General features: G+C 37.0%; 51 protein-coding genes, 1 tRNA gene and 2 pseudogenes (2 of these 54 cut by a window edge). 16 read left to right on the top strand and 38 right to left on the bottom strand.

The window, feature by feature from the left end; all coding sequences use genetic code 11:
• Window positions 1-275, top strand: the 3' portion of a protein-coding gene (locus tag DK866_RS20150; RefSeq protein ID WP_347876375.1) for a colicin E1 family microcin immunity protein. It extends 61 nt beyond the left edge of the window; the window shows 275 of its 336 coding nt (coding positions 62-336); its start codon lies beyond the left edge, outside the window; it ends in the stop codon at window positions 273-275.
• Window positions 276-724: 449 nt separating this feature from the next.
• Here the strand turns inward: DK866_RS20150 and DK866_RS10435 are convergent, their stop codons facing one another.
• The 10 genes and pseudogenes from DK866_RS10435 to DK866_RS10395 form a co-directional block, all read right to left on the bottom strand.
• Window positions 725-1375 carry a hypothetical protein gene (locus DK866_RS10435; protein WP_109408840.1) on the bottom strand — a complete coding sequence of 217 codons (651 nt, stop codon included), beginning with the start codon at window positions 1373-1375 and terminating at the stop codon, window positions 725-727.
• 457 nt (window positions 1376-1832) lie between these two features.
• A complete protein-coding gene (locus DK866_RS10425) occupies window positions 1833-2171 on the bottom strand; it encodes a hypothetical protein (RefSeq protein ID WP_109408838.1) in 339 nt (112 codons plus the stop codon).
• A gap of 87 nt (window positions 2172-2258) precedes the next feature.
• The gene (locus DK866_RS10420; RefSeq protein WP_208624178.1) at window positions 2259-3716 is read right to left on the bottom strand and encodes an ATP-binding protein; all 1458 of its coding nucleotides are present in this window, start codon (window positions 3714-3716) and stop codon (window positions 2259-2261) included.
• Between the two features lie 166 nt (window positions 3717-3882).
• A complete protein-coding gene (locus DK866_RS10415; RefSeq protein WP_109408837.1) occupies window positions 3883-4092 on the bottom strand; it encodes an integrase core domain-containing protein in 210 nt (69 codons plus the stop codon).
• The gene (locus DK866_RS20270) at window positions 4085-4210 is read right to left on the bottom strand and encodes a hypothetical protein (RefSeq protein WP_279629001.1); all 126 of its coding nucleotides are present in this window, start codon (window positions 4208-4210) and stop codon (window positions 4085-4087) included. The genes DK866_RS10415 and DK866_RS20270 overlap by 8 nt, the downstream gene beginning before the upstream one ends.
• A 125-nt stretch (window positions 4211-4335) precedes the next feature.
• Complete coding sequence (locus DK866_RS10410) at window positions 4336-4659, bottom strand: hypothetical protein (RefSeq protein ID WP_109408836.1); 324 nt, start codon at window positions 4657-4659, stop codon at window positions 4336-4338.
• Between the two features lie 342 nt (window positions 4660-5001).
• Entirely contained in the window at window positions 5002-5085 is an 84-nt protein-coding gene (locus DK866_RS20325; protein ID WP_432206650.1) for a hypothetical protein, read from the bottom strand.
• Window positions 5072-5359, bottom strand: a pseudogene (locus DK866_RS10405) (lysis system i-spanin subunit Rz); the annotation flags it as partial. The pseudogene DK866_RS10405 and the gene DK866_RS20325, both read right to left, overlap by 14 nt.
• A gap of 47 nt (window positions 5360-5406) precedes the next feature.
• Complete coding sequence (locus DK866_RS10400) at window positions 5407-5838, bottom strand: structural protein (RefSeq protein WP_109408834.1); 432 nt, start codon at window positions 5836-5838, stop codon at window positions 5407-5409.
• A 7-nt stretch (window positions 5839-5845) separates the two neighbouring features.
• Window positions 5846-6137, bottom strand: a pseudogene (locus DK866_RS10395) (phage holin, lambda family).
• A gap of 195 nt (window positions 6138-6332) precedes the next feature.
• Here DK866_RS10395 and DK866_RS10390 point away from each other — a divergent pair.
• Window positions 6333-6959 carry a LysE family translocator gene (locus tag DK866_RS10390; protein WP_109408906.1) on the top strand — a complete coding sequence of 209 codons (627 nt, stop codon included), beginning with the start codon at window positions 6333-6335 and terminating at the stop codon, window positions 6957-6959.
• 295 nt (window positions 6960-7254) lie between these two features.
• Here the strand turns inward: DK866_RS10390 and DK866_RS10385 are convergent.
• Window positions 7255-7342, bottom strand: a tRNA-Ser gene (locus DK866_RS10385).
• A 182-nt stretch (window positions 7343-7524) separates the two neighbouring features.
• On the opposite strand from DK866_RS10385, the gene tusE reads away from it, so the two are divergent.
• A complete protein-coding gene (gene tusE / locus DK866_RS10380; RefSeq protein WP_109408833.1) occupies window positions 7525-7854 on the top strand; it encodes a sulfurtransferase TusE in 330 nt (109 codons plus the stop codon).
• A 37-nt stretch (window positions 7855-7891) separates the two neighbouring features.
• Here tusE and DK866_RS10375 read toward each other — a convergent pair whose 3' ends face one another.
• Window positions 7892-8173, bottom strand: coding sequence for an acylphosphatase (locus DK866_RS10375; protein WP_109408832.1), 282 nt, complete (start codon window positions 8171-8173; stop codon window positions 7892-7894).
• A 197-nt stretch (window positions 8174-8370) separates the two neighbouring features.
• Here DK866_RS10375 and hspQ point away from each other — a divergent pair, with 197 nt between their 5' ends.
• Window positions 8371-8691 (top strand): heat shock protein HspQ, encoded by a 321-nt coding sequence (hspQ, locus tag DK866_RS10370; RefSeq protein WP_006537351.1) that lies wholly within the window; start codon window positions 8371-8373, stop codon window positions 8689-8691.
• Window positions 8692-8770: 79 nt separating this feature from the next.
• Here hspQ and DK866_RS10365 read toward each other — a convergent pair whose 3' ends face one another.
• Entirely contained in the window at window positions 8771-9184 is a 414-nt protein-coding gene (locus DK866_RS10365) for a CoA-binding protein (protein WP_109408831.1), read from the bottom strand.
• Between the two features lie 137 nt (window positions 9185-9321).
• Here DK866_RS10365 and DK866_RS10360 point away from each other — a divergent pair, with 137 nt between their 5' ends.
• Window positions 9322-9780, top strand: a complete 459-nt coding sequence (locus DK866_RS10360; protein WP_072069639.1) for a methylglyoxal synthase — start codon at window positions 9322-9324, stop codon at window positions 9778-9780.
• Between the two features lie 2 nt (window positions 9781-9782).
• Here DK866_RS10360 and helD read toward each other — a convergent pair whose 3' ends face one another.
• Window positions 9783-11834, bottom strand: coding sequence for a DNA helicase IV (gene helD / locus DK866_RS10355; RefSeq protein ID WP_109408830.1), 2052 nt, complete (start codon window positions 11832-11834; stop codon window positions 9783-9785).
• A 114-nt stretch (window positions 11835-11948) separates the two neighbouring features.
• Here helD and yccS point away from each other — a divergent pair, with 114 nt between their 5' ends.
• Window positions 11949-14117, top strand: a complete 2169-nt coding sequence (gene yccS / locus DK866_RS10350) for a YccS family putative transporter (protein WP_109408829.1) — start codon at window positions 11949-11951, stop codon at window positions 14115-14117.
• Window positions 14118-14192: 75 nt separating this feature from the next.
• Here yccS and DK866_RS10345 read toward each other — a convergent pair whose 3' ends face one another.
• Complete coding sequence (locus DK866_RS10345) at window positions 14193-14801, bottom strand: TfoX/Sxy family DNA transformation protein (protein ID WP_109408828.1); 609 nt, start codon at window positions 14799-14801, stop codon at window positions 14193-14195.
• Between the two features lie 231 nt (window positions 14802-15032).
• Here DK866_RS10345 and sulA point away from each other — a divergent pair, with 231 nt between their 5' ends.
• On the top strand, window positions 15033-15584 hold the full coding sequence (sulA, locus tag DK866_RS10340; protein WP_109408827.1) for an SOS-induced cell division inhibitor SulA: 552 nt from the start codon (window positions 15033-15035) through the stop codon (window positions 15582-15584).
• A 349-nt stretch (window positions 15585-15933) separates the two neighbouring features.
• The gene (ompA, locus tag DK866_RS10335) at window positions 15934-17025 is read left to right on the top strand and encodes a porin OmpA (protein WP_109408826.1); all 1092 of its coding nucleotides are present in this window, start codon (window positions 15934-15936) and stop codon (window positions 17023-17025) included.
• A 183-nt stretch (window positions 17026-17208) separates the two neighbouring features.
• On the opposite strand, the gene matP is transcribed toward ompA, so the two are convergent.
• The gene (gene matP, locus DK866_RS10330) at window positions 17209-17670 is read right to left on the bottom strand and encodes a macrodomain Ter protein MatP (RefSeq protein ID WP_072069645.1); all 462 of its coding nucleotides are present in this window, start codon (window positions 17668-17670) and stop codon (window positions 17209-17211) included.
• Window positions 17671-18034: 364 nt separating this feature from the next.
• On the opposite strand from matP, the gene DK866_RS10325 reads away from it, so the two are divergent.
• Together DK866_RS10325 and fabA are read left to right on the top strand one after the other, a co-directional pair.
• Window positions 18035-19777 carry an AAA family ATPase gene (locus DK866_RS10325; RefSeq protein WP_109408825.1) on the top strand — a complete coding sequence of 581 codons (1743 nt, stop codon included), beginning with the start codon at window positions 18035-18037 and terminating at the stop codon, window positions 19775-19777.
• Between the two features lie 83 nt (window positions 19778-19860).
• The gene (fabA, locus tag DK866_RS10320) at window positions 19861-20379 is read left to right on the top strand and encodes a bifunctional 3-hydroxydecanoyl-ACP dehydratase/trans-2-decenoyl-ACP isomerase (RefSeq protein WP_023581351.1); all 519 of its coding nucleotides are present in this window, start codon (window positions 19861-19863) and stop codon (window positions 20377-20379) included.
• A 117-nt stretch (window positions 20380-20496) separates the two neighbouring features.
• Here fabA and DK866_RS10315 read toward each other — a convergent pair whose 3' ends face one another.
• From DK866_RS10315 to rlmKL, 8 genes are all read right to left on the bottom strand, one after another.
• The gene (locus tag DK866_RS10315) at window positions 20497-20988 is read right to left on the bottom strand and encodes a hypothetical protein (protein WP_109408824.1); all 492 of its coding nucleotides are present in this window, start codon (window positions 20986-20988) and stop codon (window positions 20497-20499) included.
• A gap of 858 nt (window positions 20989-21846) precedes the next feature.
• Window positions 21847-22017 (bottom strand): ribosome modulation factor, encoded by a 171-nt coding sequence (gene rmf, locus DK866_RS10300; RefSeq protein WP_023581348.1) that lies wholly within the window; start codon window positions 22015-22017, stop codon window positions 21847-21849.
• A gap of 474 nt (window positions 22018-22491) precedes the next feature.
• Window positions 22492-22905 carry an ASCH domain-containing protein gene (locus DK866_RS10295; protein ID WP_109408822.1) on the bottom strand — a complete coding sequence of 138 codons (414 nt, stop codon included), beginning with the start codon at window positions 22903-22905 and terminating at the stop codon, window positions 22492-22494.
• A 99-nt stretch (window positions 22906-23004) separates the two neighbouring features.
• Window positions 23005-23577, bottom strand: coding sequence for a membrane integrity-associated transporter subunit PqiC (gene pqiC, locus DK866_RS10290; RefSeq protein ID WP_109408821.1), 573 nt, complete (start codon window positions 23575-23577; stop codon window positions 23005-23007).
• Window positions 23577-25229 (bottom strand): intermembrane transport protein PqiB, encoded by a 1653-nt coding sequence (gene pqiB, locus DK866_RS10285; protein ID WP_109408820.1) that lies wholly within the window; start codon window positions 25227-25229, stop codon window positions 23577-23579. Before pqiB ends, pqiC begins: the two co-directional genes overlap by 1 nt.
• Window positions 25222-26511: a membrane integrity-associated transporter subunit PqiA gene (gene pqiA / locus DK866_RS10280; RefSeq protein WP_109408819.1), complete on the bottom strand. Its 1290-nt coding sequence runs from the start codon at window positions 26509-26511 to the stop codon at window positions 25222-25224. Before pqiA ends, pqiB begins: the two co-directional genes overlap by 8 nt.
• Window positions 26512-26600: 89 nt before the next feature.
• Window positions 26601-28532 (bottom strand): ABC transporter ATP-binding protein, encoded by a 1932-nt coding sequence (locus DK866_RS10275; protein ID WP_109408818.1) that lies wholly within the window; start codon window positions 28530-28532, stop codon window positions 26601-26603.
• Window positions 28533-28538: 6 nt separating this feature from the next.
• Complete coding sequence (gene rlmKL, locus DK866_RS10270) at window positions 28539-30653, bottom strand: bifunctional 23S rRNA (guanine(2069)-N(7))-methyltransferase RlmK/23S rRNA (guanine(2445)-N(2))-methyltransferase RlmL (RefSeq protein WP_109408817.1); 2115 nt, start codon at window positions 30651-30653, stop codon at window positions 28539-28541.
• Window positions 30654-30760: 107 nt separating this feature from the next.
• On the opposite strand from rlmKL, the gene DK866_RS10265 reads away from it, so the two are divergent.
• Entirely contained in the window at window positions 30761-31885 is a 1125-nt protein-coding gene (locus DK866_RS10265) for a YcbX family protein (protein ID WP_109408816.1), read from the top strand.
• A gap of 202 nt (window positions 31886-32087) precedes the next feature.
• Here DK866_RS10265 and DK866_RS10260 read toward each other — a convergent pair whose 3' ends face one another.
• The 6 genes from DK866_RS10260 to pepN all read right to left on the bottom strand — a co-directional run bounded on the left by DK866_RS10260 (window position 32088) and on the right by pepN (window position 38841).
• A complete protein-coding gene (locus DK866_RS10260; protein ID WP_109408815.1) occupies window positions 32088-32300 on the bottom strand; it encodes a colicin E3-like toxin immunity protein in 213 nt (70 codons plus the stop codon).
• Window positions 32301-32313: 13 nt separating this feature from the next.
• A complete protein-coding gene (locus DK866_RS20145) occupies window positions 32314-32673 on the bottom strand; it encodes a colicin E3/pyocin S6 family cytotoxin (RefSeq protein ID WP_432206649.1) in 360 nt (119 codons plus the stop codon).
• Window positions 32674-32862: 189 nt separating this feature from the next.
• Window positions 32863-33639 carry a hypothetical protein gene (locus DK866_RS10250; protein ID WP_162556999.1) on the bottom strand — a complete coding sequence of 259 codons (777 nt, stop codon included), beginning with the start codon at window positions 33637-33639 and terminating at the stop codon, window positions 32863-32865.
• A gap of 601 nt (window positions 33640-34240) precedes the next feature.
• Window positions 34241-34792 (bottom strand): cell division protein ZapC, encoded by a 552-nt coding sequence (locus DK866_RS10245; protein WP_109408812.1) that lies wholly within the window; start codon window positions 34790-34792, stop codon window positions 34241-34243.
• Window positions 34793-35010: 218 nt separating this feature from the next.
• Window positions 35011-36021 (bottom strand): quinone-dependent dihydroorotate dehydrogenase, encoded by a 1011-nt coding sequence (pyrD, locus tag DK866_RS10240; RefSeq protein ID WP_036912193.1) that lies wholly within the window; start codon window positions 36019-36021, stop codon window positions 35011-35013.
• Window positions 36022-36225: 204 nt separating this feature from the next.
• The gene (gene pepN, locus DK866_RS10235; protein ID WP_109408811.1) at window positions 36226-38841 is read right to left on the bottom strand and encodes an aminopeptidase N; all 2616 of its coding nucleotides are present in this window, start codon (window positions 38839-38841) and stop codon (window positions 36226-36228) included.
• Between the two features lie 341 nt (window positions 38842-39182).
• Here pepN and pncB point away from each other — a divergent pair, with 341 nt between their 5' ends.
• The 4 genes from pncB (at window position 39183) to DK866_RS10215 (ending at window position 45132) form a co-directional block, all read left to right on the top strand.
• Window positions 39183-40397: a nicotinate phosphoribosyltransferase gene (gene pncB, locus DK866_RS10230; RefSeq protein ID WP_109408810.1), complete on the top strand. Its 1215-nt coding sequence runs from the start codon at window positions 39183-39185 to the stop codon at window positions 40395-40397.
• A 257-nt stretch (window positions 40398-40654) separates the two neighbouring features.
• The gene (gene asnS, locus DK866_RS10225) at window positions 40655-42055 is read left to right on the top strand and encodes an asparagine--tRNA ligase (RefSeq protein ID WP_109408809.1); all 1401 of its coding nucleotides are present in this window, start codon (window positions 40655-40657) and stop codon (window positions 42053-42055) included.
• 340 nt (window positions 42056-42395) lie between these two features.
• Window positions 42396-43493 carry a porin gene (locus tag DK866_RS10220; protein ID WP_109408808.1) on the top strand — a complete coding sequence of 366 codons (1098 nt, stop codon included), beginning with the start codon at window positions 42396-42398 and terminating at the stop codon, window positions 43491-43493.
• A gap of 448 nt (window positions 43494-43941) precedes the next feature.
• Window positions 43942-45132 (top strand): amino acid aminotransferase, encoded by a 1191-nt coding sequence (locus tag DK866_RS10215; RefSeq protein ID WP_109408807.1) that lies wholly within the window; start codon window positions 43942-43944, stop codon window positions 45130-45132.
• Between the two features lie 162 nt (window positions 45133-45294).
• On the opposite strand, the gene DK866_RS10210 is transcribed toward DK866_RS10215, so the two are convergent.
• The 8 genes from DK866_RS10210 to cmoM all read right to left on the bottom strand — a co-directional run bounded on the left by DK866_RS10210 (window position 45295) and on the right by cmoM (window position 57154).
• Complete coding sequence (locus DK866_RS10210; protein WP_072069661.1) at window positions 45295-45945, bottom strand: MBL fold metallo-hydrolase; 651 nt, start codon at window positions 45943-45945, stop codon at window positions 45295-45297.
• A 37-nt stretch (window positions 45946-45982) separates the two neighbouring features.
• Complete coding sequence (locus tag DK866_RS10205; RefSeq protein WP_072062789.1) at window positions 45983-46531, bottom strand: YcbK family protein; 549 nt, start codon at window positions 46529-46531, stop codon at window positions 45983-45985.
• A gap of 329 nt (window positions 46532-46860) precedes the next feature.
• Complete coding sequence (gene ldtD / locus DK866_RS10200) at window positions 46861-48588, bottom strand: L,D-transpeptidase (protein ID WP_109408806.1); 1728 nt, start codon at window positions 48586-48588, stop codon at window positions 46861-46863.
• 352 nt (window positions 48589-48940) lie between these two features.
• A complete protein-coding gene (gene aphA, locus DK866_RS10195) occupies window positions 48941-49654 on the bottom strand; it encodes an acid phosphatase AphA (protein WP_109408805.1) in 714 nt (237 codons plus the stop codon).
• Window positions 49655-49879: 225 nt separating this feature from the next.
• Window positions 49880-54340 carry a chromosome partition protein MukB gene (gene mukB, locus DK866_RS10190; RefSeq protein WP_109408804.1) on the bottom strand — a complete coding sequence of 1487 codons (4461 nt, stop codon included), beginning with the start codon at window positions 54338-54340 and terminating at the stop codon, window positions 49880-49882.
• Window positions 54337-55068, bottom strand: a complete 732-nt coding sequence (gene mukE, locus DK866_RS10185; protein ID WP_109408803.1) for a chromosome partition protein MukE — start codon at window positions 55066-55068, stop codon at window positions 54337-54339. Before mukE ends, mukB begins: the two co-directional genes overlap by 4 nt.
• On the bottom strand, window positions 55049-56371 hold the full coding sequence (gene mukF, locus DK866_RS10180; protein WP_072069667.1) for a chromosome partition protein MukF: 1323 nt from the start codon (window positions 56369-56371) through the stop codon (window positions 55049-55051). The genes mukE and mukF overlap by 20 nt, the downstream gene beginning before the upstream one ends.
• Before the next feature lie 9 nt (window positions 56372-56380).
• A complete protein-coding gene (gene cmoM, locus DK866_RS10175) occupies window positions 56381-57154 on the bottom strand; it encodes a tRNA uridine 5-oxyacetic acid(34) methyltransferase CmoM (protein ID WP_109408802.1) in 774 nt (257 codons plus the stop codon).
• 377 nt (window positions 57155-57531) lie between these two features.
• Here cmoM and elyC point away from each other — a divergent pair, with 377 nt between their 5' ends.
• Window positions 57532-57671: the 5' end (the start) of an envelope biogenesis factor ElyC gene (gene elyC, locus DK866_RS10170; protein WP_109408801.1), read on the top strand. The gene runs 691 nt beyond the window's last position; the window shows 140 of its 831 coding nt (coding positions 1-140); its start codon is at window positions 57532-57534; the stop codon falls past the right edge of the window.

Below are 57671 nucleotides of genomic sequence, written 5' to 3'. Positions count from 1 at the left end.
TTTATCTTAATTATAACGATCACACTATTGAAAGTCTGTTAATGCTTATTTTAAGCATACCTAGTGCAATTTTTTTCCCTTTCTCAAAAATGATCACTGAAAAATTCGTATTAAAATATACAACAAAAAAATTCTGGAATACTGGATTGTTTATAAATACTCCTGCTAAGCATGGTGGAGTAGCTCTATATCACTTATTTTGTTTTATATTTTCAATTCCATTTAGCGCTATATATCTATCCTTGCATTTCATAAAAAACAGGATAACCAGTTAAAAACAATATCCCTATTATCCTACGTATTAAAAACCGAATGTACTACTAATGCTTTTCAACCAAATTATCATTAAATTCTTGAGATGATGAGAATATATCCTAAAATACCAACAGGCCTAATTAAACTAAAGATAAAGTCTATCAGTGCCCCAGCTATATCAGTGTCTAAAGTATCTTCTATTTCTAATTTTTTTAGTATAGTTATTTACAGTAGCAAACTACCACTTCAGATCGATTACATTCATTTTATAATTCTTATTCATTTTAACTAATGCTTCAAATCCTGACAGATACTGAATAGGGTCACACATGGAGATGTTTTTAATAGGAAGCCTTTCAAACTTATCCCTATTCAATTTTGCATTAATTAAATAGAGATCATCTTCATCACCAGTTTCATGATTAAATATCTGAGAATACCCAGCCACTATGACATTCTCTATTTCTGATCAAACCATAAACCCGATAGCTGATACTCTTAAAGCGATAGCATGAACATGCCTTGCGTAATCATTATAATATTCTTCTGCGGTTTTTAACCTTTCACCATTTGATACAGGCGTGTCTTCAATTTCTGGCAGGTCTACATCTATAAATAAGGTTTTTATTTCCTCATCATAATGAAAAGCAACTATTGTTTCTCTAGGCCAATAAGCTGATAAATATGCATACCTCAGCCTCTCATTAACACCACCAAAGCTAACTGGATGATACTTTGCAATATCACCATGTATATCTATAAGAAATTCAGGCTTCCCAGTGAAACCTCTGTTATAAAAATCTTGATAAATAAATGTTTTACCTTCCTCTATTGTCAGTACATTTGTATACTTTTCATTTAGCCACCACTCATCACCTTGTAGTTGTGTTGAGCTTACTTCTCGCCAATTCAATTCTGTTGGAAAACCAATAACTTTATATTTCTCATTATCTTTAATAATAACGTTCGTTTTTTCTAGCTCAGAGATTATTTTGTTTACTCTTTCTTGATTAATTCTGAATTTTCCAAGAAAGTCAGCGGTTGTTACGTACTCTTTGTTTATTGCAAGATCAACAAATTGCCAATACAGAAGATCTAAACCTAATGTTTTTGATTTCATGTCATCACCAAGAAATATTAATATTCCTGATGAGACTATCAAAATAACCAAAAAAACCTCAATTAAGAGGCATGATATGTGATCTTAGGCATTCAATTTTTGTTCTTATTTTAACTAAATATGGTAAAGAATGAAGAAAACAAAAAAATCTGCTAACTTGAAGTGATCCCATAAAGTTGGACACTTTTAGTTAAGCAGCTTGTAATACCTGCTTAGATTCATTACATCTATCTTTTTGGTCATCAGATATTTTTTCATCAAATCACACTAACTCTACCTTGCTCAATGCGGACAATTATTGACGTATTAACAAATCCCTCGCACGAATTCTTATCGTCATAATTAGCGCAAACCACTTCAGCAACATCCGATAACTTTCTATTTTCTTTAGCAATCGATGGCATACTGAGAAAAACAAAATTCTTTTTCATTGTATCTGGCGATATATATAAAATAATTAACAACCAATCATTTCACCTGATTTAGTGATCGTACATTTATTTCCTTCACTATCTTCAGTATGACAGCCCGAACTATCGCACCAGCTTTTAATGGAATATTTGTTACCCCCACTATCAACAGAAAATACTTCTGTTGATCCATCAGGATTATCTCTATTTCCTGACGTTATTGAATAAGAGTTTCCTTGATTATCATGAGATCGGATCGTCTCATCTCCGTCTGAATTCTTTGTTGAATCAGTACATATTCGGTATGCGCCACTACCAATACATTCACCAGCTAATACATTAGTGTATGCAAACAAAATTGCAGTAAAAATTAGTATTTTTTTCACAACATCATCCTCGTTAATTAACTTGTTTTTAATTTCGTTATTTATGATGCAATTGATAGCAGATTTAACACCTATTAATTATTGCTATTACCAAAACTTATACCAAGGTTTTTTTATTTCTATTATATTATTGTCATTAATTTCATTGCTTTTTTTATTTATTAACAATAAGTGATATGCATTGCCTATTTCATCAGTGAGCACACTCTCAAACTCTCTATTCACATCGGGAAGTCCAGTTTTTGCATGTACTAATTCGTGAACCAGAGTTCCACTAAACATAGAAAGTGACTTTAGTGTTTTTCGTGACAGCACAATACATTTTGAATTAGGATCCCAACAGCCTAATGTCTCTCTCATTGTCATATCATCTAACCGCATAGTATCAGAAAGTTGTATATCAACCACGCCGTCAGGTAGATCACCAAATATCCTAACTATTTCATTCTTATATTGATAAATTTCTTTTTCTGCTTTAGAAAGTGCCGTTTCATTTATAAATGAAAATACAAAACTATTGTTATATACTTGTTTGAAATTATTTATATCATTTATGATGTTCCCCTCAATATCTTTAGAGTCTGCAATTCGCATTCTTAAATTATGAGGAATAGTGACTATTCTTACTCCGTTCGCCCTAGCCTCATCAATCAGAGAACTATGCATCATCCCCTCTTCAGAAGTAACAAACATCACACTTTCTGATGAATTCAAAATCGATACAGCATGCTCTTGCACATCAATCCATGATAACTCATCATGCATAGTTCCATATTCATAACCAGCCATATCATCAGCAAGCTTATCGATCACAACTTCGTTCTTAGACGATAATAGGATTCTTTTTACTGTGTCAGTATAAGCACTACGACCAACATTAGTTCTTTCTCTATTAATTGATTTTTTTAATTGGGTATTAAGACGAGTAATATTGTATGAGAACAAAAAGTTTTCTTCTCTGGCAACTAACACACCATTTATATAAATTTTTCCTTCATCACCATTATTCTCAATTACCTGCCCATACCCAGTGGTATCTATAACTTTAGAGCCACTGAAGTTAAGAAAAAGTAATTTAGCTTCCTCTACTTCATTGTCATCAATGTTACTTAACTTTACTTCTGTACCAATAAATTCTGTATCTAGTGGCTCTTCAATAATTGCATGTAGCGTAGTTATATCGCCAAAACCCTGCTTGGTCATTTTTGTAGTTTTTATAATGCCATACTTTGATTTTATTAAGCATTCAACCCCATGTCGCTCAAATGTTGCCAAAGCATCTTTTAGCCCTATGCCGAATCGACCAATAACATTTCGAGCATTTAGTTTTTCTTGATTCTCGTTCTGAGTTAAATGAGTATAAGTGATGCCTCTACCAAAATCCCTGATAATCCAGTTATTCCCATTGTTTGATATTTGAACTTGATCTGTATTCGTTAATATCTGCTCATCTAATGCATTAGCAATGATCTCTCTAACTGCATGTCTAACTTTCCAGTTTTCCAATATTTTCTCTATATTTAAATCAAACGCCTTCGTACTCATACTTATAATATCCCCATAAATTGATGAGAGATATTTAACCATTTAAAAACCAATAAGCGTTACTGTACTTATTTACAGCAATGAAAAACCTAAATATGAAGCTTCATTTTATGGAATAAATTGACTAATCCTGATATAGATTGACAACCTTTCAGGCATAAAACGCTCAATAAACCTCATCAGGCATTTTATAATTTAATGACAAATGTGGTCTCCTTTCATTATAAAACTGGATTAATTCTCTAACTAATTTTCTGGCTTTGGCGAGAATTATCATCGGGTAGATACCGATAGCTAGAACTTTTTTCTTACCACCTATACGTTTATAGTCCCTATCCTTGGGTTTCTTAGTTGCTATTACGTGATATTTACTCACTACTCAACCCCACTTCTTGGCCTTCAAACACAATTTCTTTCTTGTAGCAGAGCTTCACTAACCAGTGGCGCCAATGATAAACAATGGGTACATATAACGGCGCAGTGTCATTTTGCAATGCAGTGTTCCTGTTTTTTATATTCCTTACACAATAAGAAAACCCCCAGTAATTGGTTGTCCAACTATTGGGGGTCACTTCAAAAGCAGGCTTTGTGATATTAAATATATGTTCTAAAGTTAAAATTATCTAGAGCAGTAATCAACCGTCATACTTTTGGGTGAAGCAGTAACATAAAATTTCCCTGTTTTCCCCACTGCTTTGATAGCATTTCTGAGCTTAGTTGAAATAAGATTAATTGCACCTTCCGCGCCTAGCTTTATATCATCAATATCCAACACTACATCAGCAACTTCCACAACCCCCAAATAAGTATTACTTGGTAAGTCTAACCCTGAACGATCTGAAGATGTTTCAAAACCCAGATTAATTAGTGTTCTTTCCATCACTCTATACTCTGTAGTTTTACAATAATTAAGGTCAAATGTTACTAATACTGAAAATTCCATATAGCCTCCTAGTATATTTGTGAAGAAATATATATCGGAAAAGTAACCTAAAACTTTATTAATATTTATAATTAGATTCTAACTAATAGTTACCTTATCTAGGTTATTAGATTCTAGGTATATTTTTGCTATTGGATTATCAATTGTCCATATTGCTTTTTTGTAATAGATGTTCTGCGAGTTTTAATGAAAAATAATGTGCGTATTTGCTACCAGAAGCATCATATTTGTATTCAAGAGGCTCACTCTCTTTCATGAATGATTCTATTTTTTGAAGCAAGCACCTCTTTATCTTCATTCATCGTAAACACTCCGTCCAAATATAATCTTGCAACCCTTTAATCACTTACTCTGACTCTGCAATTCGCTCTCTGAGTAGCCAATAATTTCTGATAGCAGTGTCAGTAGGTCGGGCGGTGGTTGCATCATCCAAGCTGGTGGCGAGATTACAGGCGCTCTTTGGACACTCGGCTTTGATATACACCCGCTTAGGATTACGCTTACTAATATCACGCAAGCGACTTATTTCATTCTTTGCATTATAAAGCTCCTGCTGATGATCACTATCGAGTTTATTTAACTTATCAATGCGCTCTTTATAATTGCTATTAATATTAATTTGCTCAGACAAATCCTTGCTGAGTGATTCATTCTCGTTACTTAACGTTTTTATTTTTGCATTTGATAAACTTAATACCATTAATAGAGCACTTAAAAGTAAGAGAAAAAACCATGGGATATATTTACTCATAGCAATAACCAAGCATCTTCATAAACCCTATCTGCATAAAGCTGATACCCAAGCTCAACGCCTACGATTGCTTTTGCTAAAGAGATAGCAACCTGTTTTGATTGAGTGTCTATCTTGTCATTAATGCCAACACCAATCTCTTTCGATGCGCGAGTGATATAGCCATTGGTATTGTTCTCAATTGGCGGTGCGTACTTATTAACAATTGCTGATACTGAGTTCAAACCATATTTACGTTGATATGTTTGAGTTAGTTTATAAATTGCTCTGATGCCATACTCTGGCGACTCAAAGACACAGAATCGAGGGTTAGGCACTCCCGTTTCAATACCGACCAAACCTTTCCATTTATTACGTGGGTTATAGTCAATGTTGCCGGGGTTATTGTTGCGCTCACCGCGAGCCGGCTCACGATTAGATTTAGTCATTTCTCAGCTATGCCTTACCCTTAATGAGTTTGCTTAACCCATCTACACCGACATATCCAATGAATACACTAGACAGATATACCAAGTCATGATTAAGACCTAGTAGCGTTAGAAGATCTTTTACAAACCATGCAAACAACGCGCACATAGCCGCCATCAAATAATGTTTTCTTCCAGCCACCGCCGTTGTACTTACCACGACCAGTTGCTAGTGATGCGCTAATTCCTTGCTCTTTATGAGCAGCGATAACTTGGAATACCTGATCCCAAAATTCAGGGGTTTGTTTCATATGATTCATACTCACCCCCTATTTGGAGGAACTAGTTAATAGAAAGCCGACTCACAGCTTTTGTGTGAATGTGAGGTGTTGTGATTGATTCTGTGGTCGGCATATACGAAAAAAGACCACCTAAGCGATCTTCTGAATGATTCTTTTCAGCTTATATGTATGATTAACTTGCAAACACTCATTAAAAAATACAAATGGAATTATATGGAACTTTCAACACTACTTCTTTTTATCCCAGCCTGCTTTGCTTTAAATCTCGCGCCGGGACCAAACAACCTACTTTCAATTAATAATGCAGCATACTATGGCTTCACTCATTCATGTGCTGGAGGTCTCGGTAGATTGCTCGCATTTGTGATTATGATTGTTCTGGCTTCGTTTGGACTAGCTGTAGTATTACAAACATCAGAAGTCATTTTCAGCACAATTAAATTTGCTGGAGTTGCTTACCTTCTGTGGCTAGCATACCAATTATGGAAATCCCCAACCTCTGAATTCAGTATCACCGAATCCAAATGGGATACATCCATATTTAAATTAGCAAAACAGGAGTTTTTTGTGGCAGCAGGAAACCCAAAAGCAATCCTAATATTCACAGCCTTTCTTCCTCAGTTTATTAACCCTCAAATTGAGGCTGGCCAACAGTTTTTAGTGCTTGGTTCACTATTTTTGCTTCTTGAATTCATAGCGATCATGTTGTACGCCTTGTTGGGTTTGCACATGAAAAAATTACTCAATAAACCAAAGGCTAAGACTATCTTTAACCGAACTTGTTCTGGCCTTTTGGCAGGCGCTGGAGTAATGCTTTTACTTTCCCCGAAAAACAATTAAACAAGACGCCTTAATAACTAATATGTGACCTGTAATGATTATTTACAGGTTGCAGATAACAAAAAACCCCGCCGAAGTGAATAGACTTTTTCGCGTGGTTTAGCTTTTTTAATCGCTATGTCCGTTAGCTTCATAAATCACCAATTTTGTATAGGGTAATTCTATACAAAAAACTATACAACAAATGATAGAGCTTTCAAGAGACGTTAGGAGACTTCAGGAGACAATGATTTGATTGGATTGCTTGATTTTACTGGGATAAGGAGACTTTAGGAGACGCTAGGAGATGATGAAATGGCGGAGGAGGAGAGATTCGAACTCTCGGATGGTTTCCCATCGGCGGTTTTCAAGACCGCTGCCTTCAGCCGCTCGGCCACCCCTCCGCAATGGGGAGCAATATAAACATCTAGCCTTATATTGTAAAGGTCTTATTGTACTGTTTGATGTAAAATTAAACGCATTACAAGTCAATGGCTTAATTAATCAACGATTTATGGGTTCTGCTTGGGTATTTTCCTTATTTTTGCTAAATTAACGCTATTATTTTTGATTGGTCATAAAGCACATGTTTGTATTTAACGGAAAAGAAATCGAGACAGATAGTCACGGTTATCTAAAAAATAGCAATGAGTGGAGCGAAGATATGGTTCCAACATTAGCTGAAATAGAAGAAATTGAACTAACAGAGCAACATTGGGAAATTATCCGCTTTGTTCGCCAATTTTATCTAGAATTTAATACCTCCCCTGCTATTCGTATGCTGGTAAAAGCCCTTGCGCAAAAATATGGCGAAGAAAAAGGCAATAGTCGTTACCTTTATCGTCTATTTCCTAAAGGCCCAGCGAAGCAGGCCACAAAACTGGCTGGTTTACCTAAACCCGTTAAATGTATTTAAAATATTAACTTCTAATAATAAATAACTAAAAACCACACTACTCACAATGGCGGATTGAGAAATCTGCCATTGATTCATATTCACAAGATGTAGCAGACCAAAATGTAATTTTGGCGCCTCTAGGGCCACCAGCTTCTAACCAATTTTCAAATTCTTTGAGCACATCTTCCTTTGCAAACGCTCTTACGCCCACACTGCCGTCATCACGATTCCAAACATAACCTGTTATTGGTTGTTTCTTCATCCATTGATAAGTAAAAAAACGAAACCCAACGCCCTGCACACGCCCTTGAATAATATATTCTCTACCCATTTTCATATGCTCTCCTGATAATGTTGTTAAAATAAAAATTCTACTCAGGTTATTGTCTTTTCTTTATACAATAGATAATCTGATTTTGTGAGGTTCTTTATTCATAATGAAAGCAAAGGATTATATTTTTTTCAAATCCTTGAAATTTCACTTTATGCCCTCATATATATAACCAATAAGCAAGGCTATATGGAGGTGATACTATGATGACCGCCAGCAAATTTGGGATAGGACAGCAAGTTAGACATAAATTACTCGGCTACTTAGGCGTTGTTGTCGATGTGGATGCTGAATATTCCCTTGATCAGCCTAATGAGGATGATATTGCATCTAATGTGACCTTGCGAGCAGCACCTTGGTACCATGTTGTGATGGAAGATGATGAAGGACAACCCGTTCATACTTATCTTGCTGAAGCGCAGATAACTTATGAAGTTTCAGATGAACACTTAGATAATGACTCATTGGATGAGCTATCGCAGTCAATTCGTAGCCAATTACAGGCTCCACGATTACGAAATTAACCGAATAATCTAAATAAGCCGTGATCTGAATAAATATGATAATCGCCGAATTTGTTTTCGGCGATTTTATTTTGATTTTTTACCAAGGAAGGCCATGCGCTTCGATTTCTTTTTTAGGACAACGATCCATAACCACTCGTAACCCTGCTTTTTCTGCTAACTCTTTGGCATCTTCATTAATCACATCAATTTGTAACCATAAGACTTTGGCATTAATTTCAATCGCTTCTTTTGCGATCTCTAATGCAGCAGATGATTGACGGAAAACATCAACCATATCAATCGAGACAGGAATATCTTTTAATGAGGTATAACATTGTTGACCTAACAATGTTTGTCCAGACATACCTGGGTTTACAGGAATAACATCATAACCTTGTTCTAATAAGAATTTCATGACTTTATAGCTTGGGCGATCTTCTTTGCTACTCGCACCAACAAGTGCAATTGTTTTGACACTTCTTAAAATGTCATAAATGTCTGAGTCCACCATTTATATACTCCGTTCATCATGAAGATTGAAAATATTATGATACATCATAGTATCTTGATCCGTTCATAGCTTGTAAGATAAAAAAAAGGTATTTTGACAGCTGGAACAATAACTATATTTATTTTTAAAGGTATCAAATGGAACAAATTGACCGCACGCTCTTAAAAGAAAAAAATATCGCGCTTGTTGCCCATGATCACTGTAAAAGCTCATTACTTGAATGGGTTCAAAATAATCGTGAACAACTGTCTCTACATAAGTTATTTGCTACAGGAACCACAGGAAATTTAATTAACCACCACACCGGCCTAAGTGTTACTCAAATGCTAAGTGGTCCGATGGGCGGTGACCAACAAATAGGTGCAATGATCGCTGAAAAGAAAATCGATATTATGATTTTCTTTTGGGATCCATTGAACGCCGTTCCCCACGACCCGGATGTTAAAGCCCTTCTACGCTTAGCAACGGTATGGAATATTCCGGTTGCCACCAATCGTGCAACCGCAAACTTTTTAATTTCATCGCCTCTGTTTTCACAAGAATCTACAATTAAAATTCCTGATTACGAAGGTTATTTAAAAGAAAGATTAAAATAATTCTAAGGTTTTCGCTGTATAGGAACACCTTGAGATTTTAGCTCCGAAACAAAACAAGATGGCTGTTGTTTATTAAATAATAGCCATACTTGTTTTTTTGCTCTTGTTAATGCCACATACATTAAACGGCGTTCTTCCGCATTAGGATAATCTTCAACTTTTGGTAATAACGCTAATTCAATAATTGATTCCCTTGCAGGTGCAGGGAAAGCATCTTTACCTTCTTGCAAACCTAAAATAATAACGTAATCAGCTTGTTGCCCCTTCGATGCATGAAAAGTCATAAATTCTAAATTTAATTTAGGCCACCGTGTCTTAGCTTTTTTTAATAGTTCAGGTTTTAAATAATGATAACGGGCGAGTAAAAGGATCGTTTCATCGTCACCAACATAACCACTCATTTTATTTAATAGATTTTCAAGCTGATCATCTGATAGTAAAACAACCGCTTTTTTATTGCCTTTAACTAGACTATTTAAAGGTTTAGATAATTGCATTGGATTTTGTTGAATAAACGTATTAGCAACATCACCAATTGTGTCATTAAAACGGTAGGTCGTATCTAATGCGCATTCGGCGCCTTCTCCAAATGAATGATGAAAAGAGGTCGTTAATAATAATTCTGCACCACTAAAACGGTAAATAGCCTGCCAATCATCACCCACAGCAAATAAAGACGTTTGTTTATTTTGCTGCTTTAATGCTGTTAATAATGATGCTCTAAGTGGCGAAATATCTTGAAATTCATCAACAAGTATATGTTTCCATGGGCTAATAAAACGCCCTTTTTCAATAAGATTGATAGCTTGATGTAATAAACCGGAAAAATCTATCGCATCTTCTTCTTTTAATGCCATCTTCCATGCTTTTAATAAAGGCGATAATAATTTTAAATATTTTTTGAATGCATCTGTATATTCAGGTTGTACACTTTCAATTAGTGATTTTTGACTACCGCCTTGCATTCTTAATAAGCCAATCCAACGCTCTAACCTTACAGCAACTTGATTTTCTAATTTTCTATCATACCAAAACTCACCTTCTGGAATATCCCAATCAAGCTCTTGAGATAACCATTCACGCCATCCTTTTGCTTGCGCTTTTTTCTGCTGACATTGATTTCGCCATTCGCCTAATAATAACGCTCTTCTTTTTTCACTATTTATTTCAAGTTCACTAATTTTAGGTTGTTTCTTTGTCGCTTGTTGAATAATAGATAATGCTAATGCATGAAATGTTTTCGCCATAATATCGGCATTTAAACGCGCTGAAATACGCTCATTCATTTCTTGCGCCGCTTTACGCCCAAATGCCAATAACAAAATTTGCTCTGGTTGTGCTAAATTTCGGCGTAATAACCATCCTACTCTTGCAACTAATACAGATGTTTTACCACTTCCGGCCCCGGCTAAGACTAAAATATTCTCTTCACCATTAATAACCGCACGACATTGTGATCCATTGAGTGGAGATGATTCAATTGTATTAAAAAACTCCGCATGCTCATTTAGCATTTGTGTTACCCACGCAGAATTTTCTTTATTAATAAGTAATTCACCTTGTTTTAACCACTCTAAACATTGCTGATAAAGTACTTGGCAATTATCAAATTGGGTAAGGCGTTCAAGTGGAAGAGGAATAGCCGAGAAGCTTTCTTTTATAGATTGTTGAATTTCACTAAGCTTAGATTGTTTTATCCATTTATTGGATTGCATAATTTCAGTAATATTATGGAGTTGCTTCTCAAGAACTTGAGCACTTATTTCACTCATTTCTTGACTCCACATTTGCCATGTTTGGAATAGATATCGATAGAACTGCTGAGTTTCCTCCCAGTCTGTTCCATGTAATCGAACCACTTTATCTTCCGGCAATAAAAATTCTAATTCACCCCACACAATCCCTTTTTTACAGTAAATATTAATCAATTCATTAAAAGGAATTAAATACTGATGTTTTTCACCACTGACTTCAATACCTGCATTTAACAATTTGACTCTATTATAAGGATGCTGTGCTAAACGTTGTCCCATCGGAGTGGATTTCAGTTCCATACGTAATTCCTGCAATAAATAACAAATAGTCTGTTGTTAAGCTCTTTTTAATCGGTGATAAACCCTATATTCTAAGAGGTAATTATCTTCATCTTGTTTATTTAAGGGCTTTTTGTGTTCACTTTGCTAAATGGCGCCCGCCGATTTATCTATAATAGCCACTTTCTCTATTATATTCGCATAATAATCGCACTTACAGGAACGACTTTGTTTCCTTGGGTGTTAGGTCAAGAGCCTAAATACACCATTCCGCTGACTTTAGGTGTGGTCGCAGCCGCATTAACGGACTTAGATGACAGACTTGTCGGGCGTTTAAAAAACCTGGTCATTACCTTATGCTGTTTTCTTCTTGCATCAGCATCAATAGGATTGCTTTATCCCTACCCTATTTTATTCTTTTGTGGTCTAGCAATTTCAACTTGGGGATTTATTTTATTAGGCGCGTTAGGACAACGCTACGCTACCATTGCTTTTGGTGCTTTATTAATTGCCATCTACACTATGCTCGGCATGCCTATTTTCCCTATTTGGTATGAACAACCTATTTTGCTGTTGTTAGGCGCTATTTGGTACAACTCGTTAACCTTAGTTGGTCACTTATTGTTTCCTATCCGCCCTGTGCAAGATAATTTAACTCGTTGCTACCAGCAACTCGCAACATACCTAGAGGCAAAAGCAACTTTATTTGATCCTGATATTGAAGATGACTATCAACACTCACTTTATAGTTTAGCTATGGCAAACAGCCAGCTTATTGACACAATGAATCAAACTAAAGTCACGTTATTAAGCCGGCTAAAAGGTGATAGAGGTCAGCGCAGTAGTCGCTTTACGCTTCATTACTATTTTGTAGCTCAAGATATCCATGAAAGAGCCAGTTCATCTCATGTCCAATATCAATTATTGAGTAATGAATTGCGCCACAGTGATGTGCTTTTTCGTTTTCAACGTTTACTTTCTATGCAGGCTCGGGCTTGTGAGCAAGTGGCACAATCAATTCTTTGGCATAAAAAATATCAGCATAATCCCGCCCTTGAGCGTTCCATTAATTATTTAGAAAATGCCCTCAATCATTTAAAAAACACAACCACAGAACCGCAATTAATGACTCCTTTGAATAATTTATTGCAAAACCTTCAAGGGATTGATGCGCTTTTACGCAGTATTAGCACAGAGCAGTACCAAATATCCCATGACCAAAAAGAAGAAACACAACTTTCCGATGATGGTTTAACCGGATGGCGAGATATCGCATTAAGAATAAAAGAACATCTTACTCCTAAATCAGCACTTTTTAGACATGCAGTTAGAATGTCACTCGTGCTTTGTATTGGTTATGCAATTATTCAATTTTTCCAATTAGACAGAGGCTATTGGATACTATTAACCAGCTTGTTTGTGTGCCAGCCTAACTACAATGCAACACGTAGACGCTTAACATTACGTGTAAGTGGCACCATTATTGGTATTTTAATCGGTTTCCCTATTTTATATTTTGTACCCTCTATTGAAGGACAATTGGTATTAATCGTTATCACTGGCACGCTCTTTTTTGCATTTAGAACGATACAATATGCACATGCCACGCTATTTATTACATTATTAGTTTTGCTAAGTTTTAATTTACTTGGTGAAGGTTATGATGTCGCTCTTCCTCGAATTATTGATACCTTAATTGGTTGTGCTATTGCATGGTTTGCGGTCAGTTTTATCTGGCCTGATTGGAAGTTCCGCCAATTACCTTTTGTCATTCAAAAAACAATGACAAATAACTGCTATTACCTTGATGCTATTCTTATTCAATATTATCAAGGAAAAGATAATAGCTTAGATTATCGAATTGCTCGCCGTAATGCTCATAGTAGTGATGGTGAACTCGCTTCACTTATCTCGAATATGTCATCAGAGCCAAAAAGTTATCAAGCCTCTCAAGAGGTCGCTTTCCAGTTACTCTGTTTGAATCACACCTTACTTAGTTATATTTCAGCACTTGGTGTTCATCGTTCTAAAATCGAAGATGAAACAGTGCTTACGTTACTGAATGATACTGTTTGTTATATCGACGCTGCTTTGCGTCGCAAAACAGCGCAGGATAAAACATTTAAACAATCTCATATCGAGTTAATTGAACGGATCAATTCATTACCTAATGCTGATGATGGACGAATTCAATTAGTCGTTACTCAGATTCGATTATTACTAGATTTACTCCCTCAAATCATTAACTGCATTCAAATGATTGAGCAAGGAGAAACAAACAAAGCACTTGAACCACAGCGTTAGTGTTAATGCCTAATCGACGTTATTTTCTCTAATTTCATATGAGGACTAGAGAAAATAACTGTCGTTAGGTTTATCTTATTGAAAAGACAATTCATTATACCAATCTAATAGTTCTGCTTTTAGTTGGTTGGGTAACACGGAACGATGACATCCCATTATTGCCCCCGCTAATGAAAGTAAAATCTCACTATTTTTTAAATTATGGCTGCGCATTAATTTCAAATAACAGGCTTTGGCACCAATAAGTCGTAATTCTTCAACTTTATTAACCCCAATTTGGCTTAGCCTTTTCTCTAATATGACACCTAAATTAGGTAAATCTTTTATTCGGCATGGCCTTTTCCGTTGGCCTAAATACTCTTGCATGCTGTAGTGATATGACAAATCAATATATTGATCTAATTTTTGCTGATTTTCCCATAAAGAATCCATGATTTTATAATAACGTAACGTTATTGGTTTTCCTTTTTTCAGATAGATATAGGCTTCCATTTTTGTTGCCTTATAAAGCGTCTCTAAAAAATCGCTTCCTTTTAAATAAAGTTGATTATCAGACGTGATAGCAAACATAACGTCATCAATCATTAAGCTAACACCACCAAATTGAGACTTTGTTGTTAACTCTCCATATTTCGCAATGCGCGATAGCAAATGAGCCTTCCGTTGCTCAGGTAAAAATGACATTAAAACTCCAACATAAACATTGATGTGAATTTTTTATCTTTGAATTCAAAAACATGCATATAAGACTTACCATAGAGACAATAAAGAATTTACTTTTTATTGCCAATAGTTAACAGCTTGAAAATAGAGATTTACATAAAATTTGAGAGGAACTTTCAAAAAATTGAGCTTGATTTAAGCGAAATTTAGATATACTGTATATTCATACAGTGCATATAGGCAGAGGTAAACATGAAAATCTCAACATCATCTCCGACAAGACAAAATACCATTCTCCAAGAGATCTCTAATGAGGTATTACCTCTATCTATCCCTTCAGCAATGGTTACTACGGAAAGTGATAATAAACAAGGCATGGTAAGTGAACTTCTCTACCAAAATCCGCTCGTTATTAATCACATCCTTTTACCATTACTAAAACAGTATAGCCATGAATCACGCTGGTTATTGTGGTTAAACCCACAACAAAAACTCAATCGTTCTTGGTTGAAAAATGTAGGATTACCTCTTGATAAAATAATCCAATTAAATCATGTAAATAGAATAAATACGGTTGATTTGATGGAAAAGGCATTAATGAGTGGAAATTACAGTGTCGTTCTAGCTTGGTTACCAGAAATATCGCCAGAAGATATGAAAAGATTAGAATCTGCTGCAAGCAAAGGTAAAAGCTTGGGGTTTATCATGCGTCAACAAATTAATACAAATATCCATTTAGAAAGTACTAATGCATCTAAACGACATTTGAATTCCGTAAAAATTCATTCAATTCACTACCATTAGTGAAATTTAAGAGTTTTCCTAATACTCAGAACACCTCGATATCATTTAAGATAAGTCAAAAGTATTTATAACCTAAATCATATAGTTACAATAAATTTAACAAAAATACAGAATCTTACCCATTGTGGAATTAGGCAGATCTTTTTAAAATTTTAAGTCGAATTTTAAAGGATTACTTGTAACTTTTTAAGTTCATTGTAGACTTTATGTCGTTAAGGTTATGCTTTAAATCCCATTTTTTGGGATCATCATTTGATGAAAGCATTGGATTCCTAACAATAATTTAACCAAGGGCAAATAATAAGGCTTAAAGCCAAATGCCTAACTTGGATGATAACGAGGCGTAAAAATGAAAAAGACAGCTATCGCATTAGCAGTGGCAGTGGCAGCTTTCGCAACTGCAGCGCAAGCAGCTCCAAAAGACAATACCTGGTATACTGGTGGTAAATTAGGTTGGTCTCAATACCAAGGTACTAGCAACCATTTTGAAGGTACTTCTATCGGTAATGGTAACACTCACCGTGACCAATTAGGTGCAGGTGCATTTGCTGGTTATCAGTACAACCAATACTTAGGTTTTGAACTGGGTTATGATTGGTTAGGTCGTATGACTTATAAAGGTTCATATGACAATGGTGCGTTCCGTGCTCAAGGTATCCAATTAACCACTAAATTAAGTTATCCAGTAATGGAAGACTTAGACGTTTATACCCGTTTAGGTGGTATGGTATGGCGTGCAGATTCTTCTGCAACTAAAAACGCTACTTCTTTATCTCCAAAACAAGAGCGTTTCTCTAATAACGATACTGGCGTTTCTCCAGTATTCGCATTAGGTACTGAATACGCGATCACTCCAAACATCGCTACTCGTGTTGAATATCAGTGGATCAACAACATTGGTGATAAAGGTACTCTGAATGCGCGTCCAGACAACGGCATGCTGAGTGTTGGTGTTGCTTACCGTTTCAACCAAGAAACTCCAGCTCCAGTTGTAGCTCCAGCTCCAGTTGTAGCTCCAGCTCCAGTTGTTGAGAACAAAACCTTTACTCTGCGTTCAGATGTTCTGTTCAACTTCAACAAATCTACTCTGAAAGCTGAAGGTCAAGAAGCTCTGAATGGTCTGTACAATGAACTGGCTAATATCGACCCAACTCAAGGTCGTGTAGTAGTTATTGGTTACACTGACCGTATCGGTTCTCAAAACTACAACCTGCCTCTGTCAGAAAAACGTGCTCAATCTGTAGTTGATTACCTGGTATCTAAAGGTATCCCTGCAAACAGCATCTCTGCAGAAGGTCGTGGTAAAGAAAATCCAGTTACTGGCAACACATGTGACAACGTTAAAGCTCGTTCAGCTCTGATCGATTGCTTAGCGCCAGACCGTCGTGTTGAAATCGAAATCCAAGGTACAACTGAAGTTGTTGTTCAACCTGGTAAATAATTCAGATAGTAGAATAATCTACTGTTAATGAATTCAAAACCCTGCCACTGGCAGGGTTTTCTTTATGGGAAGAAAAAATATACAAATTAAGAATATAGAGGCAAAGATTGAATAAATAAAAAGGGGTATGAAGTGTCACAATAAAAAAAGGGTGTCGTTAATACAGATAAAAAATAATATCGATTACTTTTCTTTATCTCGTTCTAATAGTTCAATTAATCCATCTTTTAAACTATGTACTTTTAAAGCGTATTGCTCTTTTCGTTCAGCATCTTCAATTAATTGTACAATTGTTTCTGATAATGTTATTCCTCGGCGTTGTGATAAAGCCGATAAGCGCTGCCAAACTTTAAACGTTAAATCTATCGATTTTTTTCGTGTATGTTGATGCTCTGCATTAAAATACCGCTTTCTACGAGCACGAATAGTTTGTTTCATTTTATTGGATAGATCAGGATTCATATGCAAATCTATCCACTCTAAAACTTTTAATGGCTGTGATTCTATCAGTAATAATTGCTCGACAACCTCATCAGCCGCACTTTTTTCAATATAACGAGTAATTAACTCACCTTCACGATGCTTTTTGACGAGATATGCCCACTTCCAGCCACATTCTAGATTCTCTAATTGTTGATATTTCATACAAACCCCCGTGACAACGTAACTATATACTAGCATATCAACAATTTTACAAAAATACTGCCACTGAACCGAAATTTTTTGCCTATTTTATAAGCAAGGATGTTTTGGATAATCTTTTTTTATCAATTAATAACAAGCCTTGATAAGGGATAGTTTTCTGAGCACGTTATGATAGAATCGAGCGTCGCTATAATAAAACCTAATGGCTGATTTGTTAGCTCATTATTATAAGGTCGTAGCGATACATATTCCCTGCCTATGCAGTTGATGACAGTTAAAGAACCGTCTTATTGCAGGATAGATACCCACTTATAGTGGTATCTAATAAATCTCTTTTCACTAACCAATAATAAAAACGGTAACCTTGAAAAACAACGAATTAGAATGGCAGGCGTTACGTCCTGATTACGCCTCCTACCAGACTTTCTTTCAAACAGCATCTCAATTACCTGCATCTCTACTTCGTGAGGTTCAGCCTCGCCTGTATGAAAGCCTACAATGGCTAAATAATGCAGATTCAGGCCAATTTATGCTGTTAAAAGCCGATGATTCTACCGCTTACTTTGATATGTTGACAGACACATTAACGCAATCAGAGATCAAAACCTATCCGGTTATTGGTGCCTATCAAGCAGAATCAAATAAAATCTATTGGCAAGAAAATGTACAAGGTGCATTTTCATCATCAGAATCTATTACTTGCTGCCAGTGGATAGAACCCGAACAACTCTTTGGCTCTTTCTATTGTCATAAAGATAATGTCACTGTCAGCCCAGGTTTATTACATAAAGTTAATGGTGGAATTCTCGTTCTCTCCATTAAATCTTTATTAGCTCAACCATTAATGTGGTTTCGTCTGAAAAAAATGGTTGAAGAGCAACGCTTTGAATGGCTTGTTTGGAATGATAATCAATCATTGCCTTTGCCCATTGAAAGTATGCCTCTCAATCTGCGAGTGATTTTAGTTGGCGATAGACTAAGTCTTGAAGAGCTAGAATTTATGGAGCCAGAATTAAGTAACGTAGCTTTATATGGCGAATATGAATACGATATGTATTTAGAAGACGAAACAACACTTTCGCAATGGTGTGGTTTTGTAAATGCATTGTGCCAAAAATATCGTTTCCCTTCTTTATCAGCAGATGCTTGGGAAGTGTTATTAACACAAGCAGCAAGGCAACATGAAGATCAGTTGATCTTGAGCTTAGATTTAGAATGGATCTTACGTCAACTCCGTTACGCAATGCGTTTTAATCATGATGCTTATCTAAATGCAGACGCACTAAAAAAAGCAGAAGAAAATCGCTTATGGCGACATAGTTATCTATTAGAGCGTAGTCGTGATGAAATTTTGCAAGACCAGGTAATGATACAAACAGAAGGTGAAGCCGTTGGCCAAATCAATGGGCTTTCTGTCTTAGATTATCCTGGTTATCCTGATTTAATTGGTGAACCTACTCGTATAACTTGTGTTGCCCATATTGGTGATGGCGAGTTTACTGATGTTGAACGTAAAGCGGAGCTTGGTGGTAATCTTCATGCTAAAGGAATGATGATCATGCAAGCTTACTTAAACTCAGAATTACGTTTAGACCAACCACAACCATTTAGTACCTCTATTGTTTTTGAGCAGTCTTATGGTGAGGTGGATGGTGATAGCGCTTCTCTGGCTGAACTGTGTGCATTAATTAGTACACTTGCACTGCAACCAATAGATCAACAAATTGCGGTAACGGGCGCAGTTGATCAATTTGGTCAGGTTCAGCCTATTGGTGGTGTAAACCAAAAAATCGAAGGTTTCTTTGATATTTGCCAGCAAAGAGGATTAACAGGATCACAAGGTGTAATTATTCCTCTCGCGAACATTCGTCATCTAGTACTAAATGAAAATGTTCAACAAGCCGTCAAAGAAGAGAAATTTCATATTTGGCCTGTAACACATGTCGCTGAAGCCATAACATTACTAACTCGTCAGCCATATTATGAAGAGCAATGCGAGCCAGAACAATCTGATGCACACTTGTTAGCTGTGATCCATGACCGTATAACACTTGCAAATAATCAAGATAGACCTAAGTTACCTTGGTTCTTACGTCTATTCAGATAATTCTATTTCAAGTGATCGGAGTTGTTCAGCGTACAAGTGTAAGCTATTCTGTTATCTTACATTTGATAAAGGCTATATAGACAATGGTTGATAAACGCGAATCTTATTCTAAAGAAGACCTCATTGCTTCAGGCCGTGGTGAATTATTTGGCCAAGATGGCCCACCACTGCCGTCTGGTAATATGCTAATGATGGATCGCATCATTAAAATGACTGAAGATGGCGGCACCCATAATAAAGGCTTTATCGAAGCAGAATTCGATATCAAGCCCGACTTATGGTTCTTTGATTGCCATTTCGTCAATGATCCTGTGATGCCGGGTTGCTTAGGCCTTGATGCCATGTGGCAACTTGTTGGCTTTTATCTTGGCTGGCTTGGTGGCGAAGGAAAAGGCCGTGCTCTTGGTGTAGGTGAAGTTAAATTCACTGGACAAATATTACCAACTGCAAAAAAAGTTACCTATAAAATTGATTTCAAACGTGTTATCAATCGTAAACTGATTATGGGTATTGCCGACGGTGAAGTGTATGTTGATGGTAAGCTGATTTATGAAGCAAAAGATTTAAAAGTTGGCTTATTTAAAGATACAACTGCATTCTAAGATCGATAATTCCAAAAGTTTATTATAAAAATACCGTGTAATATACAATACACGGTATTTTTTTATCTGTACTAATAATGTATTTATTCTATTTATAAAAAACAGATCATATTTAATTTAGTTTTTATCAATACATTGCGTCGATTGCTTATTTTGTAAATACTGAAAATAGTCTTTAATTCTAGAAGAGAAAAATAGGCTATATGTAAGATAAACAAGCAATCCTGCTAAAAATAAGCTCCCTAATATTTCACCTGAACTTTCTGCTTGATGACTACTATTTGTATTATCAAATGCGTTTTGGATACCTATTGCTATGACAATAGCCATAGGAAGCATTGATATACACCAGAATATTTTCAGCATTATTGGTGCTATTTCTTTCTTCATAAAAATAACAAAAAGAGTAATAACATATAAACTAACGAGAGAAGAAGTTTGTATCATACTCCACACGATAGAAAGAGAAGCTACAAAATCAAAATCAACACTACTTCTTATAAATGCACCTATTAAAATGGAGATATTAGGTAATGAAGATATTAATTGCTGTAGTGTGAAGAAAATAAAAGCAATTAATATTATCCATAATGATATTGGTTTTTTCATTGAAACCTTCCTTGTAATTAAAAGTCGCTATAATAAATTAATCAATGTATAGTGTCACCACATTAGTAAATAATTCTTATATGTAAAGATAAATTTAAGTTAAGTAATGATCCCTATCCCAAATAAATATCACACTTAAAAATTATATCGACTTAGAATAAATAACATTAAGGAATAATCGTATGGAGATGATTATAAGCGCACTCGCAGAGCTTTTTAGTTTTCTTGTTGAGCTTACCTTTTTTCTTTGCAAAGTAATTGGCTATCGACTCACGATTTTATTGATTATATTTATTTGTATGTATGCAAATCAATTTGATATAAAATGGCTTTTAGGTTTTATTACAACCTCATTGTGTTTATATAGCCCCAATATATATAAGTTATTTAAAAAATCAAAAAACAAATTAAATTAATCTTTATAAAAAATTATTTTAAGGAAAATAAGTGATTACTAAAGGAAAAGTATCTAAAAAACACGCAGACTTTATGTTTTATTGTGGCATATTTCTAATATTAACATCTCTTATAACTTGGTTTACTTCGGAAAGAATCGATTGGCTATATAATTCTGTCAATTCAATACTTGCTATTTTTTTTACTATTTATGGGTTTCGTTTACGTAAAAAAATAAGTACAACCGAACAAAAAAATAATGCCAGTATGATGTAAAAAGGCTCGCAGAATATGCAAGCCTTTTTGTATTCAATTTATAACTACTGTTTGTTATTTATACTCAAATTGTCCTGTGTTCAATGTGAGCACAGAAATATATAAATAACCCTTAATTTTTTTCGTCGGCAAAATTTAGTGATTATATTTAATATCACCATTGTTTATTTTACTACGACGGGTTATTTATTTTACCAGACTTGGGCGATCTTCCATGGCCTGTCGCCAACCTCCCAGCCAATGTGAACGCGCATCAATCGCGAAATAAGGACAAAGCTCTTTTGAACGGCCTTGCATACCAGCTTGATAACCTTTCGATAATGCTCTTGCTAAACGATCTCGTTTCTGTCTTTTCATGTCTAGACAACCCTCACGTTCTAAGTTTAAGCGGAAAGATAATGATTGTTTTTTCAACAACCACTATAAATTGATACGCTTTATTGAGCATTTAAGCAAGTAAAGAAGTTAATACAAATGTCATATTTGTGAAGCTGAGCTAAATTTAACTTTAGTAACACTTGTTATCATTAACTTTATTTAATTAATATTTGTAGGGTTATTTTAGGATTTAAAATAGCCAGAATAAGCACTTAGTTAAGATATTGATTTAATGTAACTTTTAGTTGCGCAAGATAATAATATTATTTTTTGTCTTAGATAATCAACAAATTAAATAAACAAAAATAATCTTTATTTTTAAAGTAATGTCAATATAAGCCATTATTAACCAATATAATTTTTTGCTCTTTTTTTACTTATTTGTAGAAAAGCTTATTAAAATTACCTTATTGTTATTAAGGAATTAGCTATTTTGGAAGGTAAAATAAGCTATTAATACCTCTTACATACTTCTATTAATTCAAACTCTTCAAATACCAACTCCATATCTTCTGAAAAATGACCTTCACGAGTAAAGAAGGTTTTATGCCCGTCTTGCCAATATGCCAAACTTAAATCCCCTTCCCCCTCTTTTTTGGCCTGTTCTTCTGTGACTTCATTAAAACGGATTAACTGCAAAGAACGCGTGCGAATAACACAAACAGGCTCATTTTGACTATTTAAAATAATGCTATATCCACCAATAGCAGGAATAGCACTGTCACTAAAAAAACCGCTTAATGAGCTACACGTTGCCGTTTTTTTTCCTTCGACCACCAACACTACAAGTTCATCAGCTAACTGAGCATTATCACCAAATGACCAGCTGATTGCAGAGGGATATTTCTTTTTAAGCATTTCTAACATATAGCTTCCTTTTTTATTTTTTTGATAAACAAAACCCAATATTCAACTTAAATAGGATTTAAGAGAATATTGGGTTTGAATAGATGTAGGCTAAGTCAGTTAGTATTGAGCTTGAATTGTTGTCGCAATATCAGAAACAATTTGCTCCCAGCCTTGTCCTAATGTACGGACTAAAGCAGGATAACCATCTTCGGTTTGTGTTAACACAAGAGAGAATGGCTGACTAATCACTTTGCTATTTTCAGTATAAATCCAATCACCAGAAATGATCACTTGCCCATCATAACGACCTTGAAAGTAATTAACTGTAACTGTTAATTTTGCTAAGTTATCTTCAATCGGTTGGTTAGCAACAACGGTTCCTGGCAATGCTTTTGTTAAACCTGAAATTAGGTTCTGTTGTAATTGCTGATCAAGCGGATTTATCCATAAATGCTGATTTGCTACGGTATAGTTAATATCTGTTGTTTGATAAACAATACCAGCATTAACCAGCATATTGGACAAACGGATCGGCTGAACCCAGATTTGAGGCTTTTTCGCTGACTGTGTTGTCGTGACTTGTGCTGATACCCCTGTTTGGTAAATATCAGGTAACTGATAATAGGTTTTCTCAGGTTGGCTTGAACATGCCGTTAGCATCAAAACAAATATCCCAATGATGTATCTCATTATTTTTCAGCCCTCTTTGGTTCTGGATCTTTACCTTCCTTCGCCTCAAAAATTAATGCATTACTTTTATTGTTCAATGTTTTCAATAAAGGCTGCATTTCTCTTAATACCTGATCAAGCTGCTGCATATTATCGATCATTTTTCCGTATGCCGGAGAGCCAGGTTGGAATCCTTGCATACTACGATTGATCTCTTTCAATGACTGTTGAATATCATTAGGAAGATTTCTAAATTCATCACTGCCAATCATGGCATTTAATGCTTTCAGTGTTTCTTTTGCCTCAGTTACTGCTTTTTGGCTTTCAGATAAAGTCGCTGTCATCTCTTTAAGCATCGGTTCAACAGGAAGATTGTTGATCTTATCAAGCGATGTCATCACTTTTTGCTGAATTTGCGCTAAGCCTGAGCTAACAGTAGGAATCTGTTGGAAGCCAGCAACCTCTTGAGGCCCTTCCCATTTTGTCTCATCTGAATAGAAATCAAGATCAATATACAGAGCGCCCGTTAAAAGATTTCCTGATTTTAATGAAGCTCTTAGGCCATTATTAGAAGCTGAAGAGATCTCTTTAACGAAATCAAAACTTTCACCAACATCATTGGCAAAACGTTCTGGTTCAACATGGATAAGCACTGGAATACGAAAATCTTTATCAAGCGATTGTTGCATTCCTTTTGTGTAATAAGGTACTTGCACAACAGTCCCCATTCGAATTCCTCGGAATTCAACCGGTGCTCCAGCTTGTAACCCTCTTACTGAATCAGAGAAAAACATGATGTAACTGCGATAATCGGTATATAACGAGTTTTGAATACTCTTTTCATTATCGTAGAGTTTAAATTCTGTTTTAGGTGCAATTTGTTCACCTGGCAACCAGCCTGCTGGTACATCAAAACTCACGCCACCACTAAAGAGTGTAGAAAGTGACGCCATTTCAACACGCACGCCAGATGAAGACATATCAAAAGCAATTCCTGAATCTTTCCAGAAACGAACATTGGATGTCACCATTTTGTCGTAAGGCGCTTTAATGAAAAGCTGATAATGCATGTCTCGGCTATCAATGTTAAATTCGCTGGTTTCTACAGAGCCAACTTGATAGCCTCTGAATAAAACAGGATCTCCCGCATTTAACTGTCCGGCTCTTTCGCTCACCAAGTTGATGCGAATACCTTTTGCATCAGGTGAAGCAAGAGGAGGTGCATCAAGAAGATTAAACTCACTTTTCTCTTTACCAGTTAAACCTGGTTGTAATTCAATATAGGCACCTGAAAGCAAGGTACCTAAACCTGTCACCCCTTCTTTACCTATTTGTGGCCTTACAACCCAAAAAGCTGTATCTGATCGTAATAGCTCATTCATACCTGTATCTAGGCGCGCATTAATAATAACGCGACTAAAATTGCTATCGAGAGTGACACTTTCAACTAAGCCAATATCAACACTACGACTTTTGATTTTTGTTTTACCCGCTTCAATGCCCTCAGCATTATAAGTAATTAAGGTAACTTCTGGACCTTGATGGCTGAAATGATAATAAAGTATCCATGCACCAATCAATAAGGTGACAATCGGTATAATCCAAACTGGAGACCAGCTTTTTAGTTTGTTAATTTTTGCTTCTGCTAAAGCAGTTTCATTCTTTTCAGTCACCCTTAGGCTCCTTAATCATCGGTTTATCATCATCGGCAGTACATTTATCCCACGTCAACCGAGGATCAAACATCATTGCAGAGAACATCGTTAATACAACAACCACTGCAAATAGCACTACACCAAAATCTGGGTAGATGCTCATCAGACGTCCCATTCTGACTAATGAAGCTAAAACAGCGATAACGAAGACGTCAATCATTGACCAACGCCCCACATATTCAACAACTTCATAGAGAAAATGCATTCTAGCAGGATCTCTTTTACCTTTGGATTTATGTGCATCCCAACAAAGCCAAGCTATTGCTATCATTTTCAAACTTGGCACCATAATACTGGCAATAAATATCACCATCGCAACAGGATAAGAGCCATCTTCCCATAACAAAATCACCCCAGCCATAATAGTAGAGTAAATATTATTACCTAGCGATTCAGTCACCATGATGGGCAATAAATTTGCAGGGATATAAAGAATAAGTGATGTAATCAACAGTGAGGCCGTCCATTGCAAGCTTTTTGGTCTTCTTGCATGTCCTTTAACTTCACAACGACTACATTCATATTGCGTTGCAGGTAAAATCGCGGTGCATGAACGACATAATCTTACCCCTTGTTTTAATCCTGATTTACCTGATTCAATACTAGGGTAATCAGGGCGTGGCTCTAACTTTTCCCATAGTGTATGTCTATCAAGGCACTGAAAAGCGCGGATTTGAAATAAACAATACAAAACATAAGGTAAAAAACTTAACCCTAAACCAATATCACCATAAGCCATTAATTTTACAAAACTGACTAAAATTCCCGCGAGAAAAATTTCAGCCATACACCATGATTTGAGTTGAAATAAAATACGAGATAACCAGATTTGTAATTTTCTAGGTAGTTTAATTGGGGTACACAGTAATAGAATAGCCACCATACAAAAAGCAGGCACAATTTGAACAAAGAGTAAGAAAAAAGCCCCCAATTCAATGTAGTTTTCACTAAACATCACTCTTGGGATCTGCATCAATGTTACGTTATTAGCAATACCAGCAACTTCCATACTGACAAACGTAAATTGACTTGCCATCAGTAACATAAATAATGCACTGATTGCTAATGCAACAGGTTGATAAAAAGGCTGGCGCCAACGTGCCGTTAGCACTGTGTGACAACGAGGGCATGTTGCTTTGGTTCCTTGCATTAATTCAGGAACACTGACCACCAGATCGCACTGAGGACATAATATTTGCTCATGCTTATGTTCATGACGATGTTGTTGACCAGAACACACAGTGACACCTCTTATTTTTTAATGATCAATAAAAGAATATTTAATCCAGAAAGTGAAACGGGGCAAATGCCCCGTTTTCGGCTGGCGATTTATTCACCACTTTGCATCAGTTCTAATTCTTGCCATCTATCAAAAGCGGTTTCAAGCTCTTGTTCTTTATCCGCAAGTGTTTTCAGAACTTTTTCAGTTTCCTCATGAGGACGAGTAAAGAAGTCTGGAGCACTCACTTCTTCTTGTAATGCGCTTAACTGTGTTTCTAAAGTTTCTAGCTTAGCGGGTAGTTGTTCAAGTTCACGCGCTAAATGATAACTTAACTTGTTGCCACTACGAGTGTTCTTTTTAGCGCTATCTTTAGTTTTAGCTTCTTTTTCAGCTTTTTCTGGCGCATTACGTGATTTATTTTGTTCACTTCTCAGTGAAACTGTTTGTGCTCTTTGTTGCTGAGCATCGTAATAGCCACCTACATAACTATTAATAACGCCATCACCTTCAAAGATCCAACATTCCGTGACACTATTATCAACGAATTCACGATCATGGCTAACCAATAAAACTGTGCCTTGATACGCATCCACGAGTTCTTCTAATAACTCCAATGTTTCAACATCAAGATCATTGGTTGGTTCATCGAGAATAAGTAGATTGCTTGGTTTTAAAAACAAACGAGCCAGTAATAAACGATTTCTTTCACCACCAGAAAGTGCCCGAACAGGTGTCATTGCGCGCTTAGGTGGAAATAAAAAGTCTTGTAAATAACCTAATACATGACGAGGACGACCATTAACCATGACTTCTTGCTTGCCTTCAGCAAGGTTATCCATCACAGTTTTATCGGGATCAAGTGTGGCACGATGTTGATCGAAATAAGCCACTTCAAGTTTGGTACCACAATGCACTCGGCCACTATCAGCTTTTAAATCACCTAACATCAGTTTTAATAATGTGGTTTTACCGCAACCATTTGGCCCCACCAGCGCGATTTTATCGCCACGTTGTACTTTGGCAGAGAAATCACGAACTAACTTGCGAGTTCCAATGCTATAATTAACATCTTCTAACTCGAATACGATCTTACCAGAACGAGTTGCTTCTTCGACTTGCATACGTGCACTGCCCAATACTTCACGGCGTTCACTACGTTCAACACGCAATGCTTTTAGAGCTCGTACACGACCTTCGTTACGTGTACGTCGTGCTTTAATTCCTTGTCGTATCCACGCTTCTTCTTGTGCTAATTTGCGATCAAATTCTGCATTTTGTTGCTCTTCAACACGTAATGCTTCTTCTTTGCTTTCAAGATATTTATCGTAATTTCCTGGCCATGAAGAGAGTTTGCCTCGATCAAGATCGATAATACGGGTTGCCATATTTCGAATAAATGAACGGTCATGGGAAATAAATACGATGCTTCCTTGGAAATCTTTTAAGAATTTCTCAAGCCAAAGGATCGTTTCAATATCAAGGTGGTTTGTTGGTTCATCTAAAAATAACACTCTTGGTGCGCTAACTAATGCACGCCCTAATGCAGCTTTTCTTAACCACCCTCCCGATAAAGAAGAAAGCTCAGCCTCACCATCTAAACCCAGTTTCTCTAGCACTTCTGCAATTCGGCTATCAAGTAACCATAAGTTACGGCTATCAAGTACTTCTTGCAACTCTGCCATTTTATTGAGATTTTTATCAGAAGGATCTGTCTCAATCAATTTAGAAATATGATGATAATCTGTTAGATATTTAGCATCTTCTTCAACACCTTCAGCAACAAAATCAAAGATAGTCCCTTCAATATCTCTTGGGGGATCTTGCTGTAAGCGAGCGGTTACAAGATCTTGCTCATAAACAACTTGACCATCATCTAAAGGTTGTTCTTTAGATAACACTCTTAATAGAGTTGATTTTCCTGCACCATTGCGCCCGACTAAACAAACGCGTTCATTTTCTTCAATAAATAAATCGGTGCTATCTAATAGAGGAGCATCACTGAAAGATAAATAAGCCCCTGTCAAACTAATTAACGGCATTGTAAATTATTCCTCACCAGCATGAGTTAACAGCCAGCAATTGTGGATTTGGCGGTTACGCGCAAAGTCTTGTGATAATGTTTTCTGTGTTATCTCTTTTGCGGATAATCCTATTTTAGCTAACTCTTCATGTTCCATTTTGAACCCACGTTTGTTATTTGAGAACATGATCGTGCCACTTTTTCTCAACAAACGTTTTAGATGTTTCATCAATTCAATATGATCGCGCTGAACATCAAAGGTATTTTCCATACGCTTTGAGTTAGAAAACGTAGGTGGATCGATAAAAATCACATCAAATTGTTCATTGCTTTGCATTAACCATTGTAAACAATCAGCCTGCATTAAACGATGTTGTCTACCTGATAGGCCATTTGCTTGGAAGTTTTTCTCAGCCCATTCAAGGTAGGTACGTGACATATCAACTGTCGTCGTGCTTTTTGCACCACCAATCCCAGCGTGTACAGATGCAGTACCGGTATAAGCAAAGAGGTTTAAGAAATCTTTTCCTTTACTCATTTCACCCAGCATTTTTCGTGCAATACGGTGATCTAAAAACAGTCCTGTATCGAGGTAATCCGTAAGATTTACCCAAAATTTTGCACCAAACTCATTAACTAAAAAGAAATCACCCTTCTCTGCCATTTTTTCATACTGTAATTTACCTTTTTGGCGTTGACGGGTTTTTAAAATCAGTTGATCAGAACGTAATGCTAATACTTCCATCGTAGCGCTAATAACATCAAACAAACGTTGGCGTGCTTTATGTTCATTAACTGTTTTAGGTGGTGCATATTCTTGAATAACCACTTTTTCGCCATAACGGTCTACAGCAACATTATATTCAGGTAAATCAGCATCGTATAAGCGATAGCATTCAATTTGCTGTTGTTTTGCCCATTTCGCGAGTTTTTTCTCATTTTTACGCAAACGGTTTGCAAAATCTTCAGCAAGCCCAGTATTAATCGTTGATGGAGTATCAGAAAGTAAATAGTTTTTCTGTACACAATCAAGAGGGCCATTTTTTGCTTTGAACTCACGTTCTGCACGTAATTGAATACAACTCAATAATTCAGGTGACGCACTAAATAGCGATAATCGCCAACCCGGGAAGTGTGCTTTTATAGCTCTTCCTAATTGACTATGCAGTGCAATTAGTGCTGGCTCACTTTCTAAACGTTCACCATAAGGCGGGTTACTAATAATTGTTCCTTTTACTTCCGCTGACACAGGATTAGTCAGTTTTGCTGCATCACCATGAGCAAAGGTAATTAAATCAGCAACATCAGCTCTACGCGCATTAGCTCTAGCCATATCCAACACGCGTTTATCAACATCAAAACCATAAAAACGGGCGGTTGTATTCTTTTTGCCTTCACGAAAACGCGCAAAAGCCTCATGAGTAACTTCTTTCCACAATGTTTCATCATGGCCTAACCAATGACGAAAACCCCAATGCACTCGGTTTAATGCTGGAGCACAGTCTGTCGCCATCATGGCAGCTTCGATTAGTAATGTTCCTGAGCCACACATTGGGTCAATTAATGGTGTATCGGTTTTCCAACCAGAACGCATAATAATCGCAGCCGCTAAATTTTCTTTTAAAGGTGCTTGCCCAGTTAAATCACGATAACCACGTTGATGTAAGCCATCACCACTTAAGTCTAAAGAGAGTGATGCTTTTTCTTTATGAAGATGAATAGTTAAGCGAATATCAGGAGATTGCTTAGCCACATCAGGACGTTGCCCTATTTTGCGTTGAAATGAGTCAACGATGGCATCTTTTGCTTTTAATGCACCATATTGGCTATTACGAATAATGTCATTAGTACCATTAAAATGGATAGCAAAGGTCTGATTAACAGTAAAAATTTCACTCCAATCAATTGCCTGCACACCAAGATATAAGTCTAGATCGCTATAAACATTGAATTCATTTAACGGCAACATAATACGTGACGCTAAACGACTCCAAAGTAAAGACTGATACATGGTTTTATCATCAGCACGAAAATAAACACCGCCTTGTGTTATCTGGCAAGCCTGAGCACCAAGGTGTTCAAGTTCAGATTTTAATAGTTCTTCCAGACCTCGGCCTGTGCTGGCAAACAGAGAGCGCATAGTATTGTTACCACCTAAAATAAAATTGTTGGGCATTATAGCTAATTGTATTACGTTGTCATAAAGTTACTGGCTATAAAAAATAATAATGTCTTTTGGGAGCTCCGATGATCAACGTTTCACGCCTTTATATACACCCAGTTAAATCAATGAAGGGAATTCGACTTTCTCATGCATTTGCTCGTGAGAGCGGATTCACGTTTGATCGTGATTTTATGATAACCACCCCAGAAGGGACGTTTATCACGGCACGAAAATTTCCCGTTTTGCTGTGTTTTATTCCCACTGTCATGGCAAATGGTATTTATATTCAAGCACCTGATGGTGAGGGTATTGCTATCACCTATCAAGATTTTGAGACCACATTGCAACCGACAGAAGTTTGGGGCAACCATTTTACCGCGTATGTGGCTCCAGATGAAATAAATCAGTGGTTCAGTCGTTATTTAAAAATGGATGTTCAACTTCGTTGGACTGGCGAAAAATCGACACGTCGAGTGAAAAAAAATCCAGAAACCGCTGTTTCTTTCGCTGATGGTTACCCTTACTTATTAATTAATGAAGCCTCATTTCAATACTTACAACAACGCTGCCCTGCTTCAATTAATATTGAGCAATTTCGAGGTAATATCCTCATAACAGGTGCAAAGCCTTTTGAAGAAGATACTTGGCAGACTATTCGTGTTGGCTCTGTTGTGATGGATCTGATGAAACCTTGTAGCCGTTGCATCATGACCACAATTAGTATTGATAAAGGCGTTAAACATCCTAACACAGAACCACTTGCAACACTGCAAACATTCCGTAGTGATGAAACAGGTGATGTCGATTTTGGTCAAAATGTCATCATTCGCCAAACTGGTATTATTCGAGTAGGAGATACTGTTGAAGTATTAGCTTATAAAGAAGCAAAACAGTATCTTGTAACAACACCTATTGAAACACCATCAGCGCCCGTCATTGGAAACTCACAAGAACAGACTGTCAGCATTGAATTTAACGGCGAGGTTTTTGAAGGTAATAACCAAGAAGTCCTGTTAGAACAGCTTGAAAACAATGGTTATACCATTCCTTATAGTTGCCGAGCTGGCCTTTGTGGCTCTTGCGTTATCCAATTGGATGAAGGCGATGTTAATGCATTAAAAGCTGGCGCAATTAAACGTTCAGGTAAAATTTTAGCCTGTAGCTGTATTCCTAACGGTAATGTGAAACTTTCGCTTAATAGAAAATAAAAATCAAATTGATATGAACAAATAAATTAAATAAAAAACTAAATATAAACACAGTTATGTATGATATATATCGTTATCGGTAAACATTAAATTGATTAATTATACCTCACTCATATATAACTGAGTTTATTGAATTCTTAGGGCAAGTAAGCTTCCCCAATATTCATTGCATTGTCAGTCGTTATGGTTTGCCAGAAAAGCATTACCTTATTAAGTATAAAGTAACATGCTTTTGAATAGCTTTGACCCAACCTTCGTGTAAATCAAAAACGCCATTATTAATTATATTTTCGTCTTTCGGGTCAATTGTTTCATCAATCAGGAAGTCATCATCACCAAAATCTTTTGAGTATTCCTCTCCTATCATTTCTTCTGTTTTTTTATCAAACCACTGAGTATGTAATTTCAATCCCATAATCTCATCTTCCTTATAGATATTTTTTGATATTACGTCTAGGGTCAGCGGGTTTTAACTGGTTACCTGTTTTTGGGTCAAAGACCCCAATATGCTGGCCATCACTGGCGCGATATCCTTCCAGCTCACCGTACTGTGAATCCCATTCATAAATTCTTCGCCCTTTATCCCCTTTCCAGCGATTGCGTTTACCTGCTCTTCCTTGTTTAGGTGTTTTACCTTGGACAGGTTTAAGAATACCCAATCCTTTAATATCTTCAGTTCTTGGTGCTGGATGATAACTATGACCACGTTCTTTTACTCCCTGACGAGGTTTATCCTTTTTCCCCGTTGATAAATAAATTGGTTTTATCCCTAATTCCCATGGAAACACCAAAATTATAGGCTCTTTCAGCGTGGACTGCTTTTTCTCACTTTCAGTAAAGAATGTTGGTTGCTGTAAAGGTAAGTTATTAAATCTAGGTATATCGAATACCTTACCTGATAGATATTTATGCCTTTCAGGTTGAGGTAAAGCCGTACCCGTTAATATCGCTACACTACCAATCTGAACTATTCTTTCTTATTTCTCATTTGGTAAAGTATAAGCAAAAATACCTTTTTCAACTGTTTTTCTCGCTTCAACTACACGAGTTTTAACAGGTGCATCCGTTCTCACTAATTCAATTTGCTTCGTCCCATTAACTACCTGTTCGATTACAGTAGCTGAGGTATTAATTATCCCTTTTTGCTTTGCAATATCTCTCAACTGTGCTTCTTTAGGGATGTTTAATTTCAGCCCTGCCACAGTAAGTGCGGTTTCTTGGTTTTTAGGATACTCTTGGTAAATAACGGCAGGATATCTATAACTCCCAACCCCAACAGGAGGAGAATACAGCATAAGGCCAGCACCTAAACCTAATGCACGCCCTAAAATAGCCCCTAAAGTTTCTGTCACGGACGTTGCACTTGTCGTTGTTATTGCAGGAGTGAATATAGCGACTGGAGCTAATGTGGCTTTATTGATACTCTTTCCTGGTATTAACGTAGACTGTGCAGATATTATTGCTGTATTTAACTCAGCAGGAATACTGATTTGCTGCTTAGATGTCGATGTAAATATTTGAACAATAGAATCATATGTTTCAACTGCTTTCTTTAGACTACCACTCATCAGCCCTGCATACGGTAAATAACGCTGAGAATAAATTTTTATTGCTTTGGGTATATCACCTTCCCTGAAAGCATCCATCATCTCTTTGCAATGCTTATCCTTTGTTAAAAATGGACAGTCCATTTTTGCGCATACAGGGCAAATGTTACGTCTCATTACTTCGATCGGTTTGACTCGTTCACTCATATAAATTCCTTTTATATTCAATCATGCAATGACAATAGTGTTCGAATATGAGCAACACACTATTATTTGACCATTCTGTTTTTTGATACGAGATTTATAAACCGCTTTATTCATAGTTCACATTCAACATTAGGCACGACATAAGAAAATTTCTCTTATTCAAAGTGTCATATTAATAACCACACAAATTCTTGACCAATCATGTCCCCTTTCCATGAAAGAGTATTTTTAATAAAAAAGGGTTATCTTGGCTCAGCCATAATGCTCAGGTAAAATCTTAGCCTGTAGCTGTGTTCCTAACGGTAATGTGAAACTTTCACTTAATAAAAAATAACACTTATCTTTATCACAAATTAAAAGAAGGTAATTTGTCCTTATCTTCTTTTTTATTTTAAATAAAATAGTTTATTTAATAAGAATTATCTTATTAAGACCTAAGTAATGAATATTGATAAACTCATTTTATTTGTTTCTAGAAATGTATTGTAAGAAAAAATAATAGAGATTTGATTTTAGGAAGTGTTGTTTAAGGTGAATTTGTTTTTGGAATGTTAAATTAATGAGTAATAATAAAAAGAGTAAGTCCTTTTTACTCTTTTTGTTAAATAACTTTTTCGTACAAAAATGATCCTGACTCCGACTCTTTATGGTAATTGCTTAACCTGTCATTCATAATTTTTATTGGGTCACAAAAATTAAGTGTTCTATCGAATAACGTTAATTGCGGTTGCGCTAATAAACATAAACAAGCTTGAGTACCCACTTCTGCCACTAAAAAAAGGGCTGTTTCATTACCTTCTTTTAATGAAGCCTCTACCACTTGTGATAAATAAGGGTTAGTTGGATTATTGTTAACTTCAAAATACCAACTCTTAGGCATCAGTGGCTTTAAAAAGCGATGGGCTATTAATGCATTTAAAGCTAATTCAGCTCTTGATTCTGATGGCATATCAATTTGGCGGATCTGCTCATCGTATCCATAATAAAGAGCCGCATCATCGACGGTAAAAGATGCTGATTGGCAAGCACTCTCACTTAACATTTTACTTGGAAAGCGAGAACGAAAAACCATGCCATTGGCTAAATCAAGCATTAATCTTTGTTGCTCAACATCAAAATACCAACGCCAGCGATCATCGGGTTTTATTATCACTAATTAATCCCCCTTCGATTCATTACCTGTTTTATACTCTGACAAATAATCAAAATTAAATGACATAAATAAAATATTTAATATCACCTAACAAAAACAGGATTCATTTTACTATTAATTAAGCACAATCAGTGCAATTTAATAAAAAATAACCAACTAGGGGCAATATAAACGAGTTAAGGGCAGAAGAAAAGCCCTTAACTCATTATAAAATGTATTTAGATATGATTAATTATAGATTTGATAAGTGCAGGACCTTGATAAATGAATCCTGAATAGACTTGAATGAGAGAAGCACCAGCATCCATTTTCTCTCTTGCTGCAGTTAATGAATCAATTCCACCTACACCAATAATAGGTAATGCGCCTTTTAATTCTTCATTTAATTGGCGAATTATTTGTGTGCTTTTTGATTGTACCGGACGACCACTTAATCCCCCAGCTTCATTACAGTGATCTAATCCACTGACTAATGACTTATCTAATGTGGTATTTGTCGCAATAACACCATCAATATGATGACGCACTAAGCTATCTGCAACTTGAATTAATTCTTCATGTGTTAAATCAGGTGCAATTTTAACAGCAACAGGAACATATTTTTGATATTTTCCTTGCAACTCTAATTGTTTATTTTTAATTGCAGATAACAAATCGTCTAATGCTTCACCATATTGCAGTGTACGCAAGCCCGGAGTATTTGGTGATGAAATATTGATCGCGATATAACCAGCATGCGCATAAACTTTTTCCATACAAATCAGATAATCGTCTTTGCCTTGCTCTACAGGAGTATCTTTATTTTTACCAATATTAATACCTAGCACACCACCATAACGAGATTGTTTTACATTTTCAATAAGGTTATCAACACCGAGATTATTAAATCCCATACGGTTAATTAACCCTTCAGCTTCCACTAAACGAAATAAACGCGGTTTATCATTTCCAACTTGAGGGCGTGGCGTCACAGTGCCGACTTCAATAAAACCAAATCCCATAGCACCAAGTGCATCTATACAATCACCGTTCTTATCAAGACCAGCAGCAAGACCAAGTGGATTTTTAAATGAGAGTCCCATACAGGAAACAGGTTTTGAAGGAAGTGATTGCTGAATAAGAAATTGAAATGGGGAATGAGATAAACGTTTTAACTGACGGAAGGTAAAATCATGGGCACGTTCAGGATCTAGCCGAAACAATGCCTTCCTTACTAAGGAATAATACATACGATCTCCATTGAGAATATCGGGTATTAGGAATGATATGTCTACGACAATTTAAGCGTCGTGCATCATATAGATAAAAGCACGAAAAGTAAACGCTTCAATTTCACAATTAGCCATAAAAAATCCCCAGACTATGCTGGGGATCTGATTATCATGCTAATTTTTCGCTACTTATTCACTCATAAAGTGATATTAAGCGCGAGATTAATCAGCTAACGCTTTGGTAATTTTCTCATAAAGATCACCTGATAGATTCTCAAGTGCTTTCAGTTTTAATAACTCTGCACGCATTTTTTCTTGGCGTGTTGCGTCATAACGTTTTAAACGAATAAACGGTTCAATAAGGCGTGAAGCAACTTGTGGATTACGACTATTTAAGTCAGTCAGAATTTCTGTCAATAATAAGTAACCAGAACCATCTTCAGCATGAAAAGCCACTGGATTATTATTCACAAATGCACCGATTAACGCACGAGTACGGTTAGGATTTGCTAGTGTAAATGAGCGATGAGATAACAGACTACGTACTGTCTGTAACACATCTTTTGCTGGGCTCATGGCTTGTAAGCTAAACCATTTGTCCATCACTAAACCATCTTGATGCCATTTATCATCGAACTCTTGTAATAACGCATCTTTGCAAGGTAACTGCGCCATTACAGCAGCATTAAGTGCGGCAAGAGCATCAGTCATGTTATCGCTGTTGTGATATTGTGCATCGACAAGTTGATTACCTGTTTGCTCATTTTCAACCGCTAAATAACCTAAGCAAACATTACGTAAATCACGCTTTGCAATATCATCATGATTAACACGATAAGCACCAATATGCATAGAATGGTAAACAGCAGAGAATTCATCTGCCATTTCAGTTGCCAGTGTTTTACGAATAAAGCCAAGTGCTTCATGAATAGCTATTGGATCAATAATACTAAATGATTCACCTGCTTCGACATCTGTTGGTAATGTCAGAATAAGTGCAGCTAATGCAGGATCGATATCTTTATCAAGCAATACTGCGCGGAAAGCATCAATCACCATTTCAGGAAGAATGCAGTTTTCACCTTTTTGAACTCGAGTAACATTTTCTTTTATATAGCGGCCCAACAATGATTGCGCTGCATCCCAACGTGAAAATGCATTACGAGCATATTTCATTAAAAAGGACAATTGCTCATCCGTAAATGGATAATCAAGTTTTACAGGCGCAGAAAACTCACGTAATAAAGATGGGATTGGCTGTTCTGGAACGTCATCAAATACAAATTGTTGTTCTTCACGGACGATATTCAATACATTAGAAATCGCCTGACCTTGTGAACGCAGAGGGATCACATTGCCTTTATGATCATACAATTCAATATCTAATGGAATGTGTAGCACTTGTTTTTCAGCTTGATCAGCTGTTGGTGGTGTCATTTGACTAACAGTTAAGGTGTATTGCTTTTTATTCACATCATAGCTGTCACGCACTGTCAGTTGTGGTGTACCTGATTGGCTATACCAACGACGGAATAAAGTGAGATCCACATTAGAAGCATCTTCCATCGCTTGAATAAAATCGTCACAGGTAGCAGCACTACCGTCGTGACGATGAATATACATTTGAATGCCCGCTTGGAATTGCACTTCACCTAATAAAGTGTGGATCATTCTGATCACTTCTGAACCTTTTTCATATACTGTTAAAGTATAGAAGTTATTCATTTCGATCACACTATCAGGACGAATTGGATGTGCCATAGGGCTTGCATCTTCTGCAAACTGTGCGGTACGCATCACTCGTACATTATTGATCCGATTAACAGAACGAGAGCCTAAATCTGAACTGAATTCTTGATCACGGAAAACCGTTAAACCTTCTTTTAGGCTTAACTGGAACCAATCACGACAAGTAATTCGGTTGCCTGTCCAGTTATGGAAATATTCATGACCAATAACAGACTCAATACCTAAGTAATCTTTGTCAGTTGCCGTTTCACTTTTTGCTAGCACATATTTAGAGTTAAAGACATTCAGTCCTTTATTCTCCATCGCACCCATATTAAAGAAATCAACAGCGACTATCATATAGATATCGAGATCGTATTCTAAATTAAAGCGAGATTGATCCCATGCCATCGCATTTTTCAATGATGTCATTGCCCAATCTGCACGATCTAAATTGCCTTTATCAACAAAAAGCTCTAAAGCAACTTCACGACCGCTTTTGGTGGTAAAAGTATCTCGTAATACATCAAAATCACCCGCAACAACTGCAAATAAATAACTTGGTTTTGGATGTGGATCTTCCCATGTTACCCAATGACGTCCATCTTCAAGTTCACCTTGTGCGATACGGTTACCATTAGATAATAAATAAGGATACTGTTTTTTATCTGCAGTAATTGTTGTGGTGTAACGAGCTAACACATCAGGTCTATCTAAATAATAAGTAATATGACGGAAACCTTCAGCTTCGCATTGTGTACACAATGCGTCACCTGACACATACAGCCCTTCTAATGCTGTATTGGCTGATGGATTAATTTCGTTGACAATTTTTAATGTAAATTGCTCTGGTAATTGTTCAATGATGAGTTTGCCGTTTTCTTCTTTATAGTGTGTCCAAGCAACATCATTAACTGAAATTGATTTTAATGTTAAATCTTCACCATCTAATACTAATGCTGTCGCATTTGAGTTTAGACGTTTACATTGGCTGATCGCTGTAACCTGAGTGTTTTCTTTATCTAAGATAAAATCAAGATGTAAATCGGTGATTGTGTAGTCAGGGGCTAGATAATCTTTGCGAAATTTCGCGATTCTTTGTTGTGTCATAGAAAAAAACCTTTTAGTTAACACGACTATTTAACGGTTATATTGCCAAAGCTTACTCGTCAAAAATCTGTTTAGCCAGTCGAATATTCAATTGAAAACATTAAAAGTCAAAAGAATGTTAATGGTTTATTAATATATGTAATCAATTTATTTGGTAAATGATGCTAATATACTCCCAAATTATGTTTAACGTGGTAAACTCATCTAAGTTTTACAGCTTGTTTTTATGTTGCAGAGAAATATTGTTGAATAGTGACGCTTTGTCGCCATATTCGGGTATACTCTCCAACCTTAACGATTTAGCAGACATAAAAACGCTCCGTGAGGATGCTTGACGCGCTATGATTTTAGACGCTACACCGATTATTACATCACTGTTGGATACCGATGCATACAAGCTCCACATGCAACAAGCGGTTTACCATCATTATAGTGATATTCCTGTCGTTGCTGAGTTCCGTTGTCGGAGTGATGAACGTCTAGGTGAATATGCAACAACCTTACGCCATCAAGTTAACATGATGGCAGACTTGTCATTAACGAATGAAGAATTTGACTATCTTCAGAGTCTCCCTTTTTTCAAAAATGACTATCTGCAATGGTTTAAGCATTTCCGCTTTAAGCCAGAACAAGTCCATATTTCAACCACACCTGAAAACCAACTTACCATAAAAATTACAGGCCCTTGGCGTGAAGTTATTTTATGGGAAGTACCTTTGTTGGCTTTAGTGAGTGAAATTGTACATCGTGCTCGTTCACCTCAAATCACACCAGATGACGCAGTTAATCAATTACGTAAATTAATTGATATCTTCTACCGTGATGCTGCTGAACAGCAGATCGACTTAGCCGATTTTAAATTGATGGATTTTGGTACTCGTCGCCGTTTTTCTTATGATGTACAGTGCGCCATTGTGGATGAGCTGAAAAATCATTTCCCTTATCTTATTGGTACAAGTAACTATCATTTAGCAGAACGCATGCAATTAGCCCCTGTGGGTACACAAGCTCATGAGTGGTTTCAGGCGCATCAGCAGATTAGTCCAGAGCTGGCCAATAGCCAGCGAGCAGCTTTACAATCTTGGTTAGATGAATACCCCGATCAATTAGGTATTGCATTAACTGACTGTATTACGATGGATGCTTTTTTGCGTGATTTTGATAAGGACTTTGCAGAGAGTTATCAAGGTTTACGTCACGACTCTGGTGATCCTATTGAATGGGGTGAAAAAGCGATTGCGCATTATGAGAAACTGGGCATCGACCCAATGAGTAAAGTATTAGTCTTTTCTGATAGCCTCGATTTTCAAAAGGCATTAGTACTTTATAAACATTTCCATAAACGCATTCGTTTAATCTTTGGTATTGGTACTCGGCTCACTTGTAACATTCCAGAGATAACGCCACTTAATATTGTCATTAAGCTGGTGGAGTGTAATGGTAAGCCCGTTGCTAAATTATCAGATAGCCCAGGCAAAACCATTTGCGAAGACGATGATTTTGTTGACAAGCTACGCAAAGCCTTTGATGTTCCACTTGTCAAACAAGCCTGTTAATTAGCTAAAAATCTTCATTAATAAAAGAAAGGGTAATAATTACCCTTTCTTTTGTCATAACCCCTACTTTTATCAATATTTCTCCTATTTTTGTCAATTTATTTTATACAAAAGCTTTTCTCTTCTTTATTGACTCTTTAAACTAAAATTTCCTACTTGTTTCCTGCGCTATTGCAAGTAACATAGAAAAACTGTCCGACAGGGGCAGAGTGAATTAACCAAACAATTATTTTAATTAAACGAAGAGAGATTTATTTATGATCGTTGCGCCTGTAGTCGACGTACTGCAAGGCCGTATCGCGGTTGGCGAAGACGTCACCGTTCGCGGTTGGGTACGTACAAGAAGAGATTCAAAAGCTGGTATCTCATTTCTTACCGTCTATGACGGTTCCTGCTTTAATCCAGTACAGGCCATCATTAATAATAATTTACCGAATTATCAAGATGAAGTGCTGCACTTAACCACAGGTTGTTCTGTGGAAGTCACCGGTAAAATTGTTGAATCTCCGGGCCAGGGACAGAACTTTGAAATTCATGCCACCAATGTTGTTGTGGTAGGAATGGTCGATGATCCGGAAACTTATCCGATGGCCGCCAAACGTCATAGTATTGAGTACCTACGTGAAGTTGCTCACCTTCGTCCTCGTACTAACTTAATTGGTGCAGTTGCTCGTGTTCGTCACACATTAGCACAAGCACTACATCGTTTCTTCGATGAACAAGGCTTCTTCTGGGTTTCTACGCCACTGATCACTGCGGCTGATACTGAAGGTGCAGGCGAAATGTTCCGTGTCTCTACACTTGATATGAACAATCTGCCACGCACAGATAAAGGCGAAGTCGATTTCAGTGAAGACTTCTTTGGCCGTGAAGCGTTTTTAACCGTATCAGGTCAATTGAATGGTGAGACTTATGCTTCAGCATTAAGCAAAGTGTATACTTTTGGTCCAACATTCCGTGCTGAAAACTCAAATACCAGTCGTCACCTTGCTGAATTCTGGATGGTTGAGCCTGAAGTGGCATTTGCTGATCTTAACGATATCGCAGCACTTGCCGAAAAAATGCTGAAATACACCTTTGCAGCCGTATTAGCAGAGCGTAAAGATGATATGGAGTTCTTTGCACAACGTGTCGATAAAGACGCTATCTCACGCTTAGAAAACTTTATCACTTCTGATTTTGCTCAAATCGATTATACCGATGCGGTCACTGTGCTTGAAAACTGTGGTGAGAAATTTGAAAACCCAGTTTATTGGGGTGTTGACCTCTCTTCTGAGCATGAGCGTTATCTTGCAGAGAAACACTTTAAAGCACCTGTTGTTGTGAAAAACTACCCGAAAGATATCAAAGCATTCTATATGCGTATGAATGAAGACGGTAAAACAGTTGCAGCAATGGACGTATTAGCGCCGGGAATTGGTGAAATCATCGGTGGTTCTCAACGTGAAGAACGTTTAGATATGTTTGATAAACGTTTAGAAGAAATGGGAATGAACAAAGAAGACTACTGGTGGTATCGCGACCTGCGTCGTTATGGCACCGTACCTCATTCAGGATTTGGTTTAGGTTTTGAACGTTTAGTTGCTTATGTGACCGGTGTCGCAAACGTTCGTGAAGTTATTCCATTCCCACGTACACCAAGAAATGCAGATTTTTAATTTAGTGATTAATTAATATTCAACTGAAAATTTGCATTGCTGTTTTATTGTACTAGTTTTACTTAAGTGAAGAAGCCAACCGCAAGGTTGGCTTTTTTTATGCATGGCTGTTATTTAATTCAAAAGTTCCCCAAAATACACACTTTGAAATACATAGTTACAATTTGTTACACTTTTTTCGTTTTTGTAGCAAATTGGGGGTAGATAAAATTTTTTACCAATGGAACACTGTCACCCGACACAGACGACACTTAACTCTCATAAATAGTTCCATAAAAATTAAGAAACTATTTCTGGCAGTGGCAAAGGTGTCTGAATAACACCAATGAGGGTAATAATAATGATGAAGCGCAATCTTCTTGCAGTGGTAATCCCAGCTTTAATGTTTGCTGGTGCAGCAAACGCAGCTGAAATGTATAACAAAGACGGCAACAAAGTAGACATCTACGGTAAAGTTGACGTTCGTCATTACTTCGCTGATAAAGACTCAGGTGAAGACGGTGATGCATCTCGTGCACGTATCGGCTTCAAAGGCGAAACTCAAATCAATAAAGATTTAGTTGGTTTTGGTCGTTTCGAATACGAAATCCGTACAAGTAACGCTGAAGGTGACACTGATTCACGTGCTCGTTTTGCTTATGCTGGTTTCAAATTTGCTGACTACGGTTCACTAGACTACGGTCGTAACTACGGTGTAATTTACGACACCAACGCATGGACAGACGTACTGCCTTTATGGGGCGGCGACTCCATGGCACAAACTGACGTTTACATGACTAGCCGTACTACTGGTGTTTTAACTTACCGTAATACTGATATGTTCGGTTATGTTGATGGCCTGAACTTTGCTCTGCAATACCAAGGCAAAAACAACGAAAATACTATCAACAATCGTGATGGTAAAAAAGCTAATGGTGACGGCTTCGGTTTCTCTACAGCTTACAACTTAGGTTGGGGCGTAACTCTGGGTGGTGGTTATTCAAGCTCTGCTCGTACTTCTTGGCAGCAAGATAACAGCACTGCTAAAGGTTCTCGTGCAGAAGCATGGAACGTTGGTGCTAAATTCGCAGCTAACAATGTTTACTTAGCAGCGATGTACGGTGAAACTCGTAACATGACTAGCTTCAATAAAGGCATTGCTAACAAAACTCAAAACATTGAGTTAACTGCGCAGTATGACTTTGCTGATTTAGGTCTGAAACCATCTTTAGGTTATGTTCAATCTAAAGGTAAAAGTCTGAACCAAACAACAGACACTGGTATTGCTTATGTTGGTGATGAAGATTTAGTTAAATATATCTCTGTAGGTTCTTTCTACAAATTTAACAAAAACATGACTGCAGTTGTTGATTACAAAATCAACCTGCTGAAATCTGATAACAAACTGGGCATCAACGACGACAACGTAGTTGGTTTAGGTCTGACTTATCAGTTCTAATTACCGCTTAGGTAATTAAACAGTCAAGTTAATTGATTTGAAAAGCAGCACTTCGGTGTTGCTTTTTTATTTATCCCTCTACTTCCAATCTTAATCTCTTGTTATTTAGCTCGCTTTTTTCTTCTTATTCCTAATATTTTCTTTCTTTTTATTTTTTCATTGACGGTGGATCTGTTTATTTATTCACTGAAAAATATTGCCACTTCTTTATTTTTAACAATCTCAAAAAGTTTATCATACTAAACAATTATGTCTTTTTAGTGATTATTTTTACATGTTAATGTAATCACAGGATATTCACTTATTTACATCTTGATTTGCTATTTATTCTCACTTAGTTCACAACTTCTTGTTAATTTCTCTACAAACAGTTGGCAAAAAGGCCTCATAGCGTTACTCTTGATACTCATATTTCGGCTTCGTTTTGAGCTTAGGGAACAATTACACTATGTTTGAGAAAATCATTGCTGCACCAGCCGATCCTATTCTGGGTTTAGCTGATAGTTTCCGTTCTGATCCTCGTGAAAACAAAATTAACTTAGGGATTGGTGTTTACAAGGATGAAACAGGTAAAACCCCTGTTTTAACCACTGTTAAGAAAGCAGAAAAATACCTGTTAGAAAACGAAACCACTAAAAATTACCTTCCTATTAGCGGTATCCCTGAATTTGGCAATGTGACCCAAGCACTTTTGTTTGGTGAACAACACCCTATTATCACTGAAAAACGCGCACGTACAGCACAAGCTCCAGGTGGTACAGGTGCTTTGCGTATTGCTGCTGATTTTATTGCTCAACAAACCACGGCAAAACGCGTCTGGATAAGTAATCCAACTTGGCCTAACCATAATAATATTTTCCAAACTGCAGGTCTTGAGATCTGTAATTATGATTATTATGATGCAGAAAATCGCGGGCTAGATTTTGACGGTATGTTAGCTAGTCTCGCAAATGCGCAAGCAGGTGACGTTGTCTTATTCCATGGTTGCTGCCATAACCCAAGTGGTATTGATCCAACAGAAGAACAATGGCGCCAATTAGCTGAACTATCAGCAGAAAAAGGCTGGTTACCTGTTTTTGACTTTGCATATCAAGGTTTTGCTCGTGGTCTTGAAGAAGATGCACAAGGCTTACGCCTATTTGCAGAAAAAAATTCTGAGCTTATTGTTGCTAGTTCATATTCTAAAAACTTCGGTCTTTATAATGAACGTGTAGGTGCATGTACCATTGTCACCAAAGATAGCGACACTGCTGAAAAAGCCTTTAGCCAAGCAAAAGCAATTATTCGTGCCAACTATTCAAACCCACCAGCACACGGTGCTTCAGTAGTAACAACTATTCTTTCTAATCCAGAGTTAAAAGAAGAATGGATTGAAGAGCTAACAACCATGCGCGAACGTATTCAGCGTATGCGTCAATTGTTAGTGACGACACTACAAGAAAAAGGTGCTAAGCAAGACTTTAGCTTTATTATTGACCAAAATGGTATGTTCTCATTTAGTGGTTTAAATAAAGAGCAAGTTGAGCGTTTACGCGCTGAATACGGTATTTATATCGTAGGCTCAGGTCGTATTAACGTAGCTGGTTTAACTCTTGAGAATATGGTTCCACTATGTGAAGCCATTGTTGCTGTGCTCTAATTGCCGTCTAAAGCGTAATTAAGATAAATGCCACGTTATATTTAAATAACGTGGCATTTTTATTTACAATCAAAGAAATACAAATCTCATTTTTTGCTGATAAAAAAGCTCTTTATAATAAAGAGCTTTCATATTTATTCGCTTATAGCCACTATTACCAGATCACCAGATTGGCATTTCATCTTGTAAAAACGGATTGTATTGGCGCTCATGACCTAAATTAGACATAGGGCCATGTCCCGGAATAAACAGATAATCATCACCTAAAGGTAAGACTTTATTTTTGATTGATGCAATAAGATCGGCATGGTTTCCACGCGGGAAATCGGTACGACCAATACTTTCTTTAAATAAAACATCACCCATTGAAATGAGTTTATTCTGGTGGTTAACAAAAATAATATGTCCTGGTGTATGACCAGGGCAATGTAAAACAGATAACGAAATTGTTTTACCGATTGTCACGGTATCACCCTCATTTAACCAACTATCTGGTGTAAATGATTTTCCACAAGGAAAATTAAACATACGACACTGTTGTTCTAATTCTTCAAGTAGAAAACTATCATCTTTATGTGGCCCATAAACAGGAACATTAAAATGCTCAACAATTTGAGAGGTGCCTGCAATATGATCAAAGTGTCCGTGTGTTAATAATACTTTGGTTAATGTTAATTGGCGGGCTTCGATTTCTGCAATAAGCGTTTCGACATCTCCACCAGGATCAACAATTGCCGCTTCCTTCGTTTCATCACACCAAATAAGGGTGCAATTTTGCATATAGTTTGTCACAGGTACAATGTGATACATCATGAATCACTCCACTCTCTATTAACTAATTCTCAATAGATTACCATGAGCGAACAGGTCCTGTATCAATATGCACAAAATTACTTCTCGGATAATATCCAACACCACCCGCTTTCATTCTTAGCGCCACTTGACGAACTTTTGAAAGTTCTGTGCCTACTAAGCGAAAATCCATTGCTTGTCCGCGAGTATGGTAGCTTTTCTTAGCGACACCACTGCTGCTTTGGCGCAAATTATTATTGGTCACTAAAGAGCGATAACCTGAAATAAGTTCAACGGGTTTATTGTTATTCAACATTACTTGCAGTAAATAGATTTGGTCAAACAGGGCGGGATCAATCGTTTTAATTTTATTTTGTCGGTAATCTCTAAACAAATGGTTTAGTTTAGCAAGTTCATGTTTATTATAACGTTTTCCATCAAAAAACTCGGCTTTAATAGTTTCACCAGTATTTAAATTATTAAAGCGAAGAATTTTTGGGCGAGGTGTCGCTAATGAAGCAAAAGCATGAGAAGGCAATAAACCTAACCCCACTGCGGCCATACCGAGCCCCAGCCACTTACGGCGGTGTGAATCAATAATATCCATAGTATATGCACTCAAAAAATTATTTCAGGAGGAAGAACCTTTATTATGACAATATTTTTCCCGAATTGTTTCTTATGGTTTGTATAGTATTGTAAATAACGATTCATTTTAATTTATCAGCATTTCAAATCTTATTAATTTAGTTATTTATACTAAAGACTCTTTTTATCATTCTATTTTTAATAGAAATTTTAAAAATATTTTGTATATTTATTACTCTTTCATTTTTCTTATTAAAAAATACAATATATAAAAATATCTCATTGATTTATATATAAATAAATGGCAGCCAATTTAGCCACCCTTTATTCAATTTATACTTTTTTATATTACAAGTATTTCTTAATATTCTCTAAATAAGGTTGGGCATTTGAAATGCTTTTGTCATAACCATAAATATCTGCACGATATTGAGGTGCATTTTCCTGCGCTACCCATGCGGTTTGATAATATAAATAAACTGGGATACGTTCAGGAATTGGGGCATATTGTGTTGAACCACGTTTTAATGCCGCATCAATTCTATCTTGTTTCCATCCTGCATCACTCAATAAAATTGAAGCAAGCTCAGAGGCTTTATTTACACGAATACAACCTGAACTGATTGCTCTCATGTTTTTTGAGAATAATGAATGATTTGGAGTGTCATGCAGATATATCGCATCTGAATTTGGCATATTAAATTTATAACGCCCTAATGAGTTTGTTGGCCCTGGAGCCTGCCAAATTCGGTAAGGGAAGTTATTTGCGCTCATATTTTGCCAATCAATGTCATAAGGGTTAATAGGATAAGCATCATTCCCCCACCCTGAATAAATGGTATATCCCTTACGACTAAAGTAGCTAGGATCAGCTTTACCTCTAGGCACAATATCTTTACGTGTCATGCTTGTTGGCACATTCCAAGGTGGATTAACCACTACGTTGTTCAGCGCGCTGCTCATAATCGGCGTTTTTCTATCTGGTCTGCCAACAATCACTTTTGAATCAAGAATAAGCTCATTATTGGCATAAAAATAGAGTGAAAAATCAGGAATATTCACCCAAATTCCAGTATCACCTATGGCCGGTGTTAACCGAAGGCGTTGAATATTTAATGCCATAATACTGGCACGTTGTGCGGGGGTTATATTCAACCACACTCGCGTTTGTCGCCCTATAACACCATCTGGTTCTAACCCATGAGCCGTTTGAAATAATTTAACAGCCGCAACTAAAGGCGCATCATAAACAGTTGTTGCAATTTCTTGTTCATTTTCTGCTAATTCAGGGATCAGTTTTAAATGGCGCAAAATTTGTCTAAGTGCTAAGACTTCTTCAGAGGATTGATTTGGCTTTAATGATCCTGTTCCTTTCATTTCAGGCCAAACAACCGCACTATGTAATTGCTTGCGCACTTCTTCTTTCATTAAACTGTAATAAGGGTGAGAAGGTGCATAAGAAATAACGAAACTGCCTAAAGTGTTATTTTGAATATTTTGTTGTAGATCAACCACGAATTTATCCGATGGTGATGGCAAAGTTTGTGTAGCATTTCGATACAGTAAAGATGCACCTGATTTATTCACTTGCTCAACAAAACTGATATAACCAAGAAATGCGTCTGATAAAATAATATCACGCCCTTCTTTTGTTAACTCTGGTGTTTCTAATTGTACTAACCATTGCCCAAATTGAGGCTGAATACCTGAAATAGCCACTTCTGCAATTTGTTCTTGTAATTGCTGTGCGATTTTTTCATCTTGCCAAATAAGTACGAGGTTATTCGCTTGGTAGACTTTTACCAGTTGAGTTAAATATGATGGTTTATATCCTATCGGGAGCCACGACTGTAACTTTGCTTTTGCCTCTAACTCAGTCACTTGTGGGATATTCATTGCCACATTGACGGGTGCTAGCATCGTTTCATTAATGACAGGCACTAATGTCTCAGTTTCTGTTTCGGGTGTAGATAACACAACTGATTCAGTCTCAGTTGCCACAGCGTAATGCCCTGAAAGCAGTGTGCCTATAACAACTGAATATGCGATTGCTCTTTTAATTGGTTGGTGCGCCATAAATCCTCTACCCTCATCCCTTATTATTATTTTGGTATCCTAGAATATTAGATGAGCTTGGAAAAGAGTTTTATAGGAATAAACTAATATTTTTAAAGTTTTATAAACCCTTGATGGGAATTTGATTTTATTTAATCATAAAAAGACTACTTTGCTGTTTTTATATTCACAATATTATTTTATATGGAAAAATAACCGAAGGGTAAAAAAACAGACAAATAAAAGTAAGCGTTTTATAGAAATTAAGAATTAAAATTTGCTAAATAAATTTATTTAAATGAAAGGTATTTTTAGATAGAAAAAAGGCGTAGTTTCCTACGCCTTACAAATAAAGGTAAACAAAGGGTAAAAATTAATATTCTGAATTGATAACGACTTCTTCACCAAACTGACCTGCTTTTGGCAGTGGTTGGTAAGAAGAGTTAGCTGCGCGCAGAATACGAATACCACGGATATTCAGTTCATCTGCTGCTGCGATATCGGCATCAGCATCACCGTAGTAAATTTTCAGTTTATGATCACGCATCCAGCTTACTTTATTATTTGCGCCTGGTTGGTCACCCGCGAAAATAACAGGTTGCATTTTATCAGCTGGGATATTTAAACCTTCTTGAACATATTTGGTCACAGTCTCAGTTTTAGTTTGAGTACGACCAGTAATGAAATAAACAGTATCACCACGTTTTAAGTGCATTTGAACAAGATCGATACCGACTTGTTTAGGCATACTGAATTTATCCCACTCGTTATTCATTTTTTCCCAGAACTCTGGGTTTTTCAGATAACTGAAATCATTTGGAGAATATTCTAGTTTACCGCGGTAAAAACCTGGGCTTGAGAATAAAACAGTATCATCAATATCAAAACCAACAGCCATTGGTGCTTGACCAGCTAAACTTTTCTCGATTTCTGCAACAGAAACCCAATTAATTGGTTGTTGTTGTGCTAATTGAGCAACAGTAACACCTGGGTTTACAACTTCTGGCATATGAACTTTTGCCATTGCCGCGCCATTTAAACTTAACGCTAAAGCAATTGCACTAAAAGCTAACGTGACTTTACGCATTTTCTTTCCTTTAATTTTTATATTAATCACATACGGCAACAATCATAGACATCACGCTTACATTTAAATGAGATATAGCGCACGTTATATCATTTAAATTTTCATCTTTTTGTTAATTTACTTTCATTTTTTGATCTATCTAACACTTTGAAAAAAGAAAGCACTATGAGTATATGCCCGTAGTGCCTTCTATTTGCCTATTTGTAGCTGATTACCCAAATAAAATTATTCTGTTATTTCAGCAACATTTGATGATGCAATTTTATCTTTTTCTGCGTATTGACCAAAACCTTTTAAACCGACAACGTGAACATGTTCTGTACCATTGAACACTTTACGAACGAGTTTATAAGTCGTACCTTTTTCTGGACTGATATTTTCTGGTGCTGCAATGATTAATTGCATATCTAAACGATCACAAAGTTCGAATAGCGTTGCAATAGATTTAGCATCCAAACGCGCAGCTTCATCGAGGAAAAGCAAACGACAAGGGGAAATATCTTTTCCTCTTAAGCGTCGAGATTCTTCTTCCCAACTTTGTACAACCATCACCAAAATTGACATACCAGTACCAATCGCTTCACCGGTTGATAACGCGCCACTTTCCGCTTTTAACCACCCTTCTGGCCCACGATTAACCTCGACATCCATTTCTAAATAATTACGATAATCTAACAGCTCCTCTCCCACTGTTTGTGGCATACGTTGCCCAATATCTACTTGTGGATTTAAGCGTTGATAGAGCTTAGCCATCGCTTCAGAGAAAGTAAGGTTTTGGTTTTTAAATAAGTCTTGGTATTGATTATCTTCTTCTGATAACACATCAAGAAGCACTTGATGACTTTCACGAATATTGACGTTAAGTCGAACACCTCGCACTTGGCCAAATGAAACCGCTTGTAAACCTTGGTTTAGCATACGGATACGGTTTTGCTCTCGTTGGATAGTTTTGCGAATAATATTCGCGACACTTCGTGAGCTAATCGCTAATTTCTGTTCACGGCTTGTCAGTTCTTCCGTTAAGCGAGCAAGCTCAATTTCCATCTGTTCAATTGCATCAACTGGATCATCGGTTTTAATGATATCTTGGCGAATACGCTCTCTTAAATGCTGATATACCGCAATAAAGAACTGAACTTTACGATCAGGATATTTAGCATCTTCAGAACGACGTAATGCATCACGTAAATATTCATTATCAGCAACCGCTTGACGTAATGCACCTAGCGCCTTATCCGACATTGAACGTAATTCATCAGCAGAAAGGTAAGCGAAGTCTCGGCGATGTAAACGACGTTCCATGCCATTTTCTTTCACCAATCGCATCACAGCACACCAACCCGCTTTTGCACTCACAACATGCTCTCGGATTTGAGTGTAATCACGCTCAAGTTTACGAATTTTTTTGGTCAGATTATCACGTTCGGCTTCACTAAGTGCGATATCGCGTTCAAGTTGGCTAATACGAGTACGGTTAGCACTAACTGCAGAATAACGTTGATCTCGTAGTTCTTTTGCTCTTACTTCTGCTCCAACATCAATATGTATTCCCGTATCACGCATCTCTTGCTCAAGCTCTCTAAGCAATTCAGATTTAGTATCAAAAGAACTCTTTAATGATGCGAGCACTTGATTAAATTGAGCACACTGTGCTTGTTGTTGGCGATAAAGCTCCCTTGCTGTAGCGCGTTCAGTCTCTGCCATCTCTAAACGGTGGCGTAGCTTCTCATTAAGATCACTATTTTCGCTCACAATCTCAACAGCATCGCTATAACTAAAATGCGCACGACGTTGTACTACTTCTACCAGCAAGAAAGCTTGTTGTTGATAACGTTGTTGCTCTGCTTTTGCTTGTTCGTAGTCTTGCGCTAATTGCTCGTGCTCTTGTGGGTCACTTTGCAAAATTGACGCAATAGGCTCTAGGGTTGCGAGTGCTTTTTCATGACGCTGTAAGTGGCGCATAGACTCTTCAGCGGCATACAGCTCTTCACGTAGCTCTTCAACACGGTCAATCAATGTTTCATCCATCAAGATATTCACTTGAGGGATCAGTTTATTAAGCAAATTCAGTGATTCTTTGGCACGAGCATAATGTTGGCGTTGCTGCTGAGTGCTTTCTTCATACTGTGCTAATGCTCTTTCTAGCTCATTACGTCTTTGATTAAGCTGGCGGATATCCTCTTCAGGATCAGCTTCAAAAGCAACTGAAATATGTTGCCCAACAAATTGGCTAAAGGCATGGTGTGCACGTTGAATTTTTTGCACATCAAAAGCTTGCGTTGCATAAATTTCAGAAAGCTCATCACGTTGATGAGATAATATTTCTAATTGATTTTCACGCGCAGCACGACCAAAAAGTGGGATCTCAGGGTAGCGAGAATAACGCCATTGTCTATCTGAGCTTTTGATAAGAACCGCTTTATCCATCTCTTGTGCATTAAACACACTGTCATCGAAAGATTGAGGATCGCCTTCGATAAAATAGAGATCTTCTGGGCAATCTTCTAATGTTTCTAATTGAGCCTGAACAAGAGATAGATCTTGTACAACGATGGCATGACGTGCAGGGCCATATAACGCTGAGAAATAAGGTGCATCATCTAATGTAATATCATCATAAATCTCTGATAATAAAACCCCATTAAAACGCTCTGCTAACGTAATTAACCGTCCATCTTCAGCACCACTTGGCTGACTTAAACGTTCAATTTGCGCTTCAATTTGTTGTTTGCGTGTTGCTGTTTCATCACGTAATACGGTGGCTTCACGCTCTTTTTCAAGTAACTGTTGCATATATTCTGTTACTTGATGACCCGTTTCAAAAGATTGACGAGTTTGCTCACACAGTTGCGTTAATGCATCTTGTGCCGCAAGCCATGCTGGGGCTTGTTTTTTTAGCTTTTCAATTTGTTGTTTGAGTTGATCCAGCTCTTGGCGCATTTGCATACGATGTTCGCCAGACTCATTAACATAATCGCTAAGCTCTTCAATTTTAGCTTCTAGCTCATCTTGTAAAATTAACAGATCATCTGGCTCCATCGATTTGCCATGATGTTTGTTAAACTCTTCAAGTTGGCGTTGAGCATTGTTTCGCTGATGTAAACGTTGCTCTAATTCTGCTAATTGCATACGAATAGGATGAACCCTATCCGCTTGGTGTCGATGCGAAGACCATTCGCGTAATGCCGTTTTGGCGGCACTCCAAGCATCTTTACGATCAACCTCACCAACAATGGCGCTAACCAATTTATAAGCTTGATCAAACTGTGTTTTCGCTGCTTCAGAAACATTAAGTTTCTGTTCCATTGAAAGTAGTGAATGGGTAATGGTTTGAATTTTTGCTTGAATACGTTCAGCCCACTGATCAGCATTACTTTCATCTAAATCAGCAATATCACATTGTGCTTTAGCACGCTCTAAAGCCTGTACAGCTTGGCGATATTGGATAGCGCGTGTTTGTTGTACATCTAATGCTTGCTGATAGTCTGCTAACTGATTTTTCAGTTCATCGACTTCTTCTTCTGCTGATTCTACACGTGCTTCAAGTTCTTCTTTCTTAGACGCAGCTTCTTCAACAACTTCACTTTGTTCTTCTAAGCGAAAAGTTATTTCTTCCACATCGGCAACATAACGGTCAATTTTTTCTTGTTGACGAACCGCATTTTGCACTAGGTTTAATCGGTCACTTGCTGCTTGATAATCCGCTTCAAGATCAGAAGAAAGTGCTTGTTGCTCTTCCAGCTCTTTACCCATTTCAACAAAACGATATGCCTCGTTATTAATGGATTTTCTCTGGCTCCATAATTCACGGCGAACTTCTAATGCTTCATCAAGATGAACCCGTCGCTCATTTGCATGACGCATATAGTCTGCTGCAACATAAGATGTTGCTTCTGTGATCAGGTGTTTAAATAAATCACGATCTGATTGTGTGACACGAATAGCTTCAAGCGTCATACGGTTTTCCCGTAATGCGCCTTCCATGTCTTGGAATGCTTTTCTGACTCCGCTATTTTCAGGTAATAAGTAATCACGTAAAGAACGAGTGATCGCACTTGAAATACCACCATATAACGAGGCTTCAATTAAACGATAAAATTTGGCACGATCACTGGCTGACCGCAAGCGTTTAGGGATCACCCCTAAATCGAACATCACTGCATGGAAGTCAGTAATTGAATTAAATTGTCTGAAAACAACTCCATCAATGGCTTCAACTTTTTCTTTTAATTCATTGAGTGGTAAAACCCGTGCTTGGCGATCTGCAACAGCTTGAGTCAGAATTTCTGTCGGGTTTTCTGCCATCGGCAGCCCTTGGATCATAAAGGGTTTGATATCAACTTTTTTATCGCGACCAGCAATCTGCTGTAAACGCACCCCTACCACAGCACGTAAATGACGTGAGTTGATCACATCTAATACAGCGTAACAGACGCCGGGACGTAACTTCCCATATAAACCTTTATCACGAGAACCACTTGTTGATCCCGCTTCGGTGGTATTACGAAAGTGCAGTAAAGTCAGATCAGGGATCATTGCTGTGATAAATGCGGCCATAGTGGTTGATTTACCAGCACCGTTCCCGCCTGATAATGTCGTCACCAATTCATCTAAGTCAAAAGTGCGAGCAAAGAACCCATTCCAGTTGATCAGTGTTAATGAGCGAAATTTTCCACGTTCAATCATTTATTTTCTTCCTCCGCACCATCTTCACCTGATTGTAATTGCTCATCTTCATTTTCTTCATCATCATTTGGTGTCTCTGATCCTGTATCAAGCGCCATCGCTTCACCATCACGGATCATTCGCATTTGAGCTTCCAATGGTGAATCGCCACTGCGCACATCAGCACCAAAGCGGAACACTGATTCTGTTATTGAAAAACGCTGCAAGTCATTTAATAAGAATGAGATCATACCTAAACGACGTAAACGATTCAGAGAGGTTCTCATTTTTTCTTGCAGTTTTTGCAAATCAAGATCAGAACCGGTGGAACGCTGATTCACTAAACGTAATAATTTATTTTCATCTGCTAGTGTTCTTAATTCATCGAATAGCTCTTGAACAGTAAATATACCCTGATTCGCTAATCGCTCTGGGCTAAGATAGAGATAACAAAGAATTTTCCCCACCAGCATATCCATTTCAGACAGTACAGAACGAGGAATAAGCGTAGTTGAGCGAGGACGTAAATAGAAGAAGCCTTCTGGAGCTCGGATTAATTCAACATTATAACGCGCATAAAAATCTGACAATTCATCTTGAAAGTCCATCAAGAAAGCATGATTATCCAGAGAATCTATACCAATATGTCGACCGGCACGTAACTGGCTATCCAGTTCAGGAAAAAGTGAGTTCGCTAATGCCTGCGCCAGCTTTGCTGGCATAAATTGTTCAGTATGTATCGATGACATGCGCTTGTACCTTAGCTCCATATTCGTTAATTTCTGACCATTTTGCAGGTAATCCTGCGAGCTCAGCTTTTGCTACACCTAATCGTACCGCCTGATCAATCACAATACGGGCAACATCAAAATGTTTCTGCTGCGGGTAACGATCAAGGTATTCAACTAATACTGAACTGAGATCTAATGCTCTTTGCTCTAATTTGTAAGAAGCAAGCTCTTGCTCTACCCATTGCGCTATTTGTTCATTCACTTCACTGAACATTTGATATTCGAGTTCTTCAGGTAATTCACCTGTAACTTCTTCATCTCGTAAAGTCAGTTCTTCATCACGCATATCATACAACCTATCTGCATTAGCGTAAGTTAATGCCCATGGGCTGTCGAAATAGTTTTGTACTGATTGACGTAATCGACGAGAGAATATACGGTTTTTATCCATGTCAATCGCAGTACGAATAAATTTATGGACGTGTCTATCATAGCCAATCCATAAATCAATAGATTGCTGACCCCAACTAATAATACGGTCTAGCTTACTTTGTAGCTCAAATACTAACGTATCTATTTGATCAACATGACCCGTATTCATGTTTGCTTCTTGAATACGCAATAGATTGGCTTGAAGTTTATCACCCGCGGCTTCAAGCGTATCTTGTAGCTCTCTTAATGTGCCAGAAGTTTCAGATAACAGTTGTTCACAGCTTGATATAGCAGCTTGCCAGTCTTGATTTAATAATGCCGCAATATCTTCTTTTACTGTATTTTGCTGTTCATCCATAATTCGCTGTGACAAATCAATGCTATCGAAAATTTCTGCAACTGAATATTTCAGTGGCGCAAAAACATTACGATGCCAATGATATTCATCGCCGCCATCTTCAGCAGAACTTGCAGCTGAATCGAGTTCTCCCGCTACAATAGATAACTGCATAGATAAACGTAACGATGAAAACTCACGTTGACGAATATAATAATCACTAATTCCAATACCTAACGGCGTTAACCGATATATTGCATTACCTTCTACCAATTCACTGGTAAAACGGTTAAAAAGACGCTGCTTAACCATATCATTAATGGCATTATTGGCACGAACTTGAATTGATTCTGCGGGTTGTTCAAAGCCTTTACAGACCTCTCTAAAGGCGTCAATTAACTCCCCTTCACTAATTTCGCCATCAAGGCGTTCACTGTTTAATACAGCGACTGCCATCAAAAAAGCTAATCTTTCAGGTGGCAGTGAGATTGAGAAATCATTTTTTCTCGCCCAAGACACTAACTCAGGAACGGTCTGGGTAAAATCACTCATAGTACATCCTTAATTTACACGCTTTTGTGCCATGACATGAATGTAACGCCCCAGACTGATATAGGGCTCTTGCCGACAATAACGTTGCTCTAATGCAAGCAACGATGGAAAATCTTTATTTTGCAACTGGCGACTTTGTAAATAATCATGAAAAACACGAACTCCCGTTTTTCCTAATATTGTCATTGAAAATTCTGTCAGCCATTGATAAACATCTTCAGGTTGCAATGGATTTTGAGGCGATAATGATTTTTTTCTTCTTCGAGGAATTTCAGGATTTGCCAGATGAAAATTCCCCAATATCGCATTTCTCATAACAATACCATTCGCATTGTAAAACATCAGCGATAAGATACCATTAGGTAGTAGCATATCGGTAAGAACATTTACGGCGTCTTTCTGATCCGTGATCCACTCCAATACGGCATGAAACAGAATTAAGTCAACCCTTTCATCTATATGCTCTTTAATCTCTTGAGCAGCACAACAAATAAACGTCATGTTCTCAGCAACACCTTCATCAATCGCGGCTTCTTGTGCGCGATTAAGCATCTCTTGTGATAAATCACATAAGATAATTTGATGTCCTAATTTAGCCAATTGGCGAGAAAAATACCCTTCGCCACCTCCAGCATCTAAAATACGCAAAGTGCGATTAGGCAGAAGGGTTAATAATTGTTGTAAATCTTCCCAAATCACTGCTTGGCGAATTTTACCCTTTGTTGTGCCATAGATATTGCGGGAGAATTTATCTGCAATATCGTCAAAATTACGATCTGACATTAAAACGCCTCATGATAACAACTTGCTACTTGCGCTCTTTGCATTCTGATAAATTCAAAAAATATGAGACACTGTACATAAAATTAAGACGGCAATTTTACCAGTGTTCTATGATACTGACTGTTTTCTCTAAAGAAATAAGCCATGAATCAGATTATTCGCAAAGCGCAGTATAAATATAACGCTTATTAATGAAAAAATTAATGTTCGAACGTTTATCGTTTTATAAATAATTTAACGGTTCTTTATTTCTATTGATTAAAACTTAGTGAAACGTTGTTGTACCGACTATTTTGACACAATGCCTCTGTGATCCCCTAGTTTTCGCTAAGCTTTCTCTATCAATCGCATGTATTTCACTCAATTTAGGATAATTTATGCTGTTTTTGCTCAAAAAGTATGTTGCAGGTTTTCTAATGCCCTTGCCTTTACTCTTATTAATCGCCTTTTTTGCCTTAGCTCTGCTTTGGTTTACTCGTTGGCAAAAAACAGGAAAAAGCCTACTTACTGTTGCTCT

Origin of the sequence: Proteus genomosp. 4 str. ATCC 51469, from assembly GCF_003144375.1 — a bacterium.
In the GTDB taxonomy this organism is placed as follows: Bacteria; Pseudomonadota; Gammaproteobacteria; order Enterobacterales; family Enterobacteriaceae; genus Proteus.
This window is presented reverse-complemented; position numbering and strand designations above follow the sequence as displayed.

Coding starts and splice junctions, on each gene's coding strand:
- matP (WP_072069645.1), bottom strand. CDS start 17,670: ATGAAATATCAACAATTAGAGAATCTAGAATGTGGCTGGAAGTGGGCA.
- DK866_RS10215 (WP_109408807.1), top strand. CDS start 43,942: ATGTTTGAGAAAATCATTGCTGCACCAGCCGATCCTATTCTGGGTTTA.
- DK866_RS10265 (WP_109408816.1), top strand. CDS start 30,761: ATGATCAACGTTTCACGCCTTTATATACACCCAGTTAAATCAATGAAG.
- rlmKL (WP_109408817.1), bottom strand. CDS start 30,653: ATGCGCTCTCTGTTTGCCAGCACAGGCCGAGGTCTGGAAGAACTATTA.
- pepN (WP_109408811.1), bottom strand. CDS start 38,841: ATGACACAACAAAGAATCGCGAAATTTCGCAAAGATTATCTAGCCCCT.
- mukB (WP_109408804.1), bottom strand. CDS start 54,340: ATGATTGAACGTGGAAAATTTCGCTCATTAACACTGATCAACTGGAAT.
- rmf (WP_023581348.1), bottom strand. CDS start 22,017: ATGAAAAGACAGAAACGAGATCGTTTAGCAAGAGCATTATCGAAAGGT.
- DK866_RS10400 (WP_109408834.1), bottom strand. CDS start 5,838: ATGACTAAATCTAATCGTGAGCCGGCTCGCGGTGAGCGCAACAATAAC.
- sulA (WP_109408827.1), top strand. CDS start 15,033: ATGAAAATCTCAACATCATCTCCGACAAGACAAAATACCATTCTCCAA.
- DK866_RS10420 (WP_208624178.1), bottom strand. CDS start 3,716: ATGAGTACGAAGGCGTTTGATTTAAATATAGAGAAAATATTGGAAAAC.
- DK866_RS10275 (WP_109408818.1), bottom strand. CDS start 28,532: ATGCCGTTAATTAGTTTGACAGGGGCTTATTTATCTTTCAGTGATGCT.
- pyrD (WP_036912193.1), bottom strand. CDS start 36,021: ATGTATTATTCCTTAGTAAGGAAGGCATTGTTTCGGCTAGATCCTGAA.
- ompA (WP_109408826.1), top strand. CDS start 15,934: ATGAAAAAGACAGCTATCGCATTAGCAGTGGCAGTGGCAGCTTTCGCA.
- DK866_RS10250 (WP_162556999.1), bottom strand. CDS start 33,639: ATGAGTGAACGAGTCAAACCGATCGAAGTAATGAGACGTAACATTTGC.
- hspQ (WP_006537351.1), top strand. CDS start 8,371: ATGATGACCGCCAGCAAATTTGGGATAGGACAGCAAGTTAGACATAAA.
- DK866_RS10315 (WP_109408824.1), bottom strand. CDS start 20,988: ATGAAAAAACCAATATCATTATGGATAATATTAATTGCTTTTATTTTC.
- DK866_RS10220 (WP_109408808.1), top strand. CDS start 42,396: ATGATGAAGCGCAATCTTCTTGCAGTGGTAATCCCAGCTTTAATGTTT.
- fabA (WP_023581351.1), top strand. CDS start 19,861: ATGGTTGATAAACGCGAATCTTATTCTAAAGAAGACCTCATTGCTTCA.
- cmoM (WP_109408802.1), bottom strand. CDS start 57,154: ATGTCAGATCGTAATTTTGACGATATTGCAGATAAATTCTCCCGCAAT.
- DK866_RS10260 (WP_109408815.1), bottom strand. CDS start 32,300: ATGGGATTGAAATTACATACTCAGTGGTTTGATAAAAAAACAGAAGAA.
- ldtD (WP_109408806.1), bottom strand. CDS start 48,588: ATGGCGCACCAACCAATTAAAAGAGCAATCGCATATTCAGTTGTTATA.
- pncB (WP_109408810.1), top strand. CDS start 39,183: ATGATTTTAGACGCTACACCGATTATTACATCACTGTTGGATACCGAT.
- DK866_RS10295 (WP_109408822.1), bottom strand. CDS start 22,905: ATGTTAGAAATGCTTAAAAAGAAATATCCCTCTGCAATCAGCTGGTCA.
- DK866_RS10390 (WP_109408906.1), top strand. CDS start 6,333: ATGGAACTTTCAACACTACTTCTTTTTATCCCAGCCTGCTTTGCTTTA.
- DK866_RS10205 (WP_072062789.1), bottom strand. CDS start 46,531: ATGGATATTATTGATTCACACCGCCGTAAGTGGCTGGGGCTCGGTATG.
- DK866_RS10345 (WP_109408828.1), bottom strand. CDS start 14,801: ATGTCATTTTTACCTGAGCAACGGAAGGCTCATTTGCTATCGCGCATT.
- mukE (WP_109408803.1), bottom strand. CDS start 55,068: ATGTCATCGATACATACTGAACAATTTATGCCAGCAAAGCTGGCGCAG.
- DK866_RS10360 (WP_072069639.1), top strand. CDS start 9,322: ATGGAACAAATTGACCGCACGCTCTTAAAAGAAAAAAATATCGCGCTT.
- helD (WP_109408830.1), bottom strand. CDS start 11,834: ATGGAACTGAAATCCACTCCGATGGGACAACGTTTAGCACAGCATCCT.
- DK866_RS10365 (WP_109408831.1), bottom strand. CDS start 9,184: ATGGTGGACTCAGACATTTATGACATTTTAAGAAGTGTCAAAACAATT.
- pqiC (WP_109408821.1), bottom strand. CDS start 23,577: ATGAGATACATCATTGGGATATTTGTTTTGATGCTAACGGCATGTTCA.
- asnS (WP_109408809.1), top strand. CDS start 40,655: ATGATCGTTGCGCCTGTAGTCGACGTACTGCAAGGCCGTATCGCGGTT.
- DK866_RS20325 (WP_432206650.1), bottom strand. CDS start 5,085: ATGCAACCACCGCCCGACCTACTGACACTGCTATCAGAAATTATTGGC.
- aphA (WP_109408805.1), bottom strand. CDS start 49,654: ATGCGTAAAGTCACGTTAGCTTTTAGTGCAATTGCTTTAGCGTTAAGT.
- DK866_RS10410 (WP_109408836.1), bottom strand. CDS start 4,659: ATGGAATTTTCAGTATTAGTAACATTTGACCTTAATTATTGTAAAACT.
- mukF (WP_072069667.1), bottom strand. CDS start 56,371: ATGAGTGATTTTACCCAGACCGTTCCTGAGTTAGTGTCTTGGGCGAGA.
- DK866_RS10210 (WP_072069661.1), bottom strand. CDS start 45,945: ATGATGTATCACATTGTACCTGTGACAAACTATATGCAAAATTGCACC.
- DK866_RS10375 (WP_109408832.1), bottom strand. CDS start 8,173: ATGAAAATGGGTAGAGAATATATTATTCAAGGGCGTGTGCAGGGCGTT.
- tusE (WP_109408833.1), top strand. CDS start 7,525: ATGTTTGTATTTAACGGAAAAGAAATCGAGACAGATAGTCACGGTTAT.
- DK866_RS10435 (WP_109408840.1), bottom strand. CDS start 1,375: ATGAAATCAAAAACATTAGGTTTAGATCTTCTGTATTGGCAATTTGTT.